We start from the raw sequence: 42,178 nt of genomic DNA, 5'->3' as shown, positions 1-42,178 counted from the left end.
GACTGCGACTGCGACTGCGACTGCGACTGCGACTGCGACTGCGACTGCGACTGCGACTGCGACTGCGACTGCGACTGCGACTGAAAAAATGTGTTATTTCAAATTCATAAGCAAGAAAAATAACGGATATCCTTCTTAAAATTAAGAAAAATTTGATCTTTTTTCTTCAAATACCCACGCTTCTGAAAACATTTCACCAAATTATTTCCTTTTAAAAACACTTTTTAAATATACAACTTAAATATACAATGCATTGATTTATAATGATAATGCTTCTTTCTTCATACTGACCCCAACATCGTAAGATTCTCTCATTTCAAATCCTTTGATCAAAATCATTCTCTTGCTCCATTACAAGTAAGGAAGATGGATAAAATGATTAAAGAAAAAACATCTCTTATAAACGCTCTCAAGGACCAAGAGCTTTCGTAAGATTAAGAGCTAAAATAATATAATGGTGCCAACCAGTACTTTATAAAATAAAGGTGGCACTCCCTAACGGCTTCTGCATTCATGAAAGCCCTTACATTATATTATTCACGGATAACATCGTAAAATGAATTCGAGCGTACTGAGAAACATTTACTTAAACAAGAAATGTAACAATACAATAATATTCTGTTTTGGTTTCTCTGCTTTGCATGAAAAACGCAACCCCATTAAAAAATGAGGGTAATAAAAGCGTGAAGAACTGGAACAGCTCCATGATAAAAAATATTGCTATGAACGCTTTTAAAAACGATAAAATCAAATAAAAAGATGGTAACGATAGACGCTCATTTTTACCTTTACGCTCCAAAATGAATCTGTGTTCTCATCAAAGATAAATAAAGCAGATATAATATTTTTCACTCTAATTGGGTATAACATCAAAACGACTCGTACAGTACAAAAACATTTTATTTTCTGTTACATGCTGCTGTATGAGATTTGACTGTCAAACAACATCAAAAACACGATCTTCTTAAATCCACACCCTTCATTTTAATATTGCGCAGACTTTAGAAAAAGCTTTATGGATCGATATCAATTTGAACCAGAATAGAACTGAGCATTTTGGAGTATACCGCTAAGCATTGCCCCCTTATACAAAGAATATTGCCCCTAAAATAAAAAAAGCAGCAAAAACTGAAAACGATAACGCCCCAAAACTAAAGCCAAAGGCGCTTCTGCTGGTCCCATAACAGAGATATTTTTTCCCGTGGCGCTGCTTAATGCAATGTACATATATCATATTTTGCTGCTTGGATGCTTATTCTGAATAATAAGAAGAGTTCAAGTAAAGCACCTTAAGCAAAAAGACCTTCGCTTTATGCGATACTGGTTTTAGAAAAAGCTTTGCGGATCAATATCAATTTGAACCCGAACGGAACTGGGCATTTTGGGTATACTACTAAGCATTACACGTATAAACCCTTGTATATCAAAAGAGCGCTGTCCTTTCAGCAAAAGCCGAAAACGATAACGCCCCCGAACCAAAGCCAAAGGCGCTTCTGCTGGTCCCATAACAGAGATATTTTTTTCCCGTGGTGCTGCTTGACGCAATGCGCGCGCATAATGTTCTGCTGCTTGGCGCTGTTGTGCCGACACAATCAAAGAGGCAAGCCGCCCATAGGGGGGCAAATGATAATGCTGACGTGCTGCAATCTCACGTGTGTAAAAATCTTCTGGCTGGCATGCAAGTAAGGCTTTGATGACCGGATGATCTGGTTGATAGGTTTGCAATAATCCTAAACTCTTCAATCCCACACGCCCTGCTCTTCCGGTAACTTGAGAAAGCAGCTGATAGGTACGTTCACTTGCGCGTAAATCGCCATTGGCAAGACCAAGATCAGCATCAATAACACCAACCAGAGAGAGCTTGGGAAAATGATGTCCTTTAGCGACCAGCTGTGTTCCAATAATAATGTCCACATCGCCATTGGCAATGGCTTGCAATTCGCTTCGCAACTGCCCAATTCCCCCTTTAAGATCTGTTGAAAGAATCAATGATCGCGCTTGAGGAAAAAGCATCTGTGTTTCTTCGGCAATTCTTTCCACACCCGGTCCGCAAGCCACAAGATGATCTAAGGTTCCGCATTCAGGACAGGCTTCAGGAAGTGGTTCATGATATCCACAATGATGACATTTCAGTTGCCCTTGCGCGCGATGTTCTACCAACCAACTTGAACAATCGTTACAATGAAAACGATGTCCGCAAATTCGGCATAAAGTTAAAGGTGCATAACCACGGCGATTAAGAAAAAGAAGAGCTTGTTCACCCTTATCAAGCGTTTGTTTTAAAGCTCTTTCAAGAGCAAAGGAAATAAAGCGCCCCTTTTGCACCCCTCCTTGACGCATATCAACCACCCGCAACTGTGGAAGTGCGACTTCTTTAAAACGGGATGGTAAATGCACCTTTTGATAACGCCCCTTTAAAACATTGGCTTGGCTTTCAATCGACGGTGTGGCTGAGGATAAAATAACAGGAAAATGCTCAAAAGAGCCCCGAGCAACTGCCATATCACGCGCATGATAAAAAATGCGCTCTTCTTGTTTATAAGCGCTATCATGTTCTTCATCGACAACAATCAAGCCAAGCTTAGGAAAGGGAAGAAAAAGCGCCGAACGAGCCCCAGCCACAACACGCACCCGCCCTTCTGCGACTTGCCGCCAGACGCGTTCTCTACGACGTGGCGTCAAATCAGAATGCCATTCTGCTGCCGCAGCGCCAAAGCGCGCATAAAAACGATCTAAAAACTGCTGAGTTAAAGCAATTTCCGGCAATAAAATTAAAACCTGCTTATCGCCTTTGAAGGCTTGAGAAACCGCTTCAAAATAAACTTCTGTCTTTCCAGATCCAGTCACACCATCAAGCAAAAAAACTTGAAACTGAGAAGATAAAACACCTTCCCGCAATACTGTTGCTGCTTCATTTTGCGCTCCCTGCAACTGAGGAGGACAAAAATCAGGATCAGGCATTTCCACAAGGTCAGGAGCAGGAACCATAACATCTTCGAAAACTCCTAGAGCTTTTAAACCTTCAACAACAGAAACCGAAGTTCCAGCCGCATGTGCCAGACCAGAACGTGTCCATATCTTCTCATCACGCACCAATTCCAAAATCCGTGATCGCGCTGGTGTGAGACGTTCTACATTGCCACCACAATATCGCAAACCCAGCATCTGCGCTTCCGGCTCTAAAGCAGCCGGTACAGACAAAACCAATCGTGCAACAAGACCAAAAGGTGCCATTGTATAGCGACTAACAAAACGCAAAAATGTGATCATTTCTGCCTTTAATGGGGGGCAATCAAAAACATGAAGAAGAAAGCGTAATTTTTCACGCGCCACAGGTGCAGCCCCTTGCCCATCGGCTCTCTTTTCTTCAACGTCCACAACAAAACCGCAAAGTTCACGCCCCATCACCGGAACCCGAACAAAAGACCCAACGTTTACCTCCATAGAAGATGGAACTTTATAACTATAAGGGTGAGCAACAGGAAGAGGAACCAATACGGATACAATCTTTTCCTCCATCATGTTTGAATTCATCTTTTTAACCAATCTACAACCCCTCAAGCACCAACAGGTCTATACCTATCTTTAAATACTCTTAATTAAAATTCATTGCAGGATTCAATCTTTCCCCCCTATCACAGCACTTTTCTCACAAAAATTCTTTTAAACACTCATTCCATCATCAAAGCACCAACAAAAAACCAATCTCATCCTCTATAGCAAAAAAACCAGCGCCATTCTCCAGTGCAAATAAAGCCCATCTACTATAAACATTCAACATGATATCGTAAGTATACCCCTCCACAACACTATCCCATAGTGCAACTTATTCTTAACACAAAAACTTTTATTTTTTTTGCGCCTCATGTTTCAATTTAATCCTCAATAAACTGATTCATAAAGATAATTCACTTTTTGTATGTTGAATGAGAACCCCTCAATACGATAAATTTTTCTCATTTCAAACCCATCGAGGAACATTTGTAAATCTTTATTAATGAGAGAGAGTACGCCATGTTTTTGAGTACCGGTGGGATAATAGTGCGCAAAACCATCGCAATATTTGTCTTGGCAATATTTGTCTTGCTTCATGCCAAAGCGTGGAAACAATGCGTACATTTTTCAACCTAGTTGAAACTACGCAACAACAATACAAGCAATAAGCCAGTACCAACACACACCTTACCAGCTCGTGGATGTTGCCAACAAGCCCCTTGGCACTTAAAATGATTCATAAAAGGTATTTTCTCTTCTTTTTTGGACAGTTTCACTCTCCACGGCTTTTCCCGTTTATCACCCGCAAGAAAATGATTTTTATTGATTCAACATAAAACAGGTTTAGAACGAGAGAATCTACGATTTTCGGGGTTCTCATTCAACATACAAAAAGTGAATTATCTTTATGAATCAATGCAATGCAGTACAAAAGTATAGGGTTAAAAAATTGTTTATACAGATTTTTATTGTCAAAAGATCTTTCCAATGAAATTTTTAAGACATTAAACGCTATTTTAGCCCATTTTTCTCATCTTCTTATGGAACTTCCAATGATTATAAGTCATTGAGGGTCCTCGCCACATTTCAAAAATGAAGATTCTTAACCCCGCCGATCTATAAATAATGTCCTGTACATAATGTTTTGTAAATAATCCTGCTTCCTAAACGGACTTACAACTTCTTTATGTGATTCATATCTCCCTCCTAAAGTAAGCTAATTTATAAGATACAGCTCCTTTCTCTAAATATTTATCAAACTCTCATACAAATCCACGCCCTTTTCGCAACGCAAACCATGAATGGTATAATGATAAATCCACTGATCACCACCATCTTTACGCTTCACAAAGGAGTAAACCAGCACCATCACATACCTTGCCAGCTCATGAATGTTGCCCCCCCTTAGCACTTGAAACAATTCATAAGAAGCATCTTGAGTACTTTCTGAAATACTTATTCCCCACATTCCTGCCCCTCTTATGACGTGCAAACAAGTGATTTTAATTGATTCAATATAAAGCAAAATACGTGATGAGAAAATCTTTCTGTCTTTGGCGTTATAATTCAAGTTAAACAATTATTTATCATTATAAATAAATATGTTGACCATATAAATACTTCATGCGTAAAATTTTACATGCCTTCTTCAATGGTGTTTTATTACGACACAATGAATCCATTCGCTTTCATCAAAAATAAGGTTAAACGTACCGAAGATATCTTATGATGCACACTCAAATATCAAGAGCAATCGCAAATAGGAAGTGAGCAAAGTGTGTGATAATGTTAGCTTATTTTCATAAAAATACCGCTACGCAAAGATGCCAATACACAAAAATGTTGGTACGCAATGAATTCTATACCTTATTACGAGCAACGCTATGAAATGGGTGTGAAAACGATAAATCGTATTTCTTTACCGAAAACGAGTATATGATTAACATCATAGCATTCTTGTTCTTTACACAGATATTAATTCTTTCTCTTGCTTTTGCCGTCAACAATAGCGCATAACAAAAAATAGGATAAAAGCTAAAAAGAAGAGGTTAGATATGAAGTTTTTTGTGGATAGCGCCAATATTGAAGAAATTCAAGAGTTACAGAATTTAAGCCTTGTTGATGGTGTTACCACCAATCCCTCTCTTATCCTAAAATCAGGACGCAATATTCTTGATGTTACAAAAGAAATTTGTGCTCTCGTTAGCGGACCTGTTTCTGCTGAAGTTGCAGCAACTCAATTTGAAGACATGATGAAAGAAGCGGCTGTTTTAGCAAAGATTGCCGACAATATTTGTATCAAGCTTCCTTTAACACTTGATGGATTAAAAGCCTGTAAAGCCCTCACAGCAGCAGGACTAAAAACAAATCTCACCCTTTGTTTTTCTGCCAATCAAGCCTTATTAGCAGCAAAAGCAGGCGCGACATTCGTTTCACCTTTTATTGGGAGACTTGATGATTGCGGAAATAATGGAAGTGAACTGCTTCATGAAATACGCACAATTTATGATAACTATAACTTTGAAACACAAATCTTAGCCGCTTCAATCCGCACCGTTAATCATGTCAAAGAAGCAGCACTAAGCGGTGCTGACGTTGCAACAGTTCCACCAACAGTCTTAAAAGCCCTGGTCAAACATCCTCTCACCGATAAAGGATTGCAAATATTCCTCGACGACTGGAAAAAAACAGGACAAAATATTGTTTAATGGCTAGAAATTTTATTGGAAAGATCTTTTGAAAGTAACAAAAAGATCTGTTCAGCCAACTCTTCCGCGACACGTTTTTTTGCATCTTCTTCTGCTTGCAGCGTTGCATATTCTTGACGAAGGCGTTCAAAAGATGCATTCATCATTGCTGTTCCTTTTGCAACAGGCATATTTTTCATATCCTGCAAAGTATAAGAAGCTCTGCTCATAACAGTTCCAACAGAAGGTCGTCCCTCTCTCTTTCTATCATAATCAACCTCTATCTGCATCGATTCTCTTGTAAATACGGATGTCTGCAATGCTAATCGATAAGCCGGTAGAGAAGATTTACCCCCATTCCCATACAAAAGAAACAGTAAATGATTGCGCACCATTTGACCAAAACGATCTGAAGGTTCTTCCACAACAATAGAGGCGAGCTTTTGCGCAAGCCCCAAAGAAGCTTGCCCAGAAGAAGAATTCCCATAAGAAGCAGAATTCATCGCCATTGAACTCTGCGACTCCTGACGGTAAAGCGGCTCAACTTTGCATCCACACAACAGTGTGAATACACCAGCTAAAACGACAAGCAGAAAACTTTTAAAGAACGACATTCACAATCCTTTTTGGAACAACAATGATTTTTTTCATAGGCTTTTCAATCAGCTGCGCCTGTACGAAATCTAAAGCTAAAACCGCTTCTTTAATCATCGTCTCACTCGCTGTTGCTGCAACAGTCACCTCACCACGTTTTTTACCATTAATTTGCACCGGCAAAGTATAGCTTTCTTCAACGATTAATGCAGGATCATAAACAGGCCAAGCAAGCGTAGACATTAAAGTCTCTTCCCCTAAAGCCGCATGACATTCCTCTGCTAAATGAGGCATCATTGGTGCAATCATGGCAAGAAAAAAATCCATAGCTTGACGTAAAGAAGCTTTCATTTCATCGTCAACACTTTCTATCCTATTTAACAACGGTGCCATAATATTCAAGAATTCATAAAGGCGTGCAATAGCCCGATTAAAAGCGAATTTTTCCAAATCATCTTCTACAGCATGGAGCGTACGATGGGCTGCTTTTGAGAGTTCCAAAGCCGCTCCCTGATGCCCTGCACAAGGGGATATATCCTTTAAAACAGAAGCACTCAAAGCCACATGGCGCCAAACACGCTGGACAAAGCGATGAGCCCCTTCAACACCAGATTCTGTCCAGATAACATCCCGCTCGGGGGGAGAATCTGACAACACAAACCAGCGCACAGTATCAGCACCATAAGATGCAATAATATCGTCAGGATCAACAACATTCTTTTTTGATTTAGACATCTTCTCAATCAAACCAATCGTCACTTCACTTTGATCGGTTAATTTATAAGCCTGACGCTTTCCATCTTTTTCAACAATCGAAATTTCTGCTGGAGAAACCCAACCCTGTTCATCCCTATAGGTTTCATGCACCACCATCCCTTGCGTAAAAAGCCCCTTAAAAGGCTCATCAACCGTCACATAACCTAACAATTTCATGGCACGCATAAAAAAGCGCGCATAAAGAAGATGCAAAATCGCGTGCTCAATTCCACCAATATATTGTTGCACAGGCAACCATTCAGCGGTTGCGTGTTTGTCAACCGGTTCTGATGCAAAAGGAGCCGTAAAGCGTGCATAATACCAAGAAGAGTCAACAAATGTATCCATGGTATCGGTTTCACGTTTGGCAGGTTGACCACAGATCGGGCAAGCAACATTCTGCCATGTTTCATGCCGCGCAAGAGGGTTACCCGGTTGATCAAAAGTAATATCATCAGGTAATACAACCGGCAAATCAGCACGCGGAACAGGGACAACCCCACAAGATGTACAATGGATCATGGGAATGGGGCACCCCCAATAACGTTGCCGCGAAATCCCCCAATCACGCAAACGAAATTGCACTGTTTTCTTCCCTTGCGGTTGCCCATTGAACATTTGTTTCTCAAGCCTTTTGGCTGCTTCTTCAAAGGCTTGTTGGGGTGTTAAACCATCCAAAAATCTAGAATTAATCATCACCCCATCACCAACATAAGGCGCTTCAGGTGTGACAAAATCTTCTTTCTCAACTCCTAAAGGCAAAACCACCGGTTTTATTGGAAGGTCATATTTACACGCAAAATCGAAATCTCTCTGATCATGAGCAGGACAACCAAAAACAACCCCTGTTCCATAGTCCATAAGCACAAAATTAGCGATATAAACGGGAATATGCACCGTTGAATCGAAAGGATGAACAGCCAAAAGGGGCGTGAGAAACCCTTGTTTTTCAGCTGTTTCAAGAGCTGCCGTTGTCGTTCCACCACACCGACAATTTTCAATAAAATCACTCAACGCTTTGTCTTTTTTTGCCAAAGCTCGTGCAATAGGATGATCAACAGACAGCGCTAAAAAGGAAGCACCAAAAAGTGTATCAGGGCGCGTTGAATAACAAACAACCTCATCAAATTTTTCACAAACATCATCAGCATCACCTGTCGACTTTAAAGCCCAACGAATCAGCAAACCTTGTGATTTTCCAATCCAATTTTTTTGCATGGTGCGAACTTTTTCAGGCCATTGGTTCAGCTCTTCAAGCCCAGCCAAGAGATCTTCACTAAAGTCGCTAATTTTGAAAAACCACTGGGTCAACTCACGTTGTTCCACCAACGCACCAGAACGCCATCCCCGTCCATCAACAACCTGTTCATTGGCCAAAACAGTATGATCAACAGGGTCCCAATTCACCTTAGCCACTTTACGTGCTACCAACCCCTTTTGATAGAAATCAAGGAACAACATTTGTTGGCGGTGGTAATATTCCACATCACAAGTTGCAAATTCACGCGCCCAATCGAGTGAGAGCCCTAATTGTTTTAATTGCCCGCGCATGACCGCAATATTTTGATAAGTCCAAGTTTTAGGATGCACTTTATTTTGCATAGCAGCATTTTCAGCCGGCATCCCAAAAGCGTCCCACCCCATGGGATGAAGCACATTAAACCCCTTTGCGCGTTTATAGCGTGCAACCACATCTCCCATGGCATAATTGCGCACATGCCCCATGTGAATACGGCCAGAAGGGTAAGGAAACATCTCTAAAACATAATATTTTTCACGAGCATCTTCTTGGACAGTCTGAAAAATTTTCTTTTCATCCCAAATTTCTTGCCATTTTTTTTCTCTCGCACGTGGATTATAGCGTTCGCCTATCTTATAATGCTCAATCGTCATTCCCATTATACTCTTTTAATAAAACAGAACCAAAAACTTGTTTTATTATGCTTGATCATGGATTAACCTCATCGTCAACATTTTCGTGAAATATTTCCCTAAGTATTTTATAAAACTTTAAAAAAAACGACCAACTCTTGAACAACAACGATAAAGCACAAACATATGAAGATACAAACTCCCCTTGATGCCCCTTCCATTGAATCATGGCAAAACCTTCAAAAAGATATTGCAGCAATATGCCAAGAGTTACAACGCCCTGTAGAAGAAATTGAACTTATCGCTGTTTCAAAAACTGTTTCTGCTATTGATATACGACCCCTTTTGCAAGCAGGACAATCTTTGTTTGCAGAAAACCGTGTACAAGAAGCAGCACAAAAATGGCCTGCTTTACGTCAACAATTTGAAAATATTAAACTTCATCTCATCGGCCCCCTACAGTCCAATAAAGCTGCTGAAGCTGTAAAGATTTTTGATGTCATTCAAACGGTTGATCGTGCAAAAATAGCCAAAGTTTTGATGGAGGAAATGCAAAAGCAAAAAAGGCATCTTCCCTGCTATGTTCAGGTTAACATTGGCTTAGAACCGCAAAAAAGTGGTATCGCACCACAAGAAGCTATATCTTTTGTCAACCAATGCAAAAACAACTATGGACTTGATATCATCGGACTTATGGGCATTCCCCCTGTCGATGAAAACCCCGGCCCCTATTTCGCGCTCTTAGCAAAATTAGCAAAACAAGCAGGTCTTCCAAAGCTTTCCATGGGTATGTCCAGTGACTTCAAAACCGCTCTACAGTTTGACTCTAACGTCCTTCGCATTGGCTCTGCTTTATTTGGAAAACGCCCTGTGTAAAGCAATTCCCTCTCATATAAATTCATTCCCCCTTCATATAAATTCCCATTGAAAATTTTACGAACAAGCCCAAAACAGCAGAAATGAGAAAAAATATTTCCTTCAATATCAATAAAAGAGCAATTCTAGCAAAAAAGATTCCAGTCCCTCTTTCATCCTGTTAGCAAAATAAGCAAAAAAGCTGGTCTTCTCAAATTTCTTACCGGCACATCCACAACACATACAATAGCTTCAAGATAGCGTTACAATTTGGCTCTCATATTCTCGCACATTAGCTCTACTTTACTCCCCTCTGACCGCCTCTCCAGCAAAAGCAACGTAAAAAATAAATCCTTATATAAAGGCAAAATGATAAGAGGGGCGTTGCGCATGAATGAAAAAACTTTCGCGAAATAAATAATTACAAAAGAATATTTAATAAGATCATCGCAATGATCTCCATTAAAAACCACGAATTCTCTTAACTTCCCCAACACGCGCGCACAATTTCCCCATATGCCAATGGTGTAAAGTAGATAAAAAAAGCTTATGGCTGCATAATACAGTAACAAAACTCTTTCATGTAAGCCACTTGAGCAAAATAAACATCTCAAATACCCAATAGAGCACCAAGAACCGCGCTAAACAACATGATAGCAATCTATAAGGTCAACGATAGCATAGAGACTTTCTATGCTTTACAAAGCGTAAAATACGGTCAATATCCGCCTGAAAAATAAAAGAACGAATCCCACGCATGTGCGCATAATACATGCAAGAAAAACAATAGCAACAAAGCAGATTTCAATAACGATATCTCTTTATATTTCTCGTAAACAAATAGAAAAACTTCAACTTTTCATATGCGCAATTTTTCTGATTTTAAACTTTAATTAAGGAAAAACAGGGAATATTTCATGTATACATATTATAGTTATTATTTATACAGTATTTTTATTTACATTTTTAAAATTTATCTTTGACATTTCTCTAAAAATACGCGATAGCCATTTAAAATGTATCATTTTGATACTACTTTTAATGTAGATAATTAAGAAGAATTAATATGTTTGGTTCATTCAACACATTCGGTCATATAGCGACAAAGCCTTCTTTTGGTCATTCGCACAATTCAAGACCTATTCATGGAAATGCATGTAGCGTTAGTGGTTTTGCTAATGACATGTTTTCACACTCCACTCAACTAGCAACTGAGGGAGAACTAACAGGTGCAGCAGGAGGGTATCTGTTTGGAAGACTACAAGGTGCTCTTACAGGTGGAGTTGTAGGTTTTGGAGGGGGACTCATTGGAGGTGCTCTTTACGGCTTTGGACAATCAGCTTGGAATTGTCGGTTCTAATTTATAGAGAATAGCAACAAAGATATCTCTGAAATTAGTAGTTTTGTAAATATATTTGAAAGAATATACCAAAGTTAAATATCTACATCTTTGGATAAAATATTTTTCAGGGATATCTATTGTGGATCACCTCTTATAATCAGGGTTTTTTATAATGAATATTCGTTACGAAATCATAAGGCTGTTTTGCATTCTCTTTGTATTCATCCCTATATATGCTATTGGTTTTAAAAAATTGGTGGTTACAGTTGGAAAGTAGCTATAAAAACAACATTATATACAGTAATTATGTTCATTATTTTTGATAGTTTATGTAGATATTTTGGTTTATATTAATATTTAGTAAATTTATTCTTTTAAAAAGCATTCTCATTCCCTCTCCTTTATAGGGGTATGTTTTTAATATCTTTATGCTTTTATAAAAAGCTCTATACCGCAATAGCCTTTGCCATATTTGAATATCCTAAAAGCATAAAATACTCTCTTAAAGACAAACGTATCAGATTTAAAAATTGACTATTCTAATCTTTGTCATTTAGTCTAACCTCATAATGAAAAGCTTTTGGGAAAACTCTGCCAAAATATAACCATACAAAAATACAGAGGCAGATTTTTCTAAACAATAAAATGAGGGAAACATGACCGAAAAAATTTATCCAATATCAGAAGAGATCAAAAAAAATACTTTACTCGATGAGGAAACTTATCAACAATGGTATCGAGAAAGCATCGATGATCCAGAAAGCTTCTGGGCAAAACATGGTCAACGCATTGAATGGTTTAAAGCTTTTACAAAAGTAAAAAACACTTCTTTTAACGGAGATGTATCGATTCAATGGTATGAAGATGGGATAACAAATGTAGCTTATAATTGCATTGATCGCCACCTGAAAACCCATGGAGACAAAATCGCGCTCATTTGGGAAGGGGATAATCCTTATCATGATAAAAAAATAACCTATAACGAGCTTTATGAACATGTTTGTCGTTTTGCTAATCTTTTGAAAAGTCGTGGCATTAAGAAAGGCGATAAAGTAACCATTTATCTCCCCATGATACCCGAAGCAGCCTATGCCATGCTTGCCTGCGCCCGCATTGGAGCCATTCATTCGGTTATCTTTGCAGGCTTTTCTGCTGAAGCAATAGCAGGACGCCTTGTTGACTGTGAATCAACCTTTATGATTACCGCTGATCACGGCTTGCGTGGCGGCAAACGGATTAACTTAAAAGACAACGTTGACCATGCCATTGAGATAGCCGCGCGCCAAAATGTGCATGTGGACCAAGTCATGGTTATACGGCGAACTTGTGGCCCCATTCAATGGGTAGAGGGGCGTGATTTTTGGTACCACGAAGAGATAGCTCATACCCAAAGAGACTGTCCAGCAGAACCCATGAATGCTGAAGATCCACTTTTTATTCTTTATACTTCAGGCTCAACCGGCAAACCCAAAGGTGTTTTGCATACCACAGCAGGCTATCTTATTTTTGCCTCGATAACTCACCAATATGTTTTTGATTACCACCCCGATGAAGTTTACTGGTGCACAGCTGATATTGGTTGGATAACCGGTCATTCTTACTTGGTTTATGGACCTTTATGCAATGGTGCGACCACTTTAATGTTTGAAGGCACACCAACCTTTCCTGACAAAGGCAGATTCTGGGAAATTGTCGACAAGCATCAAGTCAATACACTCTATACCGCACCAACAGCTATCCGCGCCTTAATGGGAGCAGGAAATTCGTTTGTTGAACACTCAGACAGAACATCGTTGCGTCTTTTAGGCACAGTAGGAGAACCTATTAACCCAGAAGCATGGGAATGGTTTTATCATATAATTGGAAATGACCGTTGTCCGATTCTCGATACATGGTGGCAAACAGAAACAGGGGGGCATATGATCACGCCCCTGCCCGGTGCAACCCCCCTCAAAGCAGGATCGGCCACACGTCCTTTCTTTGGTGTTCAACCCCAAATTGTTGATGCCCAAGGCAATGTTTTAGAAGGTGAAGCAGAAGGCAATCTTTGTATCAGTGATTCATGGCCCGGACAAATGCGCACACTTTATAAGAATCATGAACGCTTTATTCAAACTTATTTTTCCTCCTATAAAGGAAAATATTTTTCAGGCGATAGCTGTAAGCGCGATAGTGACGGCTATTATTGGATCACAGGACGGGTTGATGACATACTCAATGTCTCGGGGCACAGGTTAGGAACCGCTGAAATTGAATCAGCCCTTGTTTCTCATCCCTCTGTATCAGAAGCAGCTATTGTGGGTTACCCGCATCCCATTAAAGGACAAGGAATTTATAGTTTTGTGACCCTCATGGAAGGAACAGCGCCAAGTGAAGAATTGCAAAAAGACCTTATCAACCATGTGAGACAAGAAATAGGTTCTATTGCCATATTGGATAAAATTCAGTTTGCTCCGCAGCTTCCCAAAACACGATCAGGGAAAATTATGAGACGTATTTTACGAAAAATCGCTGAAAACGATTTTGATACTCTCGGAGATATTTCAACCCTTGCCGAACCACAAGTTGTTGAAGATCTGATTGCCAACCGACAAAACTAAAAAACACGACGAAATACAACATACGGTGGTTTTTGTTTTTTGCTAAAATTATCTCAGCATTATTACGAAAACCACCGAGGATAATAAAAAACAAAACAATTCATGAAAAGCTCAATCATTCTAACAACAAACGCTTTTCTTCATGAGAGGTAAGAAATAATTTAAGCCAAAACCTCAGGATTGGGATACGAACAAGAATAAGAAAGTAAGATAAAAAGAGCAATATAGCTTTTTAAAATCACCCAATGTCCACTCAGTGCAAAAAAACCTCTGAGTAAGAAGGAAAAATAGTTCTGATGTTTATGCTAGAATCACTTTGAAATTCCTGCTAAAATCATAAACAAAGCTAAAAAAAGAAAGTATAAGTGATAATATTCTTGAGCAAAAATATTTATCTATAACGAGGGTGTATAAAAAATATTGAAAACCATGAAATCTAAAATAAGCAAGCTTACAACAAAAATCTAAAGCAATGAAAGTAAGAGTTCTTAGAATAAATGATGCAATATAAAATCAGGAGTAATAATAAAAAGTGATTCATTTTGAAAATGTCGGCCTACGCTATGGAATGGGCCCTGAGGTCCTTCGTGATATTAGCTTTCATATTCCTCCTGGATCATTTCAATTTCTCACAGGTGCCTCTGGAGCAGGGAAAACGTCGCTGATGCGTCTTATGTTTTTGGCACTCAAACCCACCCGCGGTCATATTGATCTCTTTGGAACAGACACAGCATTGCTCAAACGACAAGAGCTCCCTGCGCTACGACAACGTATCGGTGTAGTTTTTCAAGATTTTCGTCTCCTTGATCACATGACCACTTATGAAAATGTTTCCTTGCCTTTACGCATAAAAGGACAAGAAGAAGCAACCTATCGCAGTGAAGTGGAAGATCTTCTCTGTTGGGTAGGTCTGGGAGATCACATTCATGTTTTACCACCGGTTCTTTCCGGCGGAGAAAAACAAAGGGTAGCCATTGCACGCGCGCTCATTGACCAGCCTGAAATCCTCCTTGCGGATGAACCAACAGGAAATGTCGATCCCCCCTTGGCAAAACGCCTACTCCGTTTGTTTATTGAATTAAATCGTTTTGGAACAGCTGTTATCATTGCCACCCATGATATTGCCTTAATGGAACAAGTTGCAGCACGGCGTATGCTTCTCCATAATGGACGGATGACGATTCATGAATAAGTCTTTCCCCATTTTTACAAGTAATAAAAAAAACACAACAGCGATTATTCCCAGTAGCAATATTTCTGGAAAAGCGCTGGTTGCAGTGATTGCAATTATGACATTTCTCTCAAGTCTCACCTTAATCGGTGTTGATTTAGTCCAACATGCCGCCCAAAATTGGAGTAATCAGATTAGCTATGAAGCAACAATACAAATACGCCCCGTTGACAATGTTGATATCAACAAAGCACTCCGTGATGCCGTACAATTGGTTAAAACATTTTCTGGTGTACAAGATGCAAAAATTGTTGACCAAAAAGCTACAGAAAAATTACTAGAGCCATGGCTTGGAACAGGCTTCAATATCAATGAACTTCCCCTTCCCCGCCTCATCATTGTGACTCTGAAAAGAGATGAAAAAATCAATTTTGCTGCCATCAATCATGCCATTAAAACTCAAATTCCAGGCGGTCAATTTGATGATCACCGTGTTTGGGTCCATCGTTTTGCGACCATGGCATACACCACGGTTTTTATCGGTTTTTCAATTTTAGCATTGGTTCTAGGCTCTCTAATCCTCACCATCATTTTTGCCACCCGCAATGCATTGGCAGAAAATACCCATATTATTAATGTGCTATATTTTCTTGGCACTGAAACCCTTTTCATTGCGCGTCAATTTGATTGGCATTTTTTTAAAACGGCACTGCGCGGTGCTTTATATGGTGGTTTCACAAGCATCTTTCTGTTTTCAGCCTTTTGTCTCTGGACAAATTATAACTTGGGAAGAGCAGAAGCCAGCCAAATAACGGCTTTATTAGGACATATTTCCATAAGTTCCGTTCCTTATGGCAAAATCACTCTGCTTATTATTTTCGTTTCTTTTCTCACCACCCTTACAAATCGCATGACTATTTTAGCGCAACTGAAAAAAATCGATCAATGTGAAAACGGTTTATTTTAATTTATGACTCACAACACTTTCAACTTATTGACGCAAAACAATTTAGAACGTCCTCTTCCAAAACGGCCCCACTATAATAGTTGGTCTCCATGGCTTTTATTTCGCTATTTTCCACCAACAACCCTTACTCTTGCAATCACTGTTTTCATTTTCTGGGGCGGTTTTATTATTTTTTCTGAAAAAACCGAACGACTTGTCCCCCCAACGCCTCTCCCCAAAGCGGATGCCATTATCGTGCTTACAGGCGGAGAAAACCGAATAGAGACAGGACTTCATCTCTTACAAAAGGGGCTTGGTTCACGACTCCTCATCAGTGGTGTAAACACCACAACCAACCTGAAGAGTTTCATGCATAACATGCATATTACCCCACGGCTTATCTCCTGTTGTATTGACATTGGGCATCAAGCGATTAACACCAGAGGAAACGCCGAAGAAAGCGCCGCTTGGATCAAAAAGCATCACTATAAAACCCTTTATATCGTCACCCATGATTACCATGTGTGGCGCTCGATGCGTGAACTTAAATATCTCATGCCTGATATCCATTTCATTGCTTATCCTGTGAAGAAGAGCAAAGCTGAAAGCACAATACAACAGATCAGGCAAGCCCGCATTCTCATATTCCAATATATTAAAACACTGCAAGTCTATATCAGAACCGCCTTCTGACCTTTATTCTTGTGACTTTAAACCTTGCCACCTTCTGGCCGCTTCATAGCGTTTTGTCTTTTCACTTCCACACGGGTTTCCTCCATAAGATTATAGAAAAGCCCTGCCCCTCAAGGCAAAGCAAGCGCAAAGCCTATTGTGTTAGGATTGATACTTCGCAAAATATCTTATAGCCGGCACATCTCTCCAATCCATAGCCGATCTATTGAAGGTTTTATGGCGTTGTTTACCTAAGAGAGCACGTGCTTTTTCTGTTGTTTTTAAATCGACATCCAACCCCAAGGCAGCAGCATGTTTGAGACAAATATTAAGACGTTTCAGTGCGTTACGCACTGTATCAACTTTTGTATGCCAAATAGGAGCAAGGGTATTGCGTATCTCTGTTTGTATAATCTCCTGAAAAAGACAAACAGCCTAATTTGGGTAAAATGTGAAATTTCAAAGTGAAAACCAGTTTCCATCTTTACCATCTCCTTTTAATTCAGCTTTACAATTTTTAAAAGTATCTAAAGCAATATCTTTTAAATAATGGAGATTGCTTATTGCCTCACGTTTTTGTTTGTCACGTTCTTTAATTGGGTTACGACCTTCGCGAAGAACAGAGCGCCACCCAGTTACAGTTGCACGGGCTTGTTTAAAGAGACATTCTTAACGCCCCCAAGTTCATTTCACGACAGCAACCATGGATGGTATAACGGTAAATCCATTGTGCACCTCCATCTGTACATTTGTGAAGAAGCAAGCCGGCACCATCACCACTTTGCCAGCCCGTAGGTGTTGCAACAACTCTTGGCACTTAAGACAGTTCATAAGAGCCATTTTTAATTCTTTCTTATACATTTTTTACCCACATAGCCTACCCGCTTGTGACGTGCAAGCAAGTAATTTTGATTGATTCAAGATAAGCAGGTTTGAAATGAGAGAATTTTACGGTATTAGGTTTTCTAATTCAAATTGAATAACGCTAAATTATCATTATAAATTAATGCTTTGTCTTAAGTGGTTTGTACATATCCTTTGTGTCATATCCATAAAGATCAGGTTGATGGGGATATATGGACTATCCTTAGCTTGAGAATATAAAAGCAAAGTAGAATGCCTCAATATACTGGCACATTCACGTACTTGTTTTAAAGAAACATCTCTCACATCCAAAACTTATCTCGCAGCTCTGATTTGTATATGATATCCCAATAGGATAAAAGCCCTCGTAAATGAATCCTCCCCAGACCACTATAAGATCTATTTATACCACCATCTTTATGTTTCATAAAAAATACAAAAAGCCATACACTTTACCCATATCCGAAATATCGCAACAGCCCTTATCACTTAAGAATGTAAAATATACCTCTTATCAATTATCCCAAGTGCTAAGCAGTATTACCATTGGAGTCTGGCAAATAGTGTAACGGTGCTGGCTTATTACTTCATGAAGCCTAAAGAGGGAGGGGATAAATAGACCTTATAGCAGTCTAGGGAACTTCCTCTCAACGAAAACTCTCTTTTTAATACACGCGCACCATGAAATGAACTTTGAACGCACCAAGAGATGTTTCTTTAACATAAGTGCATAAATGTGCAACATAAAGTATATTCTGTTTGCAGCATTCTTTTTACCATAAGAAAACACACCCCCTTTAAAGAACGTGAAGAACAAAAACATAAGGCAATGCGTACCATTCACGAGAATGTGGAGGTTTGTTTCATTATTTTTATTTTTGTGAACTGCTTTTTGATGTTTCTCTATTTAAAAAGTTAAAAGCTTGTCGCCTGAAGCTAAACGCAATTAAAATCTATCATAAAACCAATAATAAGCTATGCCAATACACATAATAAGCAATATAGTTTTAGCTTCCCAGCAACATAAACCCATAGGTGTGTTTATCGCATACTCCATACAAATCTAAAGCTTCGCAGGAACCTATATCTCCATCGCATAAAGCTATAAAGAATCCCAAACCAAAGGTTATTCATACGAACGTTCCTTCTATTGCCATACAATGTGTGAAAAAAAGAACCAGTCTACGAATAAACAAAAGGGAAACTCTATAGATTAACACGCCTCGTATACCAGTTGTTTTTTTGGAGGGGTGGATTTTAAGCTATTTTTGTCTTGACTTGCTTTTTTGTTCTTTTGTTTGTTAAAAGATATACACTTCACTTCCCCCCGCTTCTTTAGATTAAATCTTAAAAGTCAGCGCGCATTATATTTCATTTAGCTTCCTTTACACATCTGAAAAGACAGGGATTCTTAAAGAAATCCAGTCTGTAAACAGTCTCAATTCTAGCGGATTCCGCTTAGCTTTCTGCTTAATGGGATTCACTTGCAAAGGTGCGATAAGAAAAGTTGAAGAATATTCACAAAGTATTCCCAAAACATTTAATACCTCAAGGAAGCTTACACACCCTATACCACCACATCTCACATGATGCGTTGTGCTATAAACTTCATGGTCTAGTAGGATTCCACTTAACAAATACAGCATTTTTTAGGAGAAAGCAGCAAATAATGCTAAACTTTTCCCATCCATATTTTGCTTCATAAATGTTTCGTTCAAGTTGATATAACAACCAATATATCTTAAATTGATAACCGCTTAATCACGCGAGAGTGCAACAACAGGATCAAGCCGTGAAGCTTGTCGCGCTGGCGAAAAGCCAAAACATATCCCAATAAGTGTCGAAAAAGTAAGAGATACAATAATTGAATCAATTGTATAAACCAAGTGGATAGGTGCCTTAAAGAGCCAAAATAAGCCTCCAATAGAAAATCCAAAGAGGATTCCTAAACCGCCTCCAATCATACACACTAAAATTGCTTCAATGAGAAATTGTTGCAAAATATCACTCTGCCGTGCACCAACAGCCATACGCACCCCAATTTCATTGATCCGCTCAGAAACCGTGACCAACATAATATTCATCACGCCAATCCCCCCTACAATCAATGAAATTGCTGCAATTGAAGACACTAAAAGCGTTAAAATATGCGTACTCTCCATGATACGTTCACGAAAAAATTCGGAATTTCTAATAAAAAAATCTTCCCCTCCATGGCGCATAATGAGAAAACGTCGCACCATAGTCTCTGCTAAATGTGAATCAATCTCATCAGTAATCTTAACCATAATGGCACGAACCTGCGTGGTCCCAAGAAAACGAGTTTGCACGGTTGTATAGGGCAAATAGATCTGCAACGTATTTGAGTTACCTCCATTATTTTGCGGATCGACCACCCCCACAATACGTGCAGGAACCTTTCCCACATGCACCACTTTTCCAAGTGGACTCTCATGGCTATGAGGAAAAAGAACAGAAACGGCTTCCTTTTCAATAACGAGATCAACAGCCCTTTCACTCACACTTTTTTGATCAAACAATTGTCCTTCAACAGCTCTAAGCCCTTGTGTTTGAAAAAATTGTTCTCCCACCCCAGCAATTACAGCATTAGCTTCAACGGAACCAAAACGAATCGTAGAACTTGCTGAAATCTGAGGCGTTACACCAGAAACATAGGGCAAGCCAGAAAGAGCTTCTGCATCCGCTTCAACAAGACTGGTTATCTTCTCTGATTGTGGATCAGAAAAACTTTTCCCAGGAAAGATAGTCAAGGTATTGGAGCCCAAACTTTTAAAATTTTCCAGTATTTTTTCCCGCGTGCCAGTCCCCAAAGCCACCATGGCAATAATTGCTCCAATACCGATAATCACCCCGAGCATTGTTAAAAAAGTCCGCATACGATGGGCATTCATAGCTAACAAAGCCATAACAAATGTTTCACGAAAACGTTCAACAAAAGAACGAAAAAAACCTAATGTTTTTTGATCTTTCAAATTTTGCTTTTCCTGAATATAAGACGCAACCTTTGTTTTTTTACCCTTTGATACAGTATCTGAAATAATTTCCCCATCACTGATTTCGATAATACGATCTGCTTTTTCAGCCACCTGCATATCATGCGTTACAATAATAATGGTGCGCCCTTCTTGATGAAGCTCATCCAAAATACGCAACACCTCTTGACCACTATGTTTATCTAAAGCACCTGTTGGCTCATCAGCGAGAATAACCTCCGCATTATTCATCAATGCTCGCGCAATAGACACCCGCTGTTGCTGTCCTCCTGAAAGCTGATTAGGACGATGATTAACTCGCTCTCCCATGCCTAAGCGTGTTAATAAGTCCTGAGCACGTTTTTTTCTCACATCTGGAGCACAGCCCGCATAAATAGCTGGAATTTCAACATTTCCAAGAGCGGTGAGTTCATTCAACAAATGATAGCGTTGAAAAATAAATCCAAAATGATTGCGCCGCAAAGCTGATAATTCATCAGCAGAAAGAGAAGCTATTTCTTTTCCTGAAATCCAATAACGACCAGAACTTGGTCGATCAAGACAGCCTAAAATATTCATCAATGTGGACTTTCCAGAACCGGAAGCCCCTACAATCGCCACCATTTCACCACGTTTAATGGTTAGATTAATCTCTTTCAAAACAGTAACAAATGTTTCACCCGCAGGGAATTTGCGCACAATATTTTCTAAAACGAAAACAGTATCTGCTTTTTCTGCTTTCATAGTTTAATTCTCATCTTCGCTCTGTTCATAAGGGATTTCTGGCATCACACCATCGCGTGAACCGGTAATAACCACATCCCCCTCCTGAAGCCCTGAAACAATTTCTGCCATCACTTTGTTATTAAGCCCCACAGTCACTTGTTTTGCCACCACTTTATTTTTTCCCACCAAAAGTGAAACCCATGCTTTGTGTTCTTTTGTTTCATCACGCAAAGCATCACTTGGAACCAACAAAACATTCTGAGCACGTCCTAGAATAATATGAACTTGAGCGGTCATATAGGTTCGCAAAAAATTGTCTTTATTATCAACATGCACAACCCCATTATAATAAATTGCCGATGACACAAGAGAGCTAGATCCTCCTGCGCCAGGATTAATACTCACATCAGCACGAATGGATTCAGGAGCCGGCTCGACTCTTTCCAAAGTGCCCTCATAACGACGGTGTGAATTGCCCAATACCGTAAAATAAAGAGGTTGTCCGGCATGAACTTTAAGAATATCAGCTTCCGAAATTTGCGCTTTGACTGTCATCTTTGATAAATCGCCTAGAATAACAATTGTAGGCGCAGACTGAACAGCATTAACATTCTGTCCTTCTTCAACAACCGTTGCCAAAACGGTTCCCGCCGAAGGAGCAGTTATTCGCGTATAACCGAGATTAACCTCTGCACTCTCCACATCAATTTTGGCTTGTACAATCTGCTGTTGCAGTTGAGCAATTTGCGCTTCGCGTATTTTCACTTGTGTTGCTGCATCATCAAGATTAGCTTTTGAAATTGCACGCGATTCTATCATTTTTTTCTGCCGCGCTAAATTTTTCTGAGCAAGAGCAAGATAAGCTTCTTGTTCCACTAAATTCGCATAGTAATGAGATAAAGCTGCTTTTTTTCTTTTCAGATCATTTTCTTGATCTGTAGGATCAATTTCTGCCAACAGATCTCCTTCTTTGACAACACTGCCTGGAAGAACGCGCATGGAAACCACCCTCCCCGTAGCACGTGCCCCAACCGCCACCAACCGATAAGGACGCACAAGTCCAGAAGCCAAAACACTTTCCTCGATATCACCACGCTTCACCACAGCTGTCATATATATTGGTGTGGATGTTCCAAAAAAAACAGAGCGTAGCCACAATAAAATGATGATAATGAAGAGAGAAATAAGAAATAACGAAAGTTTTTTGTGTTTTCTAATGAAATCTTTGATGAAATTTTTTTTCATTGCCCTACCTTTACAAGCGAATGGGATGTACCATCAACAACTTCCGGACGTGACACATCAACGACTCCATCCCATCCCCCCCCCAATGCTTTCATCAGAGCAATATATTGGGTAGCTAAAGCAATACGGCTATCTTTAAGTGCCATTTGCGCAGAATAATAGGAACGATCAGCATTTAACAATTCAAGGAAGCTGATATTTCCATTTTCAAAAAGGCTTCGTGAAAGTTGTAAAGAATGCAAAAAAGCTTTATTTGCAATGACAAGCTTTTCAAGGCGCTGATGTTCTTTTGTTAATCTCACAAGCGCGTTTTCCACATCTTCTAAAGCACTCAATACAGCCGCCCGATAAGTAATAAAAGCCTGATCACGCTGTGCCCGCGCCATCGCAATAGAGGCAACAATCTGTCCTCCATTAAAGAAAGGGAAACGAAGACCAGGTCCAAAAGACCAGCCAATGGTTGAACTTTTCCATAATTGGTCCATTGCTGTTGCTGCTGTTGAAATATTCCCCGTTAAAGTGAGGGATGGATAACGTTCTGCCTCACGCTGACCAATGCGGGCTGTTGCTTGCGCATATTGGCGCTCTGCCCGTCGTAAATCTGGACGCGACAATAAAATATCTGCTGGAATTCCTGCTGATATTGGCCATTGTGGTTGTGGAATTTTCACTTGTTTGGCATTGTTTTGCAAAAGTCCCTTCAAAGCCGTAGGGACATGACCAGTCAAAACGGAAAGGCGATGCATACTCATTGCCACATTGGCTTCCATCTGAGATATATCGGCTTCTGTATTGGCCATTTGCGCTTTTGCATTTGAAACATCAAGTTCAGAAATATCACCTGCTGCTAATTTAGCACGCATCAATTCATATGTTTTGCGCTGTGTTGCAGCAATTTGCCGCACAATCAACAACTTTTGTTGCCAACCGCGTATTTGAACATAATTTGTTGCCACCTCTCCTAACAATATGACCATGGTAGCGCGCATATCTTCCACCACCGCTTCAAGACCATATCGTGCTGCTTCAACGCCTCGCTTATGCCCACCAAAAAAATCCAGCTCCCAACTCGCATCAAATCCACTACGATATTGGCTCAATGCACCAGATTGTTCAGATCCGCTACGGGTTCCTGAAATTGTATTTGACGCACTTGGCAACAAAGATCCCAATGCTTGCCCTAAACTCGCCCGTGCCTCACGAACTCGGGCTTTAGCAACTGCAACATCATTATTCCCAGAAATAGCCTCATCCATTAACGCATTTAAAACTGGATCATTTAACCGTCGCCACCATCCAGCAAGGGCAATTGAATGCCCAGATATCTGGGCAAATTTCTGTCCCCATTGAGCTGGAACACGAAAAGATGTCTTATGATAATTTGGACCAACCATACATCCTGACAAAAGAAAACAAAGCAAGACACAAAAAAGCAATCCCCAAGAAGCGCCCCATTTGAGATTTCTGATATGCATCTAGTCTCCCGCATTTTTTCAGAATCATTATTTATATTAATACTTTATTTACCTCTTATTTCAAAATTAACTTGTAAAATCAAATACAGTTTGCACAGGAATATGATCTGAAGGACGTTCCCATCCGCGTGCATCACGAAAAGTCGCAAGATCCACCACAAAAGGCGCTAAATCTGGAGAGGACCAAATATGATCAAGCCGCCGCCCGTGATCCGTAAGCGCCCAATCGCGTGCACGATAACTCCACCATGTGTAAAGTTTAGTAGGAACAGGAATATGCAACCGCATAAGATCAACCCACCCACCTTGACAACACAAATCCTGTAAACGCTCGGTTTCAATGGGGGTATGGCTTACAACCTTCAACAATTGTTGATGAGACCAAACATCCTCTGCCAAAGGAGCAATATTCAAATCGCCCAGCAAAAGAGAAGATATCCCCTTTTCCTGATCTGCGCGGATAAGAGACATTTCCTTTAAAAAATCAAGCTTATGACGAAATTTTTCATTCACATCAGCGTCAGGAATATCTCCCCCAGCAGGAACATAAAAATTATGAATCCGCAAGATTCTCCCATGGACTTCCACAATTACTGAAATATAGCGGCAATCTTGATTTTGACAAAAAAAACGCTTTTCTACCTTTTTAAAAGGTAAACGAGAAACAATAGCCACCCCGTTATAAGATTTTTGTCCACTCAGTGCGATATGCTTATATCCTGCTGCCTCAAAGTCTCTCACTGGAAATAAAGCATCTGGACATTTTGTTTCCTGTAGACACAATACATCTGCAGGAAAGAGTTCCAAATACTGAAAAACCTGTGCAAGACGCAAACGAATAGAGTTAATATTCCAAGTCGCAATACGAAAAAACATCTGTTTTAATCTCAATAACGTGACACTATTTCTTCATTTCTGCGAAGGAAGTTTAAACATTCCATTAGCGAATCGAACGCCTGTCTGCACATTCATAATCTGCACAGTAGTTTCCAAATTTTGTTGGTCAACAATTGTCCACTGCCGCAAAGCAGAACCTTGAGAATCAAAAACCATCCTTATTTGCCCTACCCCAATCGTCTGATCACGCAAAACAATCGTCACGGCCCCAGGATCTTCGCGAAAGGCCAACAAACGCCCAGAAGATACGTCAATTTTATCATCCAACAGAAATTTCATTGGCGTTTGCGAAAGTTGTGAAAAGTTCCAAGTATTCAAAGCCCGATTGTTAATGCCCACAAATTGACCATCTGCAATAATCTGTAAAGGCATTTTCTTGTAAATAAAACGAATTTTCCCTGGACGCTCTAGATAAAACGTTCCTTGAGACATCTTTCCCTTTGGACTAAATTGAATAAAATCACCTGTCATTGTTTTGATTGCCGCAAAATGGTTCACAACATTCTGCGCCTTTGCCACTTTATTAGAGGCTTGCGAAAAAGCAGGAAAAGTTAAACACCAAAAGACAATAATCCCCACAAACCCAAAGACTCTTCTTTGCGACAAAAAAGACGTTTTCATAAAAAATGCTCCCAAGCAATACTTAATTGGCTTTATCATAAACAACAAATGATGAATAAATACCCTGCTTTATAAGATAAAGATATTATTTGAAAAAACTATCAAAAGATTTTTAAAAGTATTCTTCTCCAAAAGTCCCCCCACAAAATTCCCGTTTTCCCGCATAATTTGCTGAACCAATGACGCCTTCTTCTTCCATTTTCTCAATCAATGTCGCCGCACGAATTATAAGCAATGCCTAAACAGTGTTGAATATAAGCATTTGAAGCCTAATCATCACAAAGAACAACAGCAACAGCTTGACAATAATCATCTGCTCAAGAAGAAGCCCCCCCAAAACATCCGTCTTATATTCTTTAACCGTTTGCGGTATTGTTTCCAAAGAAACAATCTGCCTTTGAAGCTCCCACAAGTACTCACATTCCTACGTTTCTGCTAATTTGCTAAACGCATAATATATTTTCCCCACCCATAATCTTTGAAACAACATAGATTATAGTCAATACACGAACCGATGAAAAACTAAACATAGTACTTTGCGAATCTGAAAACTCTTTTCAGAAACAAAAAGGTTGTTTGACTTCACCAAAAAGAATAAAAGTCCCCACCCGATCAGATCTATAAACAGTTTGGATTTTAGTAGGTTCCCCTTGGCTTCTCACCCCATATGCTTCACCTTACATAAAGCTGATAACCCCTACCTTAAATATTCAATACAGCCTTAAAAAAACACTTAATATATCAAGCCTTGCATACTTTTATACTACAGCACCTCACATGACATTATTTCACATCTATACCTTGATTTATAATGGTAAATTATCATTTTTCACCGTGAATCATAATGTCAAATACCGTAAGATTTTCTCACCATATACTTATCTCATATTGAATCATTGGCTTACATATCACAAGCAAGGCCGACATATGGATAAAAATTATATAAGCTAAAGAATAAAAATACTTCTTATGAATTGCCTCAAATACCAAGGACTGGAACAATGTATGATGATATCAACTTTTTACGGCAGAGTAGGATAGCCACCTATTTTTATAAGATATTATTAAAAAACAATTATCAAGATTTTTCAAAAGCGTTCTTCTTCAGCAGGGACTAAAATTTCTCGTTTCCCTGCATGATTTGCTGGACTAATAATCCCTTCTTCTTCCATTCTCTCAATCAATGTTGCAGCACGGTTATAACCAATGCCTAAACGGCGTTGAATATAAGAAATAGAAGCCTTACGGTCACGAAGAACAATAGCAACAGCTTGACTATAGGGATCATCTTCTGAAGGAGAAGCCAAAGAAACATCAGCACCATCCTCTTCAACTTCTTGCGTAATTGTTTCCAAATAATCAGGTCGTGCTTGCGCTTTGAGATGTGCAACAACCTGCTCCACTTCATCATCCGCAACAAAAGGTCCATGCACACGCTGAATACGTCCTCCTCCCATCATGAAGAGCATATCTCCCTGCCCCAAGAGTTGTTCGGCCCCCTGTTCGCCTAGAATTGTTCGGCTATCAATTTTTGAACTCACTGAAAAAGAAATGCGTGTAGGAAAATTGGCTTTAATCGTCCCAGTAATAACATCAACAGAAGGACGCTGTGTTGCCATAATCACATGGATACCAGCAGCGCGCGCCATTTGTGCTAAGCGTTGAACCGCTCCTTCAATATCTTTACCAGCAACCATCATCAAATCAGCCATTTCATCAATAATGACAACAATATAGGGCATAGGACTAAAATCAAGCGTTTCCGTTTCATAAAGAGGCTCACCAGTTTCATGATCAAATCCAACTTGAATTGTACGCACCATTGTCTCTCCTTGACCTTCTGACTCCTTGAGACGTGCATTAAACCCATCGATATTGCGAACGCCAAGTTTTGACATTTTACTATAGCGCTCTTCCATTTCACGAACAGCCCACTTTAAAGCAATGACGGCTTTTTTAGGATCTGTCACCACCGGTGTTAATAAATGAGGAATGCCATCATAAACCGAAAGTTCAAGCATTTTTGGATCCACCATAATGAGACGACATTGCTCAGGTGTCATCCGATAAAGCAGAGATAAAATCATTGTATTGATAGCAACAGACTTTCCTGATCCTGTTGTACCAGCAACCAAAAGATGAGGCATTTTTGCTAAATCCGCAATAACAGCTTCTCCCCCAATTGTCTTACCCAAAGCAAGCCCCAATTTTGCTTTGCTTTCAATAAACTCCTGCGCTTGCACAATTTCTCTTAAATAAACCATCTCACGCTTTGCATTGGGCAATTCTATTCCAATCACATTGCGCCCTGGAACTACAGCAACACGAGCAGAAATCGCGCGCATCGAGCGCGCAATATCATCTGCTAGACTGATGATACGAGAAGACTTAATGCCAGCAGCCGGTTCAAATTCATATAAAGTAACCACCGGTCCAGGACAGGCATCTATAATTTTCCCTTTGACCCCAAAATCTAACAAAACCCCTTCAAGTTCCTGAGAATTTGCTTTTAAAGAAGCAGGTGAAAGTTTTGCATCCCTAACAGACGGTGGTGGAACCGAAAGATAATCTACAAGTGGAAGAACAAAGCCACCATTTGAAGAACCTGTTAAAGACTTTCGATTTTTAACAGGAGAAACATAAGCTTTATTTTGATTTTCCTCACGCTTTACTTTTTCACCTAAAAAAGTTGGCTCAATCCGATCAAATGGCTTTCCTTGCCCTTTACTCTGAAAACGCCTTTTGAAACAGAATAAACGAAAAAAACGCGCTTGTAAAAAATAAAAAAGATGCAAAAGAGCGCCACAAGTTGTCGCAAAAAAACCATGATTTTCACGATCCTCCTCTGTGGCATATTCCGTATCTTCTTCCAACTCAAAGACTGGATTAATGATTTCGTCTTTTGGAATGTTTTTTTCTTTTCTTTTCTTTGTTCGACGCCGCCATATTACATTACCAGCAAAAGCAGCGGTGAAAAAACCTAAAAGAATAAAAACAACACTGAAAAACACCGTGTAAGGAGGAGAAAGAAAAAGAGGAAAGACTGAAGAAGCAACACTTAAAACTTTATCTCCTAAAACCCCTCCCAATCCCATTGGCAATGGCCAATAAGTAAAAGAAGTAATAGGTGACATAAGAGCAAAAGCAATTAAAAAACAAATCGTTGATAGCACCCATAAAAAAAAGCGCAAAGTCAAATTGTAGATATTCTTTTGCGCCAACAAGAGAAAAGACCAAAATAACGGTGGCAACAAAACAGAAAGACTTGCCAAGCCAAAAAACTGCATAATAAAATCTGAAAAAATTGCCCCCATCCACCCCATAAGGTTTGTAACCTCATTTGTACTTGCATGAGTTAAAGATGGGTCCGCAACATTCCACGTCGCCAAAGCAAACACACAAAAAATAATAAAGCCCAAAAGCCCGAGCCCAATAAATACTCCTATCTGACGTAAAAACATCTCAATAAGACGCGAACCTTGAGAATTTCGCACTTCTAATGAATCATAAGGAGAAGAACTTCGGTGCATCTATCAATTCCAAATACAAAACTTTTATATTTTAAAGAGTTATAACTCCCTCTCTCTCTTAAAAAAGGATGAAGCTTAAACTCTGTACCAATTTGTAAACAAATAGCCTGTAAACAATCCGACTTCTTATCTAGTGCGTTCTACCTTCTAACCACTTCATATCATTCATATACCACCACCCTAAGAGATAATCCTTCATAAGGCGCAAAAAAAGCTCTCCCTGAATATTTATCACACGATCAACCCAAAAACACCTCATGTGTAAAGTGTTACATGGGTGCTATAGGCACCTTCTTAAACAAATAATATTTTTTACGCTACATCATGATAACGGCGAAATATGAATACTGTTTTAACCATCACGAATGACCACAATTTTTTATCTATTTTTATCTATCATACTAACGAAATGTCCCCCTTCAGGACAAGCATACTGAAGTAACTCACACAACTTAAAAAAATACACGACCATCTTTGTTTATTTTTAGTTTTCTTTTTTATCAACCAAGTGTAAAAAGAATTGAAGAAGATATTTAAAAAAGCTTATCCGATAAATCTGTAAGATGAATCACATAAATAATTAAGCAGAAAAACTCTGAAAAACCAATCTGTCATCAGATTGGCGCTAAAAAGAAATCTCGTTTTTGTAAAGCAGAGAGAAAAGTAAAAGTTAAGATATTTTAGGCAATGTAAAAAGATATTCTTTTTAAAAGAAAGCAAACTATAAACAATGGAAGAAGAATTGTGTGTTCTAATCGCAATAAAGATGTACAACCCAATAAAAAAATTAAATCTCATAAAACTAAACAATGTGATCTGCTCATTGCAGGAGGGGCGGCTGTCGGTTTAGCCCTAGCGATAGCACTCAAGCAAACAGCCCCTAATCTGAAAATAAAAATCGTTGATGCTGCTCCACAAGGAGATACCCCTGCTTCTAACATACGAACCATTGCCCTTGCTGCTGCTTCTATTCGTATGTTAAAACAATTACAATGTTGGGAACCTATAGAGCCCTATGCGCAACCCATTCGTTCAATGATCATCACAGATACAGGGACAAATGACCCTGTCAAACCCGCTCTTTTAACCTTTGAAGGCGATATCACCCCCAATGAACCCTTTGCTGCTATGGTAGAACATAGAGAACTCATCAACACTTTAAAAAAACGTGCTAAAGATCTCAATATCCCTGTTATTGCAAACACGCGTGTCATTGATTTTCATCAAGAAGACCAACACATAACCGTCACTCTAAATAATGAAGAGGTTTGGCAAACAAAATTGCTTATTGCAGCCGACGGAGCCCATTCGAAATTACGCAAAAAAGCAGGTCTTAGAAACTTTTCTCATCCCTACAAACAAACAGCAATTATCTGCACAATTGAACATGAAAAACCCCATTATGGTCAAGCAATTCAACATTTTTTACCTGCTGGCCCTTTCGCTCTTCTCCCTCTCAAAGGCAACCGATCCGCTATTGTGTGGAATGAAGACCATAAAACTGCGCAATATTATCTCAAAGCGGATGCACTTATTTTTGAAACAGAACTCGAAAGACGCATCGGCCATCGATTAGGAAAACTATCTTGGAATGGCGAACGTCAAGCTTTTGCTTTGAGCCTTTCTTTAACACGTCAATGCGTTAAACCACGTTTTGCTCTCGTTGGCGATGCCGCCCATACCATCCACCCCATTGCAGGACAAGGACTCAATTTAGGATTACGCGATAGCGCTGCGCTGGCTGAAGTGATTATTGAAACAGCACGACTAGGTCTTGACATTGGCTCTCTCACAGCTTTAGAACGCTATCAAAGCTGGAGACGTTTTGAAATTGTCCGTATGGCTTTAAGCAATGATTGGCTTAATAAACTCTTTTCTAATGATAGCCTTCTTTTACGGATACTCCGCGATACCGGCCTTGGAATCATTAATCAAGCGCCAAAAATAAAAAAATACTTCATTCAAGAAGCTGCCGGACTCACTCCAAATGCCCCACGTCTTCTACACGGCTTCCCACTTTAAGAAAAAATTCCCTCTCGACTTGATCTGTTTACAGTGCGGGTTTTTATCGAATGTTTCCCTTGACCTCTCCCTCACACATTTTATTTAAACATTAAGACTCGACAAACAAGTCATCCTTTAAGAATATTCATAACACACTGAAAAAAACATTTAATATTTCAAGGAGGTTGTATCATCACACCTCAAAGGACGCTCTTTCACAGCATAACAAAATAAACAAAGCTTTTTAGCACATAACATTTATTATTTATAATAATAACTCATTGTTCTCATATTGAATGAAAACTCTGAAGATTGTAAAATACTCTTAATTTCAAATCTGTATATATTGAAATAATCAAAATTATGTCTTTTGCATATCACAAGCGGAATTGGCGTATAGATAAAACAATTTAAAGAAAGCAATAAAACGCCTTTCATGAACACTCTCAAGTGCAAAAAGCTATCCGTAACATGGAAATTGGCAAAGTGTGTAACAGTACCACCTTACATCCTATTACTAAAATAAAGATGGTGGTGCACGATAGATTTTATATGATCATAGGAGAACTTATACGTTATATTATTCACGAGCAGTGTCATAAAATGAGCTTAGTTACATTGAAAATATTTCTTTTAAAAAGCATGTAAATTGGCAACACAAATGCATCCCGTTTCGTTCTATTTTACGACAAATCCTTCAATTTATATGGAAATGCCACAATTTCAAAAACTCTGATATACAACCAAGTATTCCGCACTCTATATCATCACATATAATTGTAAACTTGCATATTACCCCTATTTTTGCACCATAAAAGAAAACAGATAGAAATAAAAAATGCTCAATCTTTTCATTTTCAATGCACTCTTTATTCCTGATACATACATGCATATCAATGAATTTTAATCACAAACACTTAGAAATATGTCATAAAATTCTATTAAAACCCATACTAGCCATAGAAAATTTCCATTTTCAACACACTTACTCACATCTACTATACGAATAATAAATAAAGTGAATGTCTCACATATATAGTCTTACAAAAAAAGACTAAACAAAATCTATGAAAAACATAAAGCTCTTGTTCTACAAAACCTATTTCAAAAATATAAGGATATTAATTTAACAACATATTGATTGATAAAATTATCATTTTACGTATTGGATTAGAATCCTGACGCAATCAATTTTCTTATTTCAATCCTTTTTGTAAGGAATCAATAAAACCCATTTATGTGCACAGACTAAAAAAAGCAACGTCAGTAAAACTATAAAAAAGGAGGTAAAATGCTCCTCTTAAAATCAATGCATTGATTTATAAGGATCATTTATCGTTTTCAACTTGAATAAGAAACCCCAAATATTGTTAACCCCTCTCATTTCAAATCTCTATATATTGAAGTAACCAAAATCACACTCTGACACGTCATAAGCAGGAATAACGTGGGAGTGAAAACATGAAAAAAAGCGTAAAAAGCCTCACTCTCCCAAGTGCTAAGAGCTCTCGCACACAGAGTTCTCACAACACCAAAAAATGTCATAATATCCAAGAGCTGACGCAGTATAGATGCTGCCAGCTTTTTCTTTTATTAAGTGTAAAGATGAGAATGCTCTATTAAATTTTATATCCTTCCTGGTAGCGCTTTATCCTTATATCCCACACGAGCTCCATCATGAAATAGGTGTAACGAGCTTTAAGACATATCTCTTAAAAAAGCACGCACATGTGCAGCACAATAGCGTTCTATTTTATATGAGGGACGTGATTCCATTAAATGTTAAGAGTAAAATTACAGCATTTTAAGCTGGCAAGCTTAATGATGATGCCAATTTATTACAACAATACCTTTTTCATTTAAATACATTGGTTCATGCTCCCTATCGTCTTATTCGATCACTCAATACTCTACATCCGTTTATTATCTTTGTATATCAAATGATCAAAAAGAGCATACTTCTTGCATTCATATTTTTAGTATTCCCTTATCTTGTAATATTACACATGTGTTATGTTACTTCTAGTTCATCAAGTGTATACCCATTTTCCAACCACTCTTTAATCCACTTAGGTCTACGTCCCCGCCCATTCCATAACTCCCATTGGTTATTAGGATTTCGATAATGACGCTCTTTATTTACAAGATCAGCGATATCAATTCCATGAGCATTAGCAATTTCAAGAATTTTTCGCCGCGCATTTTGCTTTTCCTTTGCTTGCCGTTTTTTCAATTCCACATCGATTTGTGTACGCATCTCTTGTAGTTCATCAAAATTCATATTTTTGAGATCATTCACCTTAATTACTCCCCTTGCAAAAAAGAACTACTCTTTGCCATATTTTAAACATAATTATAGACGATTTTCGTCTATTTGTTATCGAAATTAAAATTACGATAAATATATCACTTTGACGGAGATGTGCTTTGGACTACAAAAAGCTGTTTATTGGTATATCAATTACCAGCACTGTATATTTTTTCAGTTCAATCATGAGAACTGGTAAGTACAGTGCACAAACACCATCACACCTCTCTGACTCTCATGAGTCAGTAGTCAAAGGTAAATATAAATCGCTATTCTATAAACTATGGCAATATGCGACAAAGAACAAGCCCTCTTCCTATAATGGTGGTGTAATTTATTATGAGAATAAGAGACCCCCTCAAGTACAATGGCTTTTTACTTCGTATAAATGTTTTTTGAAAAGATTTTTGCACCTAAAAAATTGTATAAAACAAGTCCCTTCATTAAAATCTCAACGATCATTCTTGCTTAAAAGCAGCGCTTTTTTCCATAAGTCCAATAATATTGGTTGGCGTAATGTGTCCTATTTTATCCCTCACATTGACCTTATTGGTTGGATATTGGCATATATTAGACATCTTCTTAGAAAAGAACAGTTCAATAATCACAAAGAATATTCTAAGTTAAACAATCCCATTCTGCAAATTTATAAAATCAAAAGACGGCAACAAAAAGCACCACACAGAATTGGCATTTGTATCCATAAAATTTTTCATAATAAGGTGTATTGCTGATGATTGTCTCAGACTTCACAATGTTTGCTGCTGCATACATATCCAATACCCCCTGCCCAGTATTTTTAGCCCTCATCGAACAAGGAGCGCGGGATAATGTTTATATAACAGATAATAATAAATTATTCCGTCAATCATTTTCATTTAAAAAAGGAAGTGCAACAAGTAGACAATTTAAACAAAGTAAACATAATTTTGACGTAAACTTGGAACAAAGTGGTGTCGTAGATGTGGAATCATTTTTTCTTTTTGACACATTTAGTTTTTGCAAAAATCTTAAAGCTAAACAAACCGCTTTAACCTACCACTATGAACCAACAGCATTTGTATATAACTCTAAAGAGGATACATTACAGTCCGCGCTAAATTTCTACAATATAGGAAATTTAAATAACCTTTATATGCAGAAGATTTCTTCATTTTTTGAAGTAAAAACTTCTCATCTTGTAGATGATCAAACGTCACAAGAATATATAGAAATTCATGAAAGAGAACAAAGACAAACAACGAAGACAGAAGCTCTTTCCAAAGAAGAACTAGAAGATGTATTTACACATAAAGCAAGTAGCACTCATGATGCTTTTGCAACGGAGAATTCTTCTTCATTAAGAAAGCAACTAGAGTGATGATTGATGTTATCACAAATTAAAACTAAAATTTTGATAGGATATTACAATGAAAAGTAGATAAAGAAATATTAAAGCTCTAATTAGTAAGATTAGATAAAATCTCTTCTAATTGAGGGCAAAAAATGAAAATGATAGAACAGAACAGCGTTGATATAGCATTTAATCAGAAAGCAGCACGAGAAATTACAATTGTGATGCGCTCGGAAAAGGAATGGTATTTTACGTTTGTTGCCGATGATCCAATCACCGGAAAGCCAAATAAATATACGCTTCTTACACAAAGAGGAAAACTAAGAACTTGGGCTGATCCAAAATATCTCTTTAAGTTTCTTCATGAACGAGGGGTTATTTATGGGAGTTTTAATCTTAATCAGGATGAAAAACATGAAACAATTAAATATTCTTCAAACAATAGTTCGTAATAAAACAACTCAGATCTCTGTAACTTTAATTGCATTCTTTATGACTCATCCTGTATGGGCCCAAGCACAAGGTTTAGGAAATGCAAAAAAGGCTTTAGGCGAATTTCAAAAAGAATTAACAACGATTATCCCTATCGCAGCTGCCGTTATACTATTATGCTTAGCAATTGGTTATGCAGGACGCTACATCGAAAAAGACACATTTGTACGATGGGCAATCGGTGTCGTTATCGCAGGTTCAGCAGGTGAGCTTGTGGGTATGTTATTCACAAAACCATAAAACATCTTTTTATTCAAAGAGAAACCTGAATTCCAAAGATTTTATCTATATCAATAAAAACCATATCAGAAAAATAAACTATTCATATCAACTGTGATCTAAATTGGGGTAAAAAATATGAAACAATCAAATATCTTTCAAAGAGCAGTTAATAAAGGCATCTCAAATGCGACAATAATGGTTGCTTTTTTTCTAGCACATCCCGTGTGTGCTCAAGCACAAAAGTTAGAAAATGCCAAAAATGCTTTAGATAAATTCAAGACAGAATTGATTGGAATTATTCCAATCGCTGCTGCTGTTATACTTTTGGGCTTAGCAATTGGTTATGCAGGGCGTTATATTGAAAAAGATACATTTGTACGGTGGGCAATCGGTGTCATCATCGCAGGTTCAGCAGGTGAGCTTGTCGCTTTATTATTTAAACCATGAAATGTTTCTTTTATAAAAGAAAAAACTTAAATTTCAGTATTTTTATTATGCAATAAATTATTTTTTGTCCCGCAAAAAGATATTTATGCTAACCACAATTTAATGAGACAAAATAACATGAAGAGATTAATTAGCTTTCAGAAAAATAATAATAAAGTTATCGCGATTTCTGCATTCATAGCTGTATTCGTTATGGGTTCTCCTGTGTATGCCCAACAAACTTTAGGAAAAGCTAAAACAGCGCTAGAAGCTTTACGGGATGACCTCATTGCAAACATTATTCCTGTTGCTGCTGCCGTTATCCTTTTGTGCTTAGCAATTGGTTATGCAGGACGCTACATCGAAAAGGATACATTTATACGATGGGCAATCGGCGTTATCATTGCCGGCTCAGCAACCCAACTTGCTAAACTGTTATTCACAGGTGCAGCCGGTTAAATTTAACTATAACAATATATAATACAAAATGTTTATATGAAAAGTAAAATTATTCATCAATTGTAAATAAACTAATAGCAGTTTCATTTATATTGGATATGTGAAATATGATTTGAAGTATTAATAAGAGGAAAACATGCAAAAATTCATTAATCTCCAATCAAAAAGTAACAATAAAATTACCATACTTTTTTCAGCTATAAGTGCCTTTATTATAATGCATCCTGTATATGCACAAGCCAAACTAGATACTGCTAAAAAAGCTTTAGAAGGTCTCCAAACAGACCTTACAACTAACATTATCCCTCTCGCTGCTGCCGTTATACTTTTATGCCTAGCAATTGGTTATGCGGGACGCTACATCGAAAAAGATACATTTATACGGTGGGCAATTGGCGTTATTATCGCTGGCTCAGCAACCCAACTTGCTTCGCTTTTATTCGCAGGTAAATGAAAATAACTACGTGCCAGTATAACACATAATATTCTTAAATATTTGTCAATTTATATATGTCTTAGCAATTAAGATAGTACATGTTGAAAAGAATAAAGTGTGCTCATGGCGTCTTTACTCGAGATAAAGTAAAAAATATGAAACAAATAAGTAATCTTCACTTAAAAAGCAAAAATAGAATCGCTACAATTTCTGTAGCTACAAGTGCCTTTTTTATAACACGTCCTGCATATGCAGAACTAAAAAATGCTAAAGATGCTTTAACAAATCTCAAAACAGATCTTATTGACAACATTATTCCTGTTGCTGCTGCCGTCATCCTTTTGTGCTTAGCAATTGGCTATGCTGGACGTTACATCGAAAAAGATACATTTATACGGTGGGCAATCGGGGTCGTTATCGCAGGTTCAGCAACCCAACTTGTTACAATGCTATTCAAAGGCTAAGGATAAGTTGTTATAATACAAAGTATTTTTAAAGTAAGAACTTATATCTAGTGATTGTCAACATAACAGTATACCATTCTTCTTGTAATGAGAAATGCAAAATATTCATAAAGGCGTTAATTTAAGAGTAAAACATGAAAAACTTCATTAATTTCCAATTAAAAAGTAAAAAAAGAATCGCTGCAGTTTCTGTAGCTACAAGTACCTTTCTTATAACGCATCCTGCATATGCAAACCTAGGCAAGGCTAAAACAGCTTTAGAGACTCTAAGAGACGATCTTATTAATAACATTATTCCTGTTGCTGCAGCCGTCATCCTTTTGTGCTTAGCAATTGGCTATGCAGGGCGTTACATCGAAAAAGATACATTTATACGGTGGGCAATCGGCGTTATCATTGCTGGCTCAGCAACCCAACTTGTTGCAATGTTATTCAAACCTAATTGAAATCAACCATAATTAATAAAACACAGAATGTTTAAGCATATCTATCGATTGTAGGTTTGCACCAACAATAATATAAACATATTGCAAAAAAGGAAATGTTATTCATAACACCTTCAGTTTAAATAGGAATAAAAGATATGAAGCAATCAAATATTCTTCAAGCAAAAACGTGCAACAATATTAGTATTATTGTTATCGTTTTAATTGTGTGCTTAATAACTCAATCTGCATATGCTCAAACGGAAACAAAAAGCTTAGATATTTTTATAGGGATGCAATATGGGTTAAGTATGGTTATTCCTATTGCTGCTGCCATCATTCTTTTATTTCTTTTGCTTATTTATATACTTCGCATCATTGCAAGATCTACATTCATACGGTGGGCATTCAGTGTCATTATTGCTGGTGCAGCCTTCTATATTAGCCACATATTATTTAACATCCAATAACAAGGACATTCCATGAAATCACAAGAACAGAAATCATTCCCATTATTCAAGGGAGCGACACGTGTTCCAACAATGTGGGGTGTCCCTATGATGCCGCTTATTGTTATGGTTATGGGGGTCGCTGTTATTGCTATGACAATAAATATCTTTTTGTGGATTATAGCCCCGCCATTATGGTTCGTTATGGCGCAAATTACAAAAAACGATGACAAAGCATTCCGTATCTGGTGGTTATGGATCGATACCAAGTTTCGCAATCGCAATAAAAGCTTTTGGGGTGCATCGAGTTATAGTCCCTCTAATTATAGTAAAAGGAGATAAGCATGACAGCTGTTGAAAGCAGCAAACGTCTCGCATCAGAGACACCTGTAAGCCTGTTCCTTCCCTATTCACATCATATTACAGATACGATTATCTCTACGAAGAATGCGGAATATTTGTCAATTTGGAAAATTGACGGACGCTCGCATCAAAGTGCTTCAGAAGAAGATATTTTTCAATGGACAAAAGAGTTTAATAATACTCTACGGGGTATTGCATCGGCTAATTTATCATTTTGGACGCATATTGTACGCCGTCGTGTTTATGAGTATCCTGATTCAACATTTGATCAAATGTTTTGCTATCAGCTTGATGAAAAATATCGACAAAGCTTTACTGGTTATAATCTGATGGTTAACGATCTGTATCTGACTATCGTTTTCCAACCAATAGCAGATAAAATTATGTCGTTCTTTTCTCAACATGAGCGCGAAACGCTTGATCAAAAAAAGATGCGACAAGACTTATGTATCAAAGAACTCAATGACATTAATCGTACTTTAGGCCAATCATTAAAGCATTATGGTGCAGAACTTCTTGGTACTTATGAAAAAAATGGCCATGCTTATTCTTCTGCACTTGAATTCCTCGGAATGCTTGTCAATGGCGAATGTCGCCCTATGCCAATTTGCCATGACCGTTTTTCTGACTATATGTCTATCAATCGACCTTTTTTCTCAAAATGGGGTGCTCTTGGTGAACTGCGAACAATCAGTGGAATGCGTCGATTTGGAATGCTGGAAATTAAAGAATACGACGCAACAACCAAACCAGGACAATTGAATGTTTTGCTGGAAAGTGATTTCGAGTTTGTATTGACGCAGAGTTTTTCGGTGCTCTCCCGACATGCTGCTAAAGACTATTTACAACGACATCAGCGTAATCTTATTGATGCACGAGATGTAGCAACGAGCCAAATTGAACAAATTGACGAAGCACTCAATCAGCTTGTCAGTGGGCATTTTGTTATGGGCGAGCATCACTGTACATTAACCATATATGGTGATACAATTCAACAAGTTCGTGACCATATGGCCAAAGCAAGTGCAGCACTCTTAGACGTTGCGGTATTACCTAAACATGTAGATTTAGCGATAGAGGCTGGCTATTGGGCACAACTTCCTGGCAATTGGAAATGGAGGCCCCGTCCTGCTCCAATTACATCACTGAACTTTTTATCATTTTCATCTTTTCATAATTTTATGTCAGGAAAACCCACAGGTAACCCGTGGGGACCAGCCGTCACAATTCTTAAAACGACCAGTAAAACGCCGCTTTATTTCAATTTTCATGCCTCCAGACTTGAAGAGGATTCAACCGATAAACGATTACTCGGTAACACCGCACTTATCGGACAATCTGGATCTGGTAAAACTGTGCTGCTCGGCTTTTTATTAGCACAAGCGCAAAAGTTTAAGCCAACAACTGTTGTTTTCGATAAAGATCGTGGTATGGAAATTGCCATTCGAGCGATGAATGGAAAATATCTGACATTCAAGCCAGGTAAGCCAAGTGGCTTTAATCCATTTCAACTTCCTCCCACACAAGAGAATCTGATTTTCTTAAAACAATTTGTTAAAAAATTAGCAGAAGCTGGTGGCGAAATCACACATCACGATGAGGAGGAAATTAACAAAGCCGTTATGTCTGTTATGAGTAGTAACATTGACCAATCGCTGCGTCGTTTGTCTTTTCTGGTGCAATTTTTACCAAATCCACATTTGAGTGATTATAACGCACACCCGTCTGTTCACGCTCGCTTACTAAAATGGTGTGAAGGTGGTGATTATGGATGGTTGTTTGATAATCCTCATGATGCTCTTGATCTTTCAACACATCAAATTTATGGCTTTGATATCACGGAATTCTTAGATAATCTAGAGACTCGTACTCCAGTGATGATGTATTTACTTTATCGTACAGAAGGCATGATTACCGGACAACGGTTTATGTATATCTTTGATGAATTTTGGAAGCCGTTGCAAGACCCATACTTTGAAGATTTGGCAAAAAATAAACAAAAGACTATCCGTAAGCAAAATGGTATTTTTGTTTACGCAACACAAGAGCCTAGCGATGCTTTGGAAAGTAATATTGCCAAAACACTCATTCAACAATGTGCAACTTACATTTTTCTAGCCAATCCCAAAGCAAATTATGAAGATTACACAAAAGGCTTTAAATTAACAGATACTGAGTTTGAACTCGTTAAAGGGCTTGGTGAATTTAGTCGTCAATTCCTCATTAAGCAGGGAGACCAATCCGCACTTGCAGAGCTAAATCTCGGTAAATTCCATATAACAAGCGATGGAGAAACCATCGAACATGACTTTAGTGACGAACTCTTGGTGTTATCAGGTACGCCTGATAACGCAGAGTTGGTCGAAAGCATTATCACGGAAGTTGGTGATGATCCCGCAATATGGTTACCAATTTTCTTACAGCACATAAAAAATGACAGGAGGGAAACATGAAGAAACAAGTCATTTCAATAGCATTAGCAATAATGTTAGGAACACCAAGCTTAGCGATGGCTTGGAGTTTTGGCCTTGGAACCGCAACTTTGGCAGAAGAAATTTCGAATTCTTTGTCTTGGGGAAATCCAAGAAAAGCAACTAAAAAGCATTCATCTAAAAAGCCTTCTATGCCTCAGCATTATATAGAAATTATACAACTTATAAAACAACAGCTTGAGCAAGCAAGAAAAACACACCAATCAATAACAGAAAATCGACAATTTGGCATAAAAAAACTCAAAACGGAGCAAACGGATAATACCAGTTTTTTTCTAAAAGATCCAGAAACACTCTACAATAAAAATACTTATTCAACTATATCCGCATCACTTGCAAATATCTTAAAAGAAGAAGAAATTCTTACCTCTCTCCAAGAATCTCGTGATGCTATCGCTAAACGTATTGAATATGCATCTCTCGTGGATAAAGCTGTAAGTTTGCAAACTTTTCAAGAAACAAAAAATCGTTTTACACAAATTGAAAAACTATTAAACGAAATCGAAAAAACAAAAGACTTAAAAGGTATTGCTGAATTGCAATCACACATTATTGGAACGCTAGCAATGATTCAAAACGAAACAACAAAATTATATATGGTCACACATTTACGCAACTCTGAACAATCACTTATCAAACAACAAAAAGGCAAGCATAACGCAAGAATTTTGAACAGTAAAAATACAAAAATGCCTACCATAAGATTTATTAGATAAAGCGTTTTATTACCAATATTTTGTATATTATTTTTCCTTTCTGCTCGTAAAAAGAAAAGTTAATGCATATATTTACCTCTCTCTCATAGACTGAAAGGGCCTTATAAAATTTAAGACCATTCTAAAAAAAATTTCAACGAAAAATACTTAGAAAATCATATAAGAAATGAGATTCATTAAAGAGGAATGCCATGAACTTCACGCTGTTCACGCAACTTTTCACTGAAATTGACAAAATAACAAAAACT

32 protein-coding genes and 2 pseudogenes are annotated in these 42,178 nt (G+C 38.2%); 20 read left to right on the top strand and 14 right to left on the bottom strand.

The window, feature by feature from the left end; genetic code table 11:
• Nucleotides 1-1,013 precede the first annotated feature (1,013 nt).
• The 3 genes and pseudogenes from ACFIMW_RS07065 to ACFIMW_RS07055 all read right to left on the bottom strand — a co-directional run.
• Nucleotides 1,014-1,197: pseudogene (locus ACFIMW_RS07065) on the bottom strand (hypothetical protein); the annotation flags it as partial.
• Between the two features lie 129 nt (nt 1,198-1,326).
• Complete coding sequence (locus ACFIMW_RS07060) at nt 1,327-3,534, bottom strand: primosomal protein N' (protein WP_375606617.1); 2,208 nt, start codon at nt 3,532-3,534, stop codon at nt 1,327-1,329.
• Nucleotides 3,535-4,738: 1,204 nt separating this feature from the next.
• Entirely contained in the window at nt 4,739-5,074 is a 336-nt protein-coding gene (locus tag ACFIMW_RS07055; protein ID WP_375606586.1) for a hypothetical protein, read from the bottom strand.
• Between the two features lie 475 nt (nt 5,075-5,549).
• Between ACFIMW_RS07055 and fsa the strand changes: the two genes are divergently transcribed.
• Nucleotides 5,550-6,203: a fructose-6-phosphate aldolase gene (fsa, locus tag ACFIMW_RS07050; RefSeq protein WP_375608607.1), complete on the top strand. Its 654-nt coding sequence runs from the start codon at nt 5,550-5,552 to the stop codon at nt 6,201-6,203.
• Here the strand turns inward: fsa and ACFIMW_RS07045 are convergent.
• Nucleotides 6,200-6,796, bottom strand: a complete 597-nt coding sequence (locus ACFIMW_RS07045) for a hypothetical protein (protein WP_375606588.1) — start codon at nt 6,794-6,796, stop codon at nt 6,200-6,202. The two genes, fsa and ACFIMW_RS07045, sit on opposite strands and share 4 nt — an antisense overlap.
• On the bottom strand, nt 6,783-9,425 hold the full coding sequence (gene leuS, locus ACFIMW_RS07040; protein ID WP_375608606.1) for a leucine--tRNA ligase: 2,643 nt from the start codon (nt 9,423-9,425) through the stop codon (nt 6,783-6,785). Before leuS ends, ACFIMW_RS07045 begins: the two co-directional genes overlap by 14 nt.
• Before the next feature lie 165 nt (nt 9,426-9,590).
• On the opposite strand from leuS, the gene ACFIMW_RS07035 reads away from it, so the two are divergent.
• The 6 genes from ACFIMW_RS07035 (at nt 9,591) to ACFIMW_RS07010 (ending at nt 17,011) form a co-directional block, all read left to right on the top strand.
• Nucleotides 9,591-10,280, top strand: coding sequence for a YggS family pyridoxal phosphate-dependent enzyme (locus ACFIMW_RS07035; RefSeq protein WP_375606590.1), 690 nt, complete (start codon nt 9,591-9,593; stop codon nt 10,278-10,280).
• Nucleotides 10,281-11,325: 1,045 nt separating this feature from the next.
• On the top strand, nt 11,326-11,619 hold the full coding sequence (locus ACFIMW_RS07030; RefSeq protein ID WP_375608605.1) for a hypothetical protein: 294 nt from the start codon (nt 11,326-11,328) through the stop codon (nt 11,617-11,619).
• A gap of 638 nt (nt 11,620-12,257) precedes the next feature.
• Nucleotides 12,258-14,201: an acetate--CoA ligase gene (gene acs / locus ACFIMW_RS07025; protein ID WP_375608604.1), complete on the top strand. Its 1,944-nt coding sequence runs from the start codon at nt 12,258-12,260 to the stop codon at nt 14,199-14,201.
• Between the two features lie 532 nt (nt 14,202-14,733).
• On the top strand, nt 14,734-15,393 hold the full coding sequence (gene ftsE, locus ACFIMW_RS07020; protein WP_273723097.1) for a cell division ATP-binding protein FtsE: 660 nt from the start codon (nt 14,734-14,736) through the stop codon (nt 15,391-15,393).
• Nucleotides 15,386-16,339, top strand: coding sequence for a cell division protein FtsX (locus ACFIMW_RS07015; protein ID WP_375606593.1), 954 nt, complete (start codon nt 15,386-15,388; stop codon nt 16,337-16,339). Before ftsE ends, ACFIMW_RS07015 begins: the two co-directional genes overlap by 8 nt.
• A 3-nt stretch (nt 16,340-16,342) precedes the next feature.
• Complete coding sequence (locus ACFIMW_RS07010) at nt 16,343-17,011, top strand: YdcF family protein (RefSeq protein WP_375608603.1); 669 nt, start codon at nt 16,343-16,345, stop codon at nt 17,009-17,011.
• Nucleotides 17,012-17,182: 171 nt separating this feature from the next.
• On the opposite strand, the pseudogene ACFIMW_RS07005 reads toward ACFIMW_RS07010, so the two are convergent.
• The 8 genes and pseudogenes from ACFIMW_RS07005 to ACFIMW_RS06970 all read right to left on the bottom strand — a co-directional run.
• Nucleotides 17,183-17,830, bottom strand: a pseudogene (locus ACFIMW_RS07005) (integrase arm-type DNA-binding domain-containing protein); the annotation flags it as partial.
• Nucleotides 17,831-19,611: 1,781 nt separating this feature from the next.
• The gene (locus ACFIMW_RS07000; RefSeq protein WP_375608602.1) at nt 19,612-21,591 is read right to left on the bottom strand and encodes a MacB family efflux pump subunit; all 1,980 of its coding nucleotides are present in this window, start codon (nt 21,589-21,591) and stop codon (nt 19,612-19,614) included.
• A gap of 3 nt (nt 21,592-21,594) precedes the next feature.
• Nucleotides 21,595-22,818: an efflux RND transporter periplasmic adaptor subunit gene (locus tag ACFIMW_RS06995; RefSeq protein WP_375608601.1), complete on the bottom strand. Its 1,224-nt coding sequence runs from the start codon at nt 22,816-22,818 to the stop codon at nt 21,595-21,597.
• Entirely contained in the window at nt 22,815-24,293 is a 1,479-nt protein-coding gene (locus tag ACFIMW_RS06990) for an efflux transporter outer membrane subunit (RefSeq protein ID WP_375608600.1), read from the bottom strand. Before ACFIMW_RS06990 ends, ACFIMW_RS06995 begins: the two co-directional genes overlap by 4 nt.
• Nucleotides 24,294-24,359: 66 nt before the next feature.
• On the bottom strand, nt 24,360-25,169 hold the full coding sequence (locus ACFIMW_RS06985; protein ID WP_375608599.1) for an exodeoxyribonuclease III: 810 nt from the start codon (nt 25,167-25,169) through the stop codon (nt 24,360-24,362).
• 33 nt (nt 25,170-25,202) lie between these two features.
• Nucleotides 25,203-25,811 (bottom strand): outer membrane lipoprotein carrier protein LolA, encoded by a 609-nt coding sequence (locus ACFIMW_RS06980; RefSeq protein ID WP_375608598.1) that lies wholly within the window; start codon nt 25,809-25,811, stop codon nt 25,203-25,205.
• A 112-nt stretch (nt 25,812-25,923) separates the two neighbouring features.
• A complete protein-coding gene (locus ACFIMW_RS06975; protein WP_375608597.1) occupies nt 25,924-26,046 on the bottom strand; it encodes a hypothetical protein in 123 nt (40 codons plus the stop codon).
• A gap of 853 nt (nt 26,047-26,899) precedes the next feature.
• Nucleotides 26,900-29,341, bottom strand: coding sequence for a DNA translocase FtsK 4TM domain-containing protein (locus tag ACFIMW_RS06970; RefSeq protein ID WP_375608596.1), 2,442 nt, complete (start codon nt 29,339-29,341; stop codon nt 26,900-26,902).
• Nucleotides 29,342-30,085: 744 nt separating this feature from the next.
• On the opposite strand from ACFIMW_RS06970, the gene ACFIMW_RS06965 reads away from it, so the two are divergent.
• The gene (locus tag ACFIMW_RS06965) at nt 30,086-31,363 is read left to right on the top strand and encodes a ubiquinone biosynthesis hydroxylase (RefSeq protein ID WP_375608595.1); all 1,278 of its coding nucleotides are present in this window, start codon (nt 30,086-30,088) and stop codon (nt 31,361-31,363) included.
• Between the two features lie 1,993 nt (nt 31,364-33,356).
• On the opposite strand, the gene ACFIMW_RS06960 is transcribed toward ACFIMW_RS06965, so the two are convergent.
• The gene (locus tag ACFIMW_RS06960; RefSeq protein WP_375608594.1) at nt 33,357-33,644 is read right to left on the bottom strand and encodes an H-NS family nucleoid-associated regulatory protein; all 288 of its coding nucleotides are present in this window, start codon (nt 33,642-33,644) and stop codon (nt 33,357-33,359) included.
• A 742-nt stretch (nt 33,645-34,386) separates the two neighbouring features.
• Here ACFIMW_RS06960 and ACFIMW_RS06955 point away from each other — a divergent pair.
• From ACFIMW_RS06955 to ACFIMW_RS06900, 12 genes are all read left to right on the top strand, one after another.
• Entirely contained in the window at nt 34,387-35,013 is a 627-nt protein-coding gene (locus ACFIMW_RS06955) for a hypothetical protein (protein WP_375608593.1), read from the top strand.
• Between the two features lie 125 nt (nt 35,014-35,138).
• On the top strand, nt 35,139-35,438 hold the full coding sequence (gene korA / locus ACFIMW_RS06950) for a KorA family transcriptional regulator (protein WP_375608592.1): 300 nt from the start codon (nt 35,139-35,141) through the stop codon (nt 35,436-35,438).
• Complete coding sequence (gene trwL, locus ACFIMW_RS06945; protein WP_375608591.1) at nt 35,401-35,718, top strand: VirB2 family type IV secretion system major pilin TrwL; 318 nt, start codon at nt 35,401-35,403, stop codon at nt 35,716-35,718. The genes korA and trwL (ACFIMW_RS06945) overlap by 38 nt, the downstream gene beginning before the upstream one ends.
• A gap of 117 nt (nt 35,719-35,835) precedes the next feature.
• On the top strand, nt 35,836-36,147 hold the full coding sequence (gene trwL / locus ACFIMW_RS06940) for a VirB2 family type IV secretion system major pilin TrwL (protein WP_375608590.1): 312 nt from the start codon (nt 35,836-35,838) through the stop codon (nt 36,145-36,147).
• A gap of 117 nt (nt 36,148-36,264) precedes the next feature.
• A complete protein-coding gene (gene trwL / locus ACFIMW_RS06935; RefSeq protein ID WP_375608589.1) occupies nt 36,265-36,585 on the top strand; it encodes a VirB2 family type IV secretion system major pilin TrwL in 321 nt (106 codons plus the stop codon).
• A gap of 136 nt (nt 36,586-36,721) precedes the next feature.
• Complete coding sequence (gene trwL, locus ACFIMW_RS06930; protein WP_375608588.1) at nt 36,722-37,039, top strand: VirB2 family type IV secretion system major pilin TrwL; 318 nt, start codon at nt 36,722-36,724, stop codon at nt 37,037-37,039.
• A gap of 137 nt (nt 37,040-37,176) precedes the next feature.
• Entirely contained in the window at nt 37,177-37,485 is a 309-nt protein-coding gene (gene trwL / locus ACFIMW_RS06925) for a VirB2 family type IV secretion system major pilin TrwL (RefSeq protein WP_375608587.1), read from the top strand.
• 134 nt (nt 37,486-37,619) lie between these two features.
• Nucleotides 37,620-37,931, top strand: coding sequence for a VirB2 family type IV secretion system major pilin TrwL (gene trwL / locus ACFIMW_RS06920; RefSeq protein WP_375608586.1), 312 nt, complete (start codon nt 37,620-37,622; stop codon nt 37,929-37,931).
• Nucleotides 37,932-38,068: 137 nt separating this feature from the next.
• Nucleotides 38,069-38,380 carry a conjugal transfer protein gene (locus ACFIMW_RS06915; protein ID WP_375608585.1) on the top strand — a complete coding sequence of 104 codons (312 nt, stop codon included), beginning with the start codon at nt 38,069-38,071 and terminating at the stop codon, nt 38,378-38,380.
• A 12-nt stretch (nt 38,381-38,392) separates the two neighbouring features.
• The gene (locus ACFIMW_RS06910; RefSeq protein ID WP_375608584.1) at nt 38,393-38,701 is read left to right on the top strand and encodes a type IV secretion system protein VirB3; all 309 of its coding nucleotides are present in this window, start codon (nt 38,393-38,395) and stop codon (nt 38,699-38,701) included.
• A 2-nt stretch (nt 38,702-38,703) separates the two neighbouring features.
• Nucleotides 38,704-41,175 (top strand): VirB4 family type IV secretion/conjugal transfer ATPase, encoded by a 2,472-nt coding sequence (locus ACFIMW_RS06905; RefSeq protein WP_375608583.1) that lies wholly within the window; start codon nt 38,704-38,706, stop codon nt 41,173-41,175.
• Nucleotides 41,172-41,930, top strand: a complete 759-nt coding sequence (locus tag ACFIMW_RS06900) for a type IV secretion system protein (RefSeq protein ID WP_375608582.1) — start codon at nt 41,172-41,174, stop codon at nt 41,928-41,930. Before ACFIMW_RS06905 ends, ACFIMW_RS06900 begins: the two co-directional genes overlap by 4 nt.
• Nucleotides 41,931-42,178: the final 248 nt, after the last annotated feature.

This window comes from Bartonella sp. AC329YNZD, from assembly GCF_042196685.1.
Lineage (GTDB): Bacteria > Pseudomonadota > Alphaproteobacteria > Rhizobiales > Rhizobiaceae > Bartonella.
This window is presented reverse-complemented; position numbering and strand designations above follow the sequence as displayed.

Coding starts and splice junctions, on each gene's coding strand:
- trwL (WP_375608589.1), top strand. CDS start 36,265: ATGAAGAGATTAATTAGCTTTCAGAAAAATAATAATAAAGTTATCGCG.
- ACFIMW_RS06955 (WP_375608593.1), top strand. CDS start 34,387: ATGATTGTCTCAGACTTCACAATGTTTGCTGCTGCATACATATCCAAT.
- ACFIMW_RS06915 (WP_375608585.1), top strand. CDS start 38,069: ATGAAGCAATCAAATATTCTTCAAGCAAAAACGTGCAACAATATTAGT.
- acs (WP_375608604.1), top strand. CDS start 12,258: ATGACCGAAAAAATTTATCCAATATCAGAAGAGATCAAAAAAAATACT.
- ACFIMW_RS07060 (WP_375606617.1), bottom strand. CDS start 3,534: ATGAATTCAAACATGATGGAGGAAAAGATTGTATCCGTATTGGTTCCT.
- ACFIMW_RS06900 (WP_375608582.1), top strand. CDS start 41,172: ATGAAGAAACAAGTCATTTCAATAGCATTAGCAATAATGTTAGGAACA.
- ACFIMW_RS07015 (WP_375606593.1), top strand. CDS start 15,386: ATGAATAAGTCTTTCCCCATTTTTACAAGTAATAAAAAAAACACAACA.
- ACFIMW_RS07045 (WP_375606588.1), bottom strand. CDS start 6,796: ATGTCGTTCTTTAAAAGTTTTCTGCTTGTCGTTTTAGCTGGTGTATTC.
- leuS (WP_375608606.1), bottom strand. CDS start 9,425: ATGACGATTGAGCATTATAAGATAGGCGAACGCTATAATCCACGTGCG.
- ACFIMW_RS06985 (WP_375608599.1), bottom strand. CDS start 25,169: ATGTTTTTTCGTATTGCGACTTGGAATATTAACTCTATTCGTTTGCGT.
- ACFIMW_RS07000 (WP_375608602.1), bottom strand. CDS start 21,591: ATGAAAGCAGAAAAAGCAGATACTGTTTTCGTTTTAGAAAATATTGTG.
- ACFIMW_RS07035 (WP_375606590.1), top strand. CDS start 9,591: ATGAAGATACAAACTCCCCTTGATGCCCCTTCCATTGAATCATGGCAA.
- trwL (WP_375608586.1), top strand. CDS start 37,620: ATGAAAAACTTCATTAATTTCCAATTAAAAAGTAAAAAAAGAATCGCT.
- ACFIMW_RS06910 (WP_375608584.1), top strand. CDS start 38,393: ATGAAATCACAAGAACAGAAATCATTCCCATTATTCAAGGGAGCGACA.
- ACFIMW_RS07030 (WP_375608605.1), top strand. CDS start 11,326: ATGTTTGGTTCATTCAACACATTCGGTCATATAGCGACAAAGCCTTCT.
- trwL (WP_375608588.1), top strand. CDS start 36,722: ATGCAAAAATTCATTAATCTCCAATCAAAAAGTAACAATAAAATTACC.
- ACFIMW_RS06970 (WP_375608596.1), bottom strand. CDS start 29,341: ATGCACCGAAGTTCTTCTCCTTATGATTCATTAGAAGTGCGAAATTCT.
- korA (WP_375608592.1), top strand. CDS start 35,139: ATGAAAATGATAGAACAGAACAGCGTTGATATAGCATTTAATCAGAAA.
- ACFIMW_RS06905 (WP_375608583.1), top strand. CDS start 38,704: ATGACAGCTGTTGAAAGCAGCAAACGTCTCGCATCAGAGACACCTGTA.
- trwL (WP_375608591.1), top strand. CDS start 35,401: ATGAAACAATTAAATATTCTTCAAACAATAGTTCGTAATAAAACAACT.
- fsa (WP_375608607.1), top strand. CDS start 5,550: ATGAAGTTTTTTGTGGATAGCGCCAATATTGAAGAAATTCAAGAGTTA.
- ACFIMW_RS06990 (WP_375608600.1), bottom strand. CDS start 24,293: ATGCATATCAGAAATCTCAAATGGGGCGCTTCTTGGGGATTGCTTTTT.
- ACFIMW_RS06980 (WP_375608598.1), bottom strand. CDS start 25,811: ATGAAAACGTCTTTTTTGTCGCAAAGAAGAGTCTTTGGGTTTGTGGGG.
- trwL (WP_375608587.1), top strand. CDS start 37,177: ATGAAACAAATAAGTAATCTTCACTTAAAAAGCAAAAATAGAATCGCT.
- ACFIMW_RS06995 (WP_375608601.1), bottom strand. CDS start 22,818: ATGAAAAAAAATTTCATCAAAGATTTCATTAGAAAACACAAAAAACTT.
- ACFIMW_RS07010 (WP_375608603.1), top strand. CDS start 16,343: ATGACTCACAACACTTTCAACTTATTGACGCAAAACAATTTAGAACGT.
- trwL (WP_375608590.1), top strand. CDS start 35,836: ATGAAACAATCAAATATCTTTCAAAGAGCAGTTAATAAAGGCATCTCA.